At 63.7% G+C, this 55821-nt stretch carries 52 protein-coding genes (1 of these 52 only partly in view); 28 read left to right on the top strand and 24 right to left on the bottom strand.

Going from position 1 to position 55821, the window contains the following annotated elements; translation table 11 throughout:
* The 3 genes from ABDB84_RS17965 to ABDB84_RS17955 form a co-directional block, all read right to left on the bottom strand.
* On the bottom strand, positions 1–776 hold the 5' portion of the coding sequence (locus ABDB84_RS17965; protein WP_345921154.1) for a patatin-like phospholipase family protein. 226 nt of this gene lie to the left of the window's left edge; the window shows 776 of its 1002 coding nt (coding positions 1–776); its start codon is at positions 774–776; its stop codon lies off the left edge, out of view.
* A 99-nt stretch (positions 777–875) separates the two neighbouring features.
* Positions 876–1913 (bottom strand): hypothetical protein, encoded by a 1038-nt coding sequence (locus ABDB84_RS17960; protein ID WP_345921153.1) that lies wholly within the window; start codon positions 1911–1913, stop codon positions 876–878.
* 211 nt (positions 1914–2124) lie between these two features.
* Positions 2125–3075 carry a glycosyltransferase family protein gene (locus ABDB84_RS17955; RefSeq protein ID WP_345921152.1) on the bottom strand — a complete coding sequence of 317 codons (951 nt, stop codon included), beginning with the start codon at positions 3073–3075 and terminating at the stop codon, positions 2125–2127.
* Between the two features lie 271 nt (positions 3076–3346).
* Between ABDB84_RS17955 and trxC the strand changes: the two genes are divergently transcribed.
* Complete coding sequence (gene trxC, locus ABDB84_RS17950) at positions 3347–3769, top strand: thioredoxin TrxC (RefSeq protein ID WP_345921151.1); 423 nt, start codon at positions 3347–3349, stop codon at positions 3767–3769.
* Positions 3770–3940: 171 nt separating this feature from the next.
* Here the strand turns inward: trxC and ABDB84_RS17945 are convergent, their stop codons facing one another.
* Together ABDB84_RS17945 and ABDB84_RS17940 are read right to left on the bottom strand one after the other, a co-directional pair.
* Positions 3941–4792, bottom strand: a complete 852-nt coding sequence (locus tag ABDB84_RS17945) for a delta-class carbonic anhydrase (RefSeq protein WP_345921150.1) — start codon at positions 4790–4792, stop codon at positions 3941–3943.
* Positions 4793–4993: 201 nt separating this feature from the next.
* Positions 4994–5341 carry a hypothetical protein gene (locus ABDB84_RS17940; RefSeq protein ID WP_345921149.1) on the bottom strand — a complete coding sequence of 116 codons (348 nt, stop codon included), beginning with the start codon at positions 5339–5341 and terminating at the stop codon, positions 4994–4996.
* Positions 5342–5554: 213 nt separating this feature from the next.
* Here ABDB84_RS17940 and ABDB84_RS17935 point away from each other — a divergent pair, with 213 nt between their 5' ends.
* Both ABDB84_RS17935 and ABDB84_RS17930 read left to right on the top strand, forming a co-directional pair.
* Positions 5555–6301, top strand: a complete 747-nt coding sequence (locus tag ABDB84_RS17935) for a hypothetical protein (RefSeq protein ID WP_345921148.1) — start codon at positions 5555–5557, stop codon at positions 6299–6301.
* Positions 6302–6610: 309 nt separating this feature from the next.
* Complete coding sequence (locus ABDB84_RS17930) at positions 6611–9061, top strand: P-loop NTPase (RefSeq protein ID WP_345921147.1); 2451 nt, start codon at positions 6611–6613, stop codon at positions 9059–9061.
* A 156-nt stretch (positions 9062–9217) separates the two neighbouring features.
* Here ABDB84_RS17930 and ABDB84_RS17925 read toward each other — a convergent pair whose 3' ends face one another.
* The 6 genes from ABDB84_RS17925 to ABDB84_RS17900 all read right to left on the bottom strand — a co-directional run bounded on the left by ABDB84_RS17925 (position 9218) and on the right by ABDB84_RS17900 (position 13323).
* The gene (locus tag ABDB84_RS17925) at positions 9218–9883 is read right to left on the bottom strand and encodes a HipA domain-containing protein (RefSeq protein WP_345921176.1); all 666 of its coding nucleotides are present in this window, start codon (positions 9881–9883) and stop codon (positions 9218–9220) included.
* A 19-nt stretch (positions 9884–9902) separates the two neighbouring features.
* Positions 9903–10151: a DUF2442 domain-containing protein gene (locus ABDB84_RS17920; protein ID WP_345921146.1), complete on the bottom strand. Its 249-nt coding sequence runs from the start codon at positions 10149–10151 to the stop codon at positions 9903–9905.
* Entirely contained in the window at positions 10148–10327 is a 180-nt protein-coding gene (locus ABDB84_RS17915; RefSeq protein ID WP_345921145.1) for a hypothetical protein, read from the bottom strand. The genes ABDB84_RS17920 and ABDB84_RS17915 overlap by 4 nt, the downstream gene beginning before the upstream one ends.
* Positions 10324–10848: an ATPase gene (locus tag ABDB84_RS17910; protein WP_345921144.1), complete on the bottom strand. Its 525-nt coding sequence runs from the start codon at positions 10846–10848 to the stop codon at positions 10324–10326. The genes ABDB84_RS17915 and ABDB84_RS17910 overlap by 4 nt, the downstream gene beginning before the upstream one ends.
* A 142-nt stretch (positions 10849–10990) precedes the next feature.
* Positions 10991–12655 (bottom strand): energy-dependent translational throttle protein EttA, encoded by a 1665-nt coding sequence (gene ettA / locus ABDB84_RS17905; protein WP_345921143.1) that lies wholly within the window; start codon positions 12653–12655, stop codon positions 10991–10993.
* A gap of 233 nt (positions 12656–12888) precedes the next feature.
* Positions 12889–13323: a flagellar basal body-associated FliL family protein gene (locus tag ABDB84_RS17900; protein ID WP_345921142.1), complete on the bottom strand. Its 435-nt coding sequence runs from the start codon at positions 13321–13323 to the stop codon at positions 12889–12891.
* Between the two features lie 173 nt (positions 13324–13496).
* Here ABDB84_RS17900 and ABDB84_RS17895 point away from each other — a divergent pair, with 173 nt between their 5' ends.
* The gene (locus ABDB84_RS17895) at positions 13497–13664 is read left to right on the top strand and encodes a LiaI-LiaF-like domain-containing protein (protein ID WP_345921141.1); all 168 of its coding nucleotides are present in this window, start codon (positions 13497–13499) and stop codon (positions 13662–13664) included.
* Positions 13665–13798: 134 nt separating this feature from the next.
* On the opposite strand, the gene ABDB84_RS17890 is transcribed toward ABDB84_RS17895, so the two are convergent.
* Positions 13799–14098, bottom strand: coding sequence for a hypothetical protein (locus tag ABDB84_RS17890; RefSeq protein ID WP_345921140.1), 300 nt, complete (start codon positions 14096–14098; stop codon positions 13799–13801).
* Positions 14099–14250: 152 nt separating this feature from the next.
* On the opposite strand from ABDB84_RS17890, the gene ABDB84_RS17885 reads away from it, so the two are divergent.
* Both ABDB84_RS17885 and ABDB84_RS17880 read left to right on the top strand, forming a co-directional pair.
* Positions 14251–15024, top strand: a complete 774-nt coding sequence (locus ABDB84_RS17885) for a hypothetical protein (RefSeq protein ID WP_345921139.1) — start codon at positions 14251–14253, stop codon at positions 15022–15024.
* 12 nt (positions 15025–15036) lie between these two features.
* Positions 15037–16860, top strand: a complete 1824-nt coding sequence (locus ABDB84_RS17880) for a tetratricopeptide repeat protein (RefSeq protein WP_345921138.1) — start codon at positions 15037–15039, stop codon at positions 16858–16860.
* Between the two features lie 7 nt (positions 16861–16867).
* Here ABDB84_RS17880 and ABDB84_RS17875 read toward each other — a convergent pair whose 3' ends face one another.
* Positions 16868–17773, bottom strand: coding sequence for a LysR family transcriptional regulator (locus tag ABDB84_RS17875; RefSeq protein WP_345921137.1), 906 nt, complete (start codon positions 17771–17773; stop codon positions 16868–16870).
* Between the two features lie 152 nt (positions 17774–17925).
* Between ABDB84_RS17875 and ABDB84_RS17870 the strand changes: the two genes are divergently transcribed.
* The 3 genes from ABDB84_RS17870 to ABDB84_RS17860 all read left to right on the top strand — a co-directional run bounded on the left by ABDB84_RS17870 (position 17926) and on the right by ABDB84_RS17860 (position 20113).
* Positions 17926–18651: a glutathione binding-like protein gene (locus tag ABDB84_RS17870; protein WP_345921136.1), complete on the top strand. Its 726-nt coding sequence runs from the start codon at positions 17926–17928 to the stop codon at positions 18649–18651.
* A gap of 1 nt (position 18652) precedes the next feature.
* A complete protein-coding gene (locus tag ABDB84_RS17865; protein ID WP_345921135.1) occupies positions 18653–19432 on the top strand; it encodes a DODA-type extradiol aromatic ring-opening family dioxygenase in 780 nt (259 codons plus the stop codon).
* Between the two features lie 99 nt (positions 19433–19531).
* On the top strand, positions 19532–20113 hold the full coding sequence (locus tag ABDB84_RS17860) for an NAD(P)H-dependent oxidoreductase (protein WP_345921134.1): 582 nt from the start codon (positions 19532–19534) through the stop codon (positions 20111–20113).
* A gap of 240 nt (positions 20114–20353) precedes the next feature.
* On the opposite strand, the gene ABDB84_RS17855 is transcribed toward ABDB84_RS17860, so the two are convergent.
* From ABDB84_RS17855 to bioB, 4 genes are all read right to left on the bottom strand, one after another.
* Complete coding sequence (locus ABDB84_RS17855) at positions 20354–21316, bottom strand: alpha/beta hydrolase (protein WP_345921133.1); 963 nt, start codon at positions 21314–21316, stop codon at positions 20354–20356.
* A 6-nt stretch (positions 21317–21322) separates the two neighbouring features.
* Positions 21323–22210 (bottom strand): methyltransferase domain-containing protein, encoded by an 888-nt coding sequence (locus ABDB84_RS17850; RefSeq protein ID WP_345921132.1) that lies wholly within the window; start codon positions 22208–22210, stop codon positions 21323–21325.
* An 11-nt stretch (positions 22211–22221) separates the two neighbouring features.
* Positions 22222–23481: a citrate transporter gene (locus ABDB84_RS17845; protein ID WP_345921131.1), complete on the bottom strand. Its 1260-nt coding sequence runs from the start codon at positions 23479–23481 to the stop codon at positions 22222–22224.
* A 103-nt stretch (positions 23482–23584) separates the two neighbouring features.
* On the bottom strand, positions 23585–24598 hold the full coding sequence (gene bioB, locus ABDB84_RS17840; protein ID WP_345921130.1) for a biotin synthase BioB: 1014 nt from the start codon (positions 24596–24598) through the stop codon (positions 23585–23587).
* Positions 24599–24652: 54 nt separating this feature from the next.
* Between bioB and ABDB84_RS17835 the strand changes: the two genes are divergently transcribed.
* The 11 genes from ABDB84_RS17835 (at position 24653) to ABDB84_RS17785 (ending at position 34537) form a co-directional block, all read left to right on the top strand.
* Positions 24653–25387 (top strand): ComFC family protein, encoded by a 735-nt coding sequence (locus ABDB84_RS17835; protein ID WP_345921129.1) that lies wholly within the window; start codon positions 24653–24655, stop codon positions 25385–25387.
* Positions 25388–25462: 75 nt separating this feature from the next.
* On the top strand, positions 25463–25936 hold the full coding sequence (locus ABDB84_RS17830) for a tRNA (cytidine(34)-2'-O)-methyltransferase (protein ID WP_345921128.1): 474 nt from the start codon (positions 25463–25465) through the stop codon (positions 25934–25936).
* A gap of 127 nt (positions 25937–26063) precedes the next feature.
* The gene (locus ABDB84_RS17825) at positions 26064–26354 is read left to right on the top strand and encodes a hypothetical protein (RefSeq protein WP_345921127.1); all 291 of its coding nucleotides are present in this window, start codon (positions 26064–26066) and stop codon (positions 26352–26354) included.
* Between the two features lie 305 nt (positions 26355–26659).
* Positions 26660–28819 carry a TonB-dependent hemoglobin/transferrin/lactoferrin family receptor gene (locus tag ABDB84_RS17820; protein ID WP_345921126.1) on the top strand — a complete coding sequence of 720 codons (2160 nt, stop codon included), beginning with the start codon at positions 26660–26662 and terminating at the stop codon, positions 28817–28819.
* 11 nt (positions 28820–28830) lie between these two features.
* The gene (locus ABDB84_RS17815) at positions 28831–29931 is read left to right on the top strand and encodes a hemin-degrading factor (RefSeq protein ID WP_345921125.1); all 1101 of its coding nucleotides are present in this window, start codon (positions 28831–28833) and stop codon (positions 29929–29931) included.
* Positions 29919–30821, top strand: coding sequence for a heme/hemin ABC transporter substrate-binding protein (locus ABDB84_RS17810; protein ID WP_345921124.1), 903 nt, complete (start codon positions 29919–29921; stop codon positions 30819–30821). The genes ABDB84_RS17815 and ABDB84_RS17810 overlap by 13 nt, the downstream gene beginning before the upstream one ends.
* Positions 30818–31879 carry a FecCD family ABC transporter permease gene (locus ABDB84_RS17805; RefSeq protein WP_345921123.1) on the top strand — a complete coding sequence of 354 codons (1062 nt, stop codon included), beginning with the start codon at positions 30818–30820 and terminating at the stop codon, positions 31877–31879. Before ABDB84_RS17810 ends, ABDB84_RS17805 begins: the two co-directional genes overlap by 4 nt.
* Complete coding sequence (locus tag ABDB84_RS17800) at positions 31876–32667, top strand: ABC transporter ATP-binding protein (protein WP_345921122.1); 792 nt, start codon at positions 31876–31878, stop codon at positions 32665–32667. The genes ABDB84_RS17805 and ABDB84_RS17800 overlap by 4 nt, the downstream gene beginning before the upstream one ends.
* On the top strand, positions 32664–33371 hold the full coding sequence (locus tag ABDB84_RS17795) for an energy transducer TonB (RefSeq protein ID WP_345921121.1): 708 nt from the start codon (positions 32664–32666) through the stop codon (positions 33369–33371). The genes ABDB84_RS17800 and ABDB84_RS17795 overlap by 4 nt, the downstream gene beginning before the upstream one ends.
* A gap of 23 nt (positions 33372–33394) precedes the next feature.
* Entirely contained in the window at positions 33395–33706 is a 312-nt protein-coding gene (locus ABDB84_RS17790; RefSeq protein ID WP_345921120.1) for a hypothetical protein, read from the top strand.
* 39 nt (positions 33707–33745) lie between these two features.
* Positions 33746–34537 (top strand): ChaN family lipoprotein, encoded by a 792-nt coding sequence (locus ABDB84_RS17785; RefSeq protein WP_345921119.1) that lies wholly within the window; start codon positions 33746–33748, stop codon positions 34535–34537.
* A 6-nt stretch (positions 34538–34543) separates the two neighbouring features.
* Here the strand turns inward: ABDB84_RS17785 and ABDB84_RS17780 are convergent, their stop codons facing one another.
* The 6 genes from ABDB84_RS17780 to ABDB84_RS17755 form a co-directional block, all read right to left on the bottom strand.
* Positions 34544–34993, bottom strand: coding sequence for a transcriptional repressor (locus ABDB84_RS17780; protein ID WP_345921118.1), 450 nt, complete (start codon positions 34991–34993; stop codon positions 34544–34546).
* A 34-nt stretch (positions 34994–35027) separates the two neighbouring features.
* Positions 35028–35327: a DUF2218 domain-containing protein gene (locus ABDB84_RS17775; protein ID WP_345921117.1), complete on the bottom strand. Its 300-nt coding sequence runs from the start codon at positions 35325–35327 to the stop codon at positions 35028–35030.
* Positions 35324–36124, bottom strand: a complete 801-nt coding sequence (locus ABDB84_RS17770) for an ABC transporter ATP-binding protein (protein ID WP_345921116.1) — start codon at positions 36122–36124, stop codon at positions 35324–35326. The genes ABDB84_RS17775 and ABDB84_RS17770 overlap by 4 nt, the downstream gene beginning before the upstream one ends.
* Positions 36121–37191: a FecCD family ABC transporter permease gene (locus tag ABDB84_RS17765; RefSeq protein ID WP_345921115.1), complete on the bottom strand. Its 1071-nt coding sequence runs from the start codon at positions 37189–37191 to the stop codon at positions 36121–36123. Before ABDB84_RS17765 ends, ABDB84_RS17770 begins: the two co-directional genes overlap by 4 nt.
* Positions 37192–37259: 68 nt before the next feature.
* Entirely contained in the window at positions 37260–38369 is a 1110-nt protein-coding gene (locus ABDB84_RS17760) for an ABC transporter substrate-binding protein (protein WP_345921114.1), read from the bottom strand.
* A gap of 62 nt (positions 38370–38431) precedes the next feature.
* The gene (locus tag ABDB84_RS17755) at positions 38432–40558 is read right to left on the bottom strand and encodes a TonB-dependent siderophore receptor (protein WP_345921113.1); all 2127 of its coding nucleotides are present in this window, start codon (positions 40556–40558) and stop codon (positions 38432–38434) included.
* A gap of 120 nt (positions 40559–40678) precedes the next feature.
* Here ABDB84_RS17755 and ABDB84_RS17750 point away from each other — a divergent pair, with 120 nt between their 5' ends.
* Genes ABDB84_RS17750 through ABDB84_RS17740 form a run of 3 tightly spaced genes read left to right on the top strand, consistent with a single transcriptional unit; the run spans position 40679 to position 44092 of the window.
* A complete protein-coding gene (locus ABDB84_RS17750; protein WP_345921112.1) occupies positions 40679–41737 on the top strand; it encodes a helix-turn-helix transcriptional regulator in 1059 nt (352 codons plus the stop codon).
* Positions 41738–41762: 25 nt separating this feature from the next.
* Complete coding sequence (locus tag ABDB84_RS17745; protein WP_345921111.1) at positions 41763–42722, top strand: alpha/beta hydrolase; 960 nt, start codon at positions 41763–41765, stop codon at positions 42720–42722.
* A gap of 53 nt (positions 42723–42775) precedes the next feature.
* Complete coding sequence (locus ABDB84_RS17740) at positions 42776–44092, top strand: condensation domain-containing protein (protein ID WP_345921110.1); 1317 nt, start codon at positions 42776–42778, stop codon at positions 44090–44092.
* Positions 44093–44310: 218 nt separating this feature from the next.
* On the opposite strand, the gene ABDB84_RS17735 is transcribed toward ABDB84_RS17740, so the two are convergent.
* Entirely contained in the window at positions 44311–45546 is a 1236-nt protein-coding gene (locus tag ABDB84_RS17735; RefSeq protein WP_345921109.1) for an MFS transporter, read from the bottom strand.
* Positions 45547–46007: 461 nt separating this feature from the next.
* On the opposite strand from ABDB84_RS17735, the gene ABDB84_RS17730 reads away from it, so the two are divergent.
* The 5 genes from ABDB84_RS17730 (at position 46008) to ABDB84_RS17710 (ending at position 55109) form a co-directional block, all read left to right on the top strand.
* Positions 46008–47177 carry an isochorismate synthase gene (locus ABDB84_RS17730; RefSeq protein ID WP_345921108.1) on the top strand — a complete coding sequence of 390 codons (1170 nt, stop codon included), beginning with the start codon at positions 46008–46010 and terminating at the stop codon, positions 47175–47177.
* Positions 47174–48835 carry a (2,3-dihydroxybenzoyl)adenylate synthase gene (locus tag ABDB84_RS17725; RefSeq protein ID WP_345921107.1) on the top strand — a complete coding sequence of 554 codons (1662 nt, stop codon included), beginning with the start codon at positions 47174–47176 and terminating at the stop codon, positions 48833–48835. The genes ABDB84_RS17730 and ABDB84_RS17725 overlap by 4 nt, the downstream gene beginning before the upstream one ends.
* 29 nt (positions 48836–48864) lie before the next feature.
* On the top strand, positions 48865–49770 hold the full coding sequence (locus tag ABDB84_RS17720) for an isochorismatase (RefSeq protein WP_345921106.1): 906 nt from the start codon (positions 48865–48867) through the stop codon (positions 49768–49770).
* A gap of 34 nt (positions 49771–49804) precedes the next feature.
* Positions 49805–53986: an AMP-binding protein gene (locus ABDB84_RS17715; RefSeq protein ID WP_345921105.1), complete on the top strand. Its 4182-nt coding sequence runs from the start codon at positions 49805–49807 to the stop codon at positions 53984–53986.
* A 334-nt stretch (positions 53987–54320) separates the two neighbouring features.
* Positions 54321–55109, top strand: a complete 789-nt coding sequence (locus tag ABDB84_RS17710) for a 2,3-dihydro-2,3-dihydroxybenzoate dehydrogenase (RefSeq protein WP_345921104.1) — start codon at positions 54321–54323, stop codon at positions 55107–55109.
* Positions 55110–55821: the final 712 nt, after the last annotated feature.

The raw sequence follows: 55821 nt of genomic DNA, 5'->3' as shown, positions 1-55821 counted from the left end.
GACATCACCCAGGCATCATAAAGATCACGCGGTGCGCGCAGCAGGCGCTCTGCGCCAAGCAGATCGAACACCACGATCTCCTCCAGCTCAGGGTGGTTTTCCATCAGGCCCTTGAAGTTGAGGCAGTCCAGCGCCGCCCCTTCGATGTAGAGGTCCTCGCCGATCTGCGTCGGCGGATAGAGGAAGGGGAAGGACAGCGCCGCCTGCAGGTGCTGCGTATTCAGCGCGTGTTTGTCGAAGTTCTCCATCCGCCGCTGGCTGAGGTTGTAGGCATTGAGATAGAGCGCCGGACTGACGTGGGCGATCTGCGCGAAGTCGATGATCTCCTCGGCAAAGGGCACGTGCGCGCAGAGCCCGGTCGAACTCGGCGTGAGGCTGCTCGGGCACCAGCTGGCCAGCCACAGCGACAAGCCGTCCTTGGCCAGCTGGCTCAGCGGGTCTTGCGCCGGCTGCGCCATCACCCGCTGCAGCAAGGGATTGCCGGCAAGCATCTGGCGATAGACGTCTGCCAGCTCACCGGGCTTGTTGAACACCTTGTAATTGACCGGAAAACGCTCATAGATCGCGTCGGCAATGCCCAGCTCGGTCAGGCCGCGCAGGGTTGCGATGGGCTCGCCATTGCGTGGTGCCAGATACATCAGCCCGAGCAGCGCACCCGCGCCGGACATGCTCACCACATCGAACTCCAGGCCCAGTTCGGCGAAGGCCTCCAGCGCGCCCCCCACCAAGGTTGCGTTGGGCGCACCACCGCTGATCACCAATGCCCTGCGTGCCATGTTCAGTCTCCTGTCTGCGTCGCTCCGGCGGAGCGTGTCGCAGCCAGCCTGACACGCCGCTGTGTGCTTGGCCACTGCCCGCCCGGGCAAGGCCGGTGGCTATTTCTCCGCCGCTTCGCTGCTGACGAAAGATTCCGCCCGGCCCAGCAGCGAGGGAAGGATCTTCTCGCTCCAGCCCGAAGCAATGCACAGGAAGGCATGCGCCGCGTTGGCGATGCTGGGCGTGCTGCTCAGCGCGCCTTTGAGGATGATCTCGGCCTCGAAGGCCAGATGCACCAGGATGCCGGCACCCACGCCGATCAGCAGGCGGCTGACCGCCTCCATGCGCAAGCCGCGCTTGCCCGACTCCGGCTCCAGGCGCAGCGATCGCGTGCGCGTCGTCACCGACAGCAAGGCGCCAAACGCGCCCGCCAGCGCCGCCTGCAACCACGGCGAGATGCCCGTCAGCGCTGGGCAGACGCTGTCCAGCCAGTGGCTGGCGAGACTGGCCAGACCGAGCAGGCACAGCACATAGATGAACCACCAGAAGAAAACCGGGCGACACAGCTGGTCCTTGGCGATGAGGATCTGATCCTCGGCCATCGCCTGCACCTTCTCGCACTCGGCGCGGCTCACGCCGTTGAGCACCATCGCCATCGACTCAGCGATCAGCATGCGGATGCGCCGCGCGCTGTCGCGTGCGCGTGCAACGCTGGCCGTCTGCTGCGCCTCGTTCATGCGCCGGAACCAGGGCAGCCAGCGCAGCAACACGCGCAGCTTGGGGAAGGGCGCCTTGAGCAGCTCGCTCTGCGCATCGAGCAGGAAATTGCTGGCGCAGCTCAGGCGCATGATGTTGGCCTGGATCACGCTCATCCCCTCCTCGCTGGAGAGGCGCTGCGTCCACCACCACTGGATCTCCAGCTTGTCATCGAGATAGACGATGTAGCGGCTGCTCTTGCGGATCAGGATCTCGACCCGCTGCCCCATCCACGGATCGACATCCCCTTCCTGCAGCGACGACAGGCGAACCATCACGATGCGCCGCTTCTCCATGATCTCGGCCGGCTCCGCCTCGATCTTCTTGTCCGGATGCGTATTGCGCCACAACGACAAGGCCACCATGGCCTCGAAAAAATCCTTGTCCGCCGCTTCGCTCATGCGTATTCCCCGCTGGTGTTATGCGACAGGCGCGTGTTGGGCCCCGCAATGTCGATGATCTTGTTATCCGGACTCAGCCTGAACGCTTGTCCTTCGCCGCAAAGTATAAAACTGGGCGAAATAAGGCGCGGGTGGCCAATCGGGCGATGCCTTGGCACGCACTCATTCCGCGTACAGACCGGGGCACGCCACGCAAGGTGCAATTATCGACTCAGTTGATCAACGGGCTCAGGGCTTCAGAGAAGGCTGCTTTGCCGAAGTACCGCTCGGCCTGGTCGCGGCCCTCATCAAGATGCGCGGAATCGCTTTTCAGGCGCGTCACGCTCGCGAAGCCCTCAGCGAATGAGGCTGCATCTGTCGCATCGAACAAGACGACACTGGGGATGAGTTCTTGCAACTCCTGATGCGCAGGGATGCTGCTTAACAGCACGGGATGACCCACCAGAATGGATTCAATCGCGGCGAGATTCTGGGTTTCATTGATGGCTGCGCTGATCAAACCACATGAGCCGGCAATAATGCGCTTTGCCTCAAGCGCAGAAACCTGGCCAAAGTAATGATGCTGGGCGCAGGGGATACTCGGCGGCTTGCCTGTGCCAATGAAATTGAGCTTTATATCCAGGCCGGCGCTGTCGATCAGCTTTAACAGGCCCGCCTGGTTTTTTCTCGGTTCCCAGGCGCCACTGACAGCGAAAAAGTCGGCGAAGGAGTTGCTGCGCTGAATACCGGTCATCGACACCTGATTGCGCAACTGGCGTAACTCGCAATCAGGCATCAGCGTCCGGTATTCCTCGATCTGGAATTTCGAAGGGAATAGCGCACGCTTCAGGCGCGAGAGCCCGTATTGGGTTTCGTCACGACCGTACAGGCGGAAAAAGGCCCGCGACTCATGGATCCAGGCAAGGATCTTGTCCTCGCTCGGTGCCAGTTCAAGCGCTAGCGGGACCATGAGAAAGGTATTGGCAAAGTACAGATCGTATTGGGCCAGATTGGAGTCCGTCGCCTGTACTCCGCACTTTACGAATTCGATACCCAAGGGGCCGTCTTGCTTGGAAAGCAGCGAAACGCGATGCCCCTGCCCGATCAAAGCCTCGGCCAGCCGGAGGAGGGCAATCGGCGCGCCTGAGTAATCGAGTTGATGACTGAGAAGGAGTACGTTCATTATCGCTCAACAAGCTCGTCTGTCTTGATTCGCTGAATTACGACGCCTGACTGATTTAGTCCTTTGGCATTGTGCCTGCATGAATTCCGGCGGGCAATACTGAGCGCCGCATGTTATGGCCTCATTTCATGGGCGTTTGCATTGTGCATTGTCTGCGCGGCGAGTCGGGCATCGTTGCGGATGGAATTGTGTGCAGCGCTTGAAATGGCGGCCTCCCGGCACAAACTTCACCTGTACATGTGCCCCTGCGCACCGCCCGACCGGAGTCTCCATGCTCATCGTCTGCACCCACTGCCAAACCACCAACCGCGTCCCGCCCGACCGTGCCGGCAGCGATCCGGTCTGCGCGCAGTGCAAAACACCGCTGCTCGATGGTCATCCCGTGGAGCTGACGGACAGCAATTTCGAGCGCGTCATCAGCCGCACCGAATTGCCCATCGTCATCGACTTCTGGGCCGCCTGGTGCGGCCCCTGCAAGATGATGGCGCCGCACTTCGAAGCCGCCGCCGCGCGCTTCAAGGGCCGCGCCCTGTTCGCCAAGATCAACAGCGACAACAACCCGCAAGCCGCCGCCCGCTACGCCATCCGCAGCCTGCCGACCTTGCTCCTGCTGCGCGGTGGCCAGGAGATCAAGCGCCAGCCGGGGGCGGTGCAGTCCGCGCAGATTGTGGCTTGGGTGGAGGCGGGGGTTTGAGGGTGGTGGGGTTCGGCGCGTCGCGACAAGCCAGCGGGATCGCCACGAGAACCTGGCTTACGCGTTATTGCAGCCTTGGGACCCCGTTGTGTATCGCTCTCAGTGGGCTTTGTTTAGCGAAAGGGGCACGCCCCTCTCGCTCGAACGACACTGTTTCGCGCTCCCCAGGTATCACTTCATAGGCGATAGCAGTTTGACATTGCGGACCAGGTTTCGGACGCCGTGAGCATGATCTTCCTTGAAGACGTTCTCGCCACACCACTTGGCAAGCGATTCGGCACTGACTTTCAGAACGCGGGGGCGAACACTCCAGGAGACTTGCAGGGGCGACCCCTTTTCATTGTATGCAGGCCCCGTTGTTGAGCCCGCATACTGGATCGGTTTTCCCGTGGCTTTGGGAATATGGAGGGCCTGATAAAAGCCATTGACTTGGCCAACCGCTGCCAGTTTGTTGAAGTCGACGGCCTTGGGGTTATTGACCAGAACCAGGACTTGCGCCTCCACCCTGAGCTGTGGATTGCTGTCCGCCTCACTGAGGCAGGAGTTCAGCGTCGGGCCTGGCGTGACCATGGCTGAACTATGTACGTAGTGAAGCTCAATGGTGTCTCCTGCTTGCAAACCCCCGTGCTCGCTTTTGCAGACCTCCTCGGCGAGGGGCTTGGATTCTGCGGCACTGAGTTTTCCGTTGTAGCGATAACCCGTATGGGAGCCATGGCCATCGCCGTATCCTGCAAACGTGGTGAAGTCGCCGCCTTTGTGCTCTGCGTTCGTATGGAAATGAATATTGCACAGGTTCATATTCTGGTATGCCGGTGCGGGCGAGAAATATCGCTTGTTTTCCCCCTTCTTTTTCGCCAGATCACGTGGTGACTGCGGCCCGAAACCCTTGTCAGCGGTATTCCGTTCTAACGCCAGCTCCTGAGCTGCTATCGCGGCGGCGGCCGAGTCAGGCGACTCGGTGCTGGATTGGGCGGTTCCGGTGAAGGCCGACAGTAGCACAAGGAAGCTTAGGCTTTTTTTCATGAGATTCTCCTGTTGAACGGCGCGCGATCAATTTCGCGACCATCACGCTGTTAGTCAATGCGTCGACGGATAGCAAAAACCTTGTATTGCGCAGATTAATGTAGGTCCAGAAAGCGGGGCTTGCTACCCTAAAGTAGCCCCTAATCGCTCCGCTATTCATGCGTACATAGAGACCCGTATCTGTTCGCCGGACTATAGGGTTCAATAGCCGAATGGCATTGCACCGAATTCCCGCAGCAGTTTGATGGGGCGCCAGCGTTCTGGGGTGTCCGTATCACCGGGCGGAAGATTGGTCTCAAGAGTCGAGTGATCCGGCATCACCACCCATGCGACGATCTCGAAGGCGCGCGCAGCGCGCACCTGTCGGACCACGTCACGCAGCAAGGCGACATGCCGCACCAGCAGATCGCGTGAGCGTTCAAGATAATTCACCGTGAAGAAAAAAATGCCAACGGGCAGGAAGTAGCGACGACGTGGGTCACCAGCAAGCCAAACGGATATCGGCTGTATGCCAACGGTGAATCGCTCGGCCCTCAGGGATACACGCATGAAGAATCTCCGGCGACAGAGGTTTGAGCGAATGCCTATTGTCGCCCGGCCTTGCGTAGAGTGGGTTCGCTCTTGCTGTGCCGATAAATCATCGCGAACTACGTACTAAAGGGCATAACTCGCCTAATCTGACCCAAGTCGCAGGCCGCTCCACGCCAGCAGCATAGAATCCCCAGCATCCAGCCAAGGTTTGCTGAAAGGGGAGAAGGGTAGATGAGCAGTGCTGCGGATGCGCCGCATCAGGCCGAGCCTCAGGCCGCCGCGTCCTCCTTCTCCTGGGACGCCTTGCTCAAGTGGAGCGCCTTCCTCATCACCATCGGCGGCCTGGCCCTGCACGTGGCCGGCTCCCGCTATCACGAAGCACGCATCGCCGCCTGGGGGCTGGAAGCCGATCTCTTTCCCAAGCCTGTTGAGTGGGTCTTGATGACGGGGTACGACGTCATCGTCGGCGCCATCATAAGCATATACCTCTACCTCAAAACCAACTGGTGGATGTTGGCGCTTTGGGGAATCGTCGGTTTCGTTGCCGTGATGCTCGTGTTGCACAACAAAGAAGATGTGCCCAAGCGCATATTGCGCACCTGGCTGAAGCGTTTGCCACGTTGGTTGCTGACGTTTGGCTTCGGCTCCTCTTATGTCTCGCTCATTTGCGTATTTGTTCTGTATAGCCCCTTGCTGTTTGCTGCTTTGCTGTACCTGCCCGCGCAACTAGGTAAAGAGGCAGGGGACAAGACCGGTAATACCGAAGTTACGCAGTACAGCAAAGGCTGCGAAATCAGCGCGCTCAAACAGCGTTGCATTGTCTTCCGGCGCGATGGACAGCCTGAGTTGAAAGGTTTTTTGATCGAGAGTTCGGACAGTCAGCTGGCGATTTATTTGCCGGAGCAGAAACAGGTACAAGTGATGAGGCGAGATAGTATGGGGTTGGTAATTTTAAGTTACTCAGACGACACGGAGTGAGTGAATGCAAGGTATGCCAGATGATGCTGAGCCGATCTACGTAAATCGTGTTGCGAGATCGTGGGGATAAAGTCTATTTGATGTGCGGAGATAGGTTGTGCATAGGTAGAGATTGTATTGCTGCGATCAAGAACAATAGTCATGATTTTCATCTTGAATAGTAGAGTGGCGATGAGTTATTCGAGTTTTAAATGAGATGGTTTTGTCGGGCGCTTCGTTAATGAAAGTGTGCGCCTTAGTGATGGGGGCTTCTTGGTTTGTTGTCGTGGTGACACCCGTGGTTAATTTAAATTGTGAATTGGATTTCATATGAACAGTCTAATTAAATCAATAAAATCTGGGCAGTGTATGCTATTGCTTGGAGCTGGTACATCGTTTGGGTCGAAAGACTTTCACGGGCGAGACGTTCTTTCTGGGGAGGGCTTGGCTAAGCTGCTATGCGAAGAAGTTGATGTCGTCTATGAAGAGGGCTGTCTTTCTAAAGTATATGCAATTGCTAAACATCAGATGGGGCCTAGGCTGATTTCTCTGCTGGAAGATAGGTTTATGAGTTTGATGCCGTCTGCAGAGCTGGAAAGCTTGGCTAAACATGTTTGGCCGCGTGTTTATTCCCTGAATATAGATGATGCCGCAGATATTGCTTTTTCTAGAAACTCAAAACAGAAGGTTGTGGTTAGGCATGGGAAAGATTCTTGGGCTGATTTGGATGGTCTGTATGGGCGCCTTGATTTAATTAAGCTGAATGGTTGTATCTCTAGATCCAAGGGGAGTCTTATATTCTCTCCGTCAGAATACGCCTCGGCGGCTAGCAATCCTCCTGAGTGGTATAAGCAGTTGGGTAGGGATTATCTTAATAACGTATTTGTTTTTATTGGAACGAGACTGAATGAGCCGTTGTTTTTCCAGCAGATCGAATACTATAAAAGCTGTTGGCCGGATGGAAGAGGTTTGCCTGGAAGGTCGTATGTGATCCTTCCTGAGATTAGTGATTTGGATCGAAAAATGCTCATGTCGGCAAATATTGAGTACATCAAAGGCTCTTTAAAGGACTTCATTTCGATTGTGGATTCGGCTGTTTCAAATAGTAGAAGACCTATTGATGTCGCTGTGCTGAAAAACCCCGAATTGGCGATATTGAGCGAAGGCGGAGATGTTGATGAAGATTTTTCAAAAGTTATAAAAATATCCGCATCAAGGAAGGTTGATGCGGATAAGTCTCTTGGAAAGACAAGAGAGTTTTACATGGGGTTTAAGCCTTCTTGGGATGAGATCTTTGAGGATGTTCCCGCGAGGCTTGATTTTTATGAAATATTAGAAGATAAGCTTGTGGATGGGAATAGACTGTATGTCGTGACAGGGCCCGCTGGGTCCGGGAAAAGCACTGCTTTAATGTGCGCAGCGGCTGCGCTGGCGAGGAAAAATGATCGCTCTGTTTATTATTTACAGCAGCCGGTTTCTAGGTTGGATTTTATTGTAAAAAAACTAGAAGAAGTTAATGATGGGCCGTATTATCTTTTTATAGACAGGGCTTCAAGTGTAATCGACGGAATTGTTAGTGTTTTGCGTGACATGGGGTTGAGTAAGGTTGTGTTTGTTTGCGGGGAAAGGTTGAATGTTTGGCGTCAAAGATCCGAGTGGATCTTAGGGGGGCATTCGCCTGTTCAGCTGAAGCTGACGGAGATTGGGGTGGCAGACGCAGAAAAAATACTAGCTAAGCTGGAGAAGTATGGCCCATGGTCGCGAGTTGCAAAACTAAGACCGCTTGATCGAAAGAGTCAGCTGCTTGAGAAGTCTAAGCGTCAATTGCTTATCGGTTTGATGGAGCTTACAACAGGCTATGGGTTTGAAAAAATTATTGCTGATGATTTTTTAAAGCTAGATTCCGATGACGCAAGGGTCTTTGTCGTTCTGGTTGGGCTAGCGACAATTCATGGTCTAGGCATTTCAAAGGATTTGTGTCTGGCAGCATTGTCAGGTGCTGAGGTAAGGACGCATATCAATGAACTTATAGCGGCTACGTATGGAATTGTGCATTTTGCGGACGGTAGTTATCGTGCCAGACACCCGGTTTATGTCGACAAGCTATTTGACGGTCACGCTGCCCTGGAATTGAAAGAACGTGCTATTCGGGGTTTGTTGTTGGCGTTTTCCAGGAATGAGAAGCCGATTTCTAAAAACATGTCTAGAAATCATGTTATGTTGTTTAAGTATGCTATTAATCATAATTTCTTAAATAATTTTTTTAATGGCAGGAAAGGTCCTATGGTTAGAATATATGAGGATTTTGAGAAATATTTCGAGATGGATGGTTTGTATTACTTGCAGTATGGGCTGGCTCTCCGGGATGTCGGCGAGCATGATAATGCGTTAAGTAAGCTGCACTCTGCTTCTGTTGCGTGGTCGATGAAGCAAACTGAGCACGCTTATGCGCAGCAGCTTTTGATTTGTGCGCTGAGAGGCTCACGTGATTATGCCTATAAAAATCTAGAAATTGCAAAGGAGGTTTTGCTCAAGTTAGATGCCAGACATTCTGAGGAAGATACAGACTACCCTATCGTCACCCTGGCGGAGTATCACGTTAGAATTGTCAGGGAATTCGAGGGTGTTGATGAGCTAAAGGATACGGCTAATCTGTATATGAGGGAGCTGTCCGCTAGGCAGAATCGCGGACGTCTTAATGCACGAATTGAAGAAGCAAAGCGCGATATTTTGAAAATAGCTTTTTCTCAAGGTGATAGTGTCCGCGCGAAAAAAAAATAAATACCACGTACGGTGGGGGCGCAAGCCCCGCCGGATGTTTCCCCCGTGCGTGACCGCCCGCCTTGTTCAGGGTGGCGAAGTTTGCACTCCGCTCTGTGGCGGTAGGTGGGCAGGCGGAGCCTGAGTTGCTGGAACTCCGTCCGCGCCTAGCAGGCATCAAATGCCGAGGTTTGCGGCGAAGTTTTCTAGCGTATTGGCTTGTGCGCGACTGGCGTTCCGCATCTCGTCGTCGATGCGGCTGTTGTTTGCAGCGATGTAAGCCCAGGCCTGGGCGATGGGCCGCATGCTTTGCCAAATCGCCAGTGCTGGCGGGCTGCGGTAGTGCAAGCCGGGGGGGGGGTTGTTCATTTCGCCTGAGGCGCGCGGGGCGAAGTGCATGGGCAGCATATCGTAGGCGGGGGCGAGTTGTAGTGGGCCGTCGGCGGCGGGCAGGAAGCTGAGGTTGCCGCGATGCATGTCGCTGTTGGCGATCATTAGGCCAAAAGCGTAGAGCTGTTCGATCTGGCACTGAGTGGCGGCGCTGAGGCGGCCTTGCGCGCAGAGGCTGGCGCTGATTACCGGCCAGGGCTGATCGGCGTGGCCGACGAAGGCGTCGTCGAGCGCGGCGAGCGAGACCATGGCGCGGCGGCCCAGGCGCGTGGGAGCGTCAGGTGTCTGCCCGTGCGCCAGGTTGCGCGGCAGGCGGTCAAAGCGTTCGAGCTGCAGAAAAGTTTGCCCGCCGGCTTCGATAAGCTCGCTGTGGCTGGCGGGTAGCCCGGCGGTGCGCAGGCTTTGCAGGGCGAGGTGCTCGGCGACAAGCAGGCTGGCCCAGCGGCGGCTGATCGGCTTGTGGCGAATCTGTTCAGACTGCCAGTTGTGGCGAATGCGTCATGTCGCCACGCCCTGCCAGCAATCCGGCGATGGAAATGTCTTCGTCTAGAGCATCCCAATGCAAGCCGCTGGGGCTCCGCTCAACAGCTGCGAGCTGGTCTGGTGTGGCGCGCAGCAGGCGCGGAAACCAGGCGAGCGGTACGCCGAGCACGCGCCCGTCAGCAAGTTCGACCCACATGCGGACTTCATCGAAGCGAATAGCGAGGGCGGTCTGTGTCATTTCGCCAGGGTTTTGTCAGGCTTGCGGGCGATATCGACGATCTTCCCGTCCTGCATCACGTAGCAGGGGGTGTTGGTGGCTTCAGCGATTTCAAGTGCGCGCTGCGCTGCGCGCTTGATGGCTTCGATGGAGCCGAGCAAATCCGGATCGGTGGGTAGCGGTTTGTTCGTGTTCATCGTTCACTCCAGTCAATCGGCCGTGGTACTTTTTCTTGATTGTCGTAGAGCATCCAGTCATCGACAAGGTTTTTATACGTGTCGTGGAAGTTGCGCAAACCTGCATTAAAACGTCTGCGGATAACTTCTTCAGGGATGTTGTGTCCGCCTTGTGATACCCGCGTGGCGACACGTGATATCGCCATTTCAACATCCGGCAGACTCAGGAAAAACAGCTTCACCTCGTAGCCCAGCGCTTGCCATTGTGGAATCTGCCGCGCGTAGCTGAGGCCGGAAAGTGTGGTTTCAAAGGCGAAGCTTTGGCCTGCTTGCAGTTTCTCGCCCATCTCGGCCAGCATGATGCGGCCAGCCTTGACCGCAACAGCCTCGGGAGCGAAAGGCGACAGCCCTGCGGCGATCAGGTCTGCGTTGATGAATATCGGGCAGTGCGCTTCTTGCGGCAGAAACTCGCGCGCAAATGTGGTTTTGCCAGCCCCGTTGGGGCCGGCAATGATCACGATTTTGCGGCCGGTTTCAGTCATAGATGAGCTGGCTTGCCCTCTCCCCCAGCCCCGCTCCGCGTCCCACGGTTGGCATTGCACTGCCAACCGGCTGCGCAAGCGAGTTGCATGCAACTCGAAATCCTTGCTGCGCCCCGCGAGCGGGAGAGGGGAGTGGCGGTGCTTAGCGGCTGATTGGCTTGTAACGAATCCGCTTCGGCTTAGCCGCTTCTTCACCCAGGCGCTTCTTCTTGTCCTCTTCGTACTCCGCGTAGTTGCCGGCGAAGAAGGTCCATTGCGAGTCGCCTTCGGCGGCGAGGATGTGGGTGGCGATGCGGTCGAGGAACCAGCGGTCGTGGGAGGTGACGAGGACGCAGCCGGAGAATTCCAGCAGGGCGTCTTCGAGCGCACGCAGGGTTTCGACGTCGAGGTCGTTTGAGGGCTCATCGAGCAGCAGGACGTTGCCGCCTTCGACCAGGGTTTTGGCCAGATGCAGGCGGCCGCGTTCGCCGCCGGAGAGCTTGCCGACGATCTTGGCCTGGTCGCCGCCCTTGAAGTTGAAGCGGCCGATGTAGGCGCGGCTGGGCATCTCGAACTTGCCGACGGTGAGGATGTCGGCGCCGCCGGCGACGGCGTCGAAGACGGTCTTGCTGTCGTCGAGGCCTTCGCGGGTCTGGTTGACGGCGGCGATCTTGACGGTGGGCCCAAGGACGATTTCGCCCGTGTCCGGTTTTTCGAGGCCCTGAATCATGCGGAACAGGGTCGATTTACCGGCGCCGTTGGGGCCGATCACGCCGACGATGGCGCCGGGCGGGATGATGAAGTCGAGCTTGTCGATCAGCAGGCGGTCGCCAAAGGCTTTAGAGACGCCGTTGAATTCGATGACCTTGTCGCCGAGACGCTCGCCCGGCGGGATGAAGATTTCGTGCGTCTCGTTGCGCTTCTGGTATTCGACGCTGGCCATTTCTTCGTAGCGCGCCAGACGTGCCTTGCTCTTGGACTGGCGAGCCTTGGCACCCTGGCGAACCCATTCGAGTTCCTGCTTCATGGCCTTGCGGTGGGCGTTTTCGCTCTTCTCTTCCTGCGCCAGGCGGGCTTCCTTCTGCTCCAGCCAGCTTGAGTAGTTGCCCTTCCAGGGGATGCCTTCGCCACGGTCGAGTTCGAGAATCCACTCGGCGGCGTTGTCGAGGAAGTAGCGGTCATGGGTGACGGCGACCACGGTGCCGGGGAAGCGCACCAGGAACTGCTCCAGCCATTCGACCGACTCGGCGTCGAGGTGGTTGGTCGGTTCGTCGAGCAGCAGCATGTCGGGCTTGGAGAGCAGCAGCTTGCACAGCGCGACGCGGCGCTTTTCACCGCCGGAGAGCGGGCCGATCTTGGCGTCCCAGGGCGGGATGCGCAGCGCGTCGGCGGCGATCTCGAGCTGGGTTTCGAGGTCGGCGCCGCTGGCCGAGATGATGTTCTCGTACTTGGCTTGCAGTTCAGCGAGCTTGTCGAAGTCGGCATCGGGCTCGGCGTAGGCGGCGTACACCTCTTCGAGCTTGGTCTTGGCTTCCATGACTTCGCCGAGTGCGGATTCGACTTCTTCGCGCACGGTCTTGTTCGGGTCGAGCTCGGGCTCCTGTGGCAGGTAGCCGATGCTCATGTTCGGCTGCCATTGCACTTCGCCGTCGTATTCCTTGTCGGCGCCGGCCATGATGCGCAGCACGGTGGACTTGCCCGAGCCGTTGAGGCCGAGCAGGCCGATCTTGGCGCCGGGGAAGAAGGAGAGGGAGATGTCCTTGATGATCTGACGCTTGGGCGGAACGATCTTGTTCACGCGAAGCATTGACATTACATATTGAGCCATGTGTCTTTTTGCGGACTCCCCAGAACCGCTTCCGGCGTTGTTGCGCCTCCTCGCTGTACCGTTCGTACTATCTTCGTCGGCGACGCCTAGCCGGAAGCGGTTCTGGGAAGTCCTGATCCGTTGTAAATGGGAAAGACGTAAGGATACCCGCCCGGACGCCACTCGGGGCGTCGGGCGGGCACTGCCGTGGGAAGCAGAGGGGTGCGGCGCAGCGTTCGCTGCGCGGCGAAGACTTACTGGACGATGAAACTGGTAAAGAAGACGTCGGTGATGCCGTCTTTGGGCTTGAGTTTGAGCACGGCGTTGAGGCGGTCGATGATGGCGTCGACCAGTTTGTCCTTGCCATTGGGCGCGCGCAGCTCGCTGACCGTGAATTTGCTGATGGTCTGGTAAATGTGGTGCGTCACCTTGGGCTTGTAGGTGTCCACTTCGTGCTGCGCTTCGGGCGAGCCGGTTTGCAGCACCATGGTGACTTGCAGCACACCGCCGCCTGTAGGGGTATCGGGGCCGTAGGGGCCGATATTGGCGGTGAAGGTCATCGGCGCGGGACCGCCGCCGCCTTCGCCCTTGCCGCTGGCGTATGCAGGCAGCGTACTGCACAGCAGACCGAGAGCCAGCAGGGGGGCGGCCAGGCGGGTGAGCAATGCCGACGCGTGTTTGGTGTTCATCTATCTTTCTCCGGGGCGTGTGGCCTGCCACCTATGCAGCTGCCTTATTCCTGCTAACGGTCTTGGCGCGGAGTTCTTGAGCGTGATCAAGCGTTCTGTCGCAAGTTCATGGCTGGACGCGGCCGGTGACGGCTGGCAGAGTGGGGCCCTGTCTGACTTTGAGGTGTGTGACGATGCAATCACGTAGCGGATCTGTGGCGCTGATCCTGGTCGGGGTGCTGTTCTTGCTGCACAACCTCGACATCCTGAGTTTTCGCCTGATCGGTGCGCTGCTGCGCACCTGGTGGCCGGTGATCCTGATCGCCGTCGGTGTGGCGGGGCTGATGGGGCGCAAGAAGTAGGGCCGCGGGTGGTGCTGCGGGCCGATCTGCCGCTTGCTGGCGCTTGGCTGGTTCAGCGGGCGGCGGGCTTCAAAAAGACGCCGGCGGTCGATTTGGACGGACAGCCGGCGCAAGCTTGGTGCAATTGACGGGTTTCAGCCCCAGGAGCGGGCGCCGAAAACGTACTGTACTTTCTCGGCGTGTGGGGCGCTGGCGGGGGCGGCTTGCGTCGCCGGGCTGGGGCTGACCAGGGGCTGGGCGATCCAGCCGAGCCGTTCGCGGATTTCCAGCGCCAGGCTGACCAGTGATTCGTCATCACTCTCTTCCGCACTATCAAGCACTTGGCTGGCGTAGGGGCGTTCGGCGAAAAATTTCTGGGTATTGACCGAAAAGCCGCGGTCCTGACGCAGACGAATCTTCAGACGCGCGACCAGTTGTATCAGTTGATTGTCCATCGACTTTTCTCCTGCTTGTTTGCGGTGCACAAGCAATGCGCGTGCCGTAGTTCTGTCCTGCGACATGCCGAGTGTGACAAATGGCGCAGCACGGCAGGCTGGCGGCGAATACGGCACAATGGCGGGCTTCGAATCTGATGGAATCCGCGCGCATGGACAGCACGCCCCAATCTTTCCCTCTGCCGCAAGACGCGCTGCTCGAACTGGCGCCGCGTGACGTGCAGCAGCAAGCTGCGCGGCTGGTGCAGGAATCGTTCGCCACGGCCTTCCGCCTCGGTGCCGAGGGCACGGCCAGCAGCGAGGCACGCCAGCAGGCGCTGGCCAAGCTGGCCGCCCACCTTGGCAGCTGGGCCGCGATGGCGACCCGCGAGGGCACGGCACTGCGCAAGGCGCTGCTGCTCAGCGGCCTCGATCAGTGGGGCCTGGCCTTCAGCCAGACTTTCGGCAATCTCAGCCTGGGCGGCATCAGCGAGCTGGTCGGTTACCTGCGTGACGAGATCGACGTTGAGGAAGAGGCGCACTGCCAGGCCTTCTTTGAACGCGTGCAGGAGGAAGAAGCCGCCGCCTTCGACTTCAAGGTGCTGTTGCGCCGCGAACTGCACCTGGCGCTGTGGCATGCCATGGTGGCGGCCGATGTGCGCGAGGAGGCCGATGAGATCCTGCAGCAGCTCGGCGGCATGATGCTGGCCCTGCTCGGCCAGATGCCGGTGCACGGCTGGCGGCTGATCGCCGATGCGCTGGCCTCGATCCAGATGCGCTGCCTCTCGCAAGGCATCGCCGTCGAAGGCATGGCGCTGGAGACCACGCAATCGCTGTTCGCTTCACTCGCTGCCGCGCTGCCGGAAGATCTGCGCACGCGCATCCTCAGCCAGTCTTCCGAAGCCGTGCGCGCCTGGCAACAGGCACGCCGCGCAACGGCCAACTAGGCGCAGGCGCTGATGCACACCGGCGCAGGCAGCGCGGAACAGGCCGCAGCGACCCAGCTGCGCGAAGCGCTGTTGCTGCATCAGGCTGGCGCGCTGAGTGAAGCGCTAGCGATTTACGAAGCGCTGCTGGCGACCAGCCCAGAACCGCATAGTCTGTTGCGCCTGGCGGGCATGGCGCAGTTTCAGAGCGGGGCGGTCGAGGCCGGCGTGCTGCGCCTGCGTCAGTCGCTCGCGCTGCGACCGGAGGACGCCGAGGCGCAGACCAATCTGGGCCTCGTGCTGTGGTCGCTGGGGCAGCGGGTGGAAGCGCAGGCCTGCTTCGATCAGGCGATTGCCGTGCAGCCCGACTACTGGCCAGCCCACCTGCAGCGCGCCAATGCGCGGAGCGAGCAGGGCGATTTCGCGGCTGCCTTACTGGATTACAGCGCCATCATCGCGGCGCCCGACGCGCTCGCCGAGCGCGCGGAGGCCTGCTACAAGCGCGCCCATGCCTTGCGCATGCTCGGTCGTTTCGACGAGGCGCTGCAGGATTGCCTGCAGGCGCTGGCTTTGCAGCCGGATAACGCCGATGCGCATCATCAGTATGCGCATGTACTGGACGATCTGCGCCAGCCGCAGGCGGCACTGGCCGCTTACGATGCCGCCCTGGCCCTGCAGCCGGACAGTGCTGTGCTGCACTACAGCCGTGGCAATGTGCTGGCCGATCTCGAACAGCTGGACGAAGCGCTGGCCAGCTATGACATGGCGATTGCGCTGCAACCGGACTTTGTTGCGGCCTGCAATAACCGTGGCGTGGTATTGCGCAGCCTGATGCGCCTGGACGAGGCGATGGCCAGCTACGAACAGGCGATTGCCTGGCGGCCCGAAGAGCCTGAAGCCTATTTCAACAAGGCGATGATCTGCCTGCTCAGCGGCCAGTACGCGGCGGGTTGGCGCCTCTACGAGCGGCGCTGGGACTGCAGTCTGCGCGCGGTGCGCCTGCTCACCGATCGGCCGCAGTGGCGCGGCGATTTTTCCCTGGTCGGGCGCAGCATCCTGCTGCATGCCGAGCAGGGTTTTGGCGATACCCTGCAGTTCTGCCGCTACGCGGTGTTTCTCGCCGCCCAGGGTGCCCGTGTGATCCTGCGTGCGCCACAGCCCTTGCTGCGCGTGCTGGCCACGCTGGATGGCGTGAGCGAGCTGCTTGATGAGGCTGCCGCGCTGCCCGCGCACGATTGTCATTGCCCGCTGCTGAGCCTGCCGATGGCGCTGGGCACGACGCTGGCCAGCGTACCGGCGGCGCCGGCATATCTGCGCAGCGACCCGGCCCTGGCCGCCACCTGGGCGCAGCGTCTGGGTGAGCGCAACGCCTTGCGCGTCGGCCTGGTGTGGGCCGGTGGTGAGCGACCGGGCCAGCCGGATGTGTGGCGCGCAGGTCTGCGCCGCAATATTCCGCTGCAGGCGCTTGCGCCGCTCAAGCTGGCCGGCGCGAGTTTCTACAGCCTGCAAAAAGGCGCGGCGGCCGAGGCCGAACTGGCCGCGCTGCAGGCGGCAGGCTGGGCGGGGCCGCAGATCATCGATCACAGCGCAGCGCTGGAGGACTTTGCCGATACTGCCGCGCTGATCGAACAGCTGGATCTGGTGATTGCGGTCGATACAGCGGTGGCGCATCTGGCCGCTGCGCTGGGCAAGGAAGTGTGGCTGCTCAATCGCTTCGACGGCTGCTGGCGCTGGCTGCTCGAACGCGAGGACAGCCCCTGGTATCCGAGCCTGAGCGTGTTCCGCCAGCAAGCGCCGGGCGATTGGTCCGGCGTCGTCGACGCAGTCCGCCAGCGCCTGCTCGCACGCCTGGGCTGAGTCGCGCTCAAGCTGGCTTGGCCTCGTCCCTGGCCAGCCATTCCTGCAGGAAGTTGGCAAAGCCGCGCACCTTGGCCGAGAGATGGCGGCGGCTGGGGTAAATCACGTAGATATTGATCATGTTGGCGGTCCAGTCCGGCAGCAGCTCGACCAGCTCGCCGCGATCGACCGCGCTTTGCAGGATGAAGTCCGGCGCGCGCACGATGCCCAGATCCTGACAGGCCAGTTCGCGCAGCAGCATGCTGTTGTTGCCGTGGTGGGTGCCCTTGATGCGTACCTCGGCCTTGCGCCCGTCCAGGTGCTGGAAGCGCCACATATGGCTGTCCGGCGTGTAGGCATAGGTGAAACAGTTGTGCTGCGCCATGTCTTCCGGCGTTTGCGGTGTGCCGTGCTGCGCCAGATAGCCGGCCGAGGCGCACATCAGGATGCGCGTGCGACCAATGGTGCGCGCCACCACGTTTTGCGAACCGAGCTGGCCGATGCGGATGCCCATGTCGAGGCCGGCTTCGACCAGGTCGACCTGGTTGTCGGACAGCGAAGTATCGATTTTCAGTGCCGGATTGCGCCGCGAGAACTCGGCCAGCGCGCCGGCCATCGGGCCGATGCCAAAGCCGATCGAGGCGGTCAGGCGCAGGGTGCCGCGCAGCGCGCTACCCGTGTGGGCGACCAGTTCTTCGGCCTCTTCGAGGTCGGCAATCAGTTGCAGGCAGCGCTCGTAATAGGCGCGGCCGTCATCGGTGAGGCTGGTGCGCCGCGTGGTGCGATTGAGCAGGCGTGCCTGCAGGTGGGCTTCGAGCTGGGCGACCAGACGCGAGACGGCCGAGGTGGAGATGTCCAGGCGTTCGGCGGCGGCGGCAAAGCTGCCTTGCTCGACGACCTTGCAAAAGGCCTGCATGGCTTCAAAGCGATCCATTCTTCACTCCTGCGAACGCGTATGCCAATCATTATCCCCGAAAAAGAAACAATGAATTGCTGTCGATATTCTTTATCCCTCTGACGCAAGGGAGCAGAATGCAAAATCATCAGGTGCCCGCTATGGCACCGCCATCTGTACAGGAGCAAGCAATGATCGATCTGTATTACTGGACAACGCCGAACGGCCACAAGATCAGCTTGTTCCTCGAAGAGAGCGGCCTGCCGTATCGCATCCTGCCGATCAACATCGGCAAGGGCGAGCAGTTCGCGCCCGAGTTCCTCAAGATCGCGCCGAACAACCGCATTCCGGCGATTGTCGATCATGCGCCCGTCGACGGCGGCGAGCCCATCGCGATCTTCGAATCCGGCGCCATCCTGCTCTATCTGGCCGACAAGATCGGCCGCTTCATCCCGCAGGATCTGCGTGGCCGCAACGCCGCGCTGCAATGGCTGTTCTGGCAGATGGGCGGCCTCGGGCCGATGGCCGGGCAGAACCACCATTTCGTGCAGTACGCGCCGGAAAAGCTGCCCTACGCGATGGAGCGTTACATCAAGGAAACGGCGCGTCTCTACGCCGTGCTCGACAAGCATCTGGCGGGCCGCGATTTCATCGCGGGCGAAGGCGCGGGGGAATACTCGATTGCCGACATGGCGAGCTACCCGTGGATCGTGCCGCATGAGCGCCAGCAGCAGAATCTCGCCGATTTTCCCAACCTGAAGCGCTGGTTCGAGGCGATTGCCGCACGGCCGGCGACGCAGCGCGCTTATGCGCGGGCTGCGGAGGTCAATTCGGGCGCCAAGCCCTCGGTCAATGAAGAGTCGCGCAAGCTGCTGTTCGGCCAGGACGCGCAAACCATCAGACAGGCAGGGAGCTGACATGGAACTGTGGCCAAGCCTATACATATCGCATGGTTCGCCGATGCACGCCATCGAGAACACCGCTGCCGCGGCCAGCTGGCGCGCCCTGGCAGCCGAGCTGGGCAAGCCGCGCGCGATCCTGATGGTCTCGGCGCACTGGGAAACCAATGTGCCGATGCTCACCAGCGGTGCCGAGCTGCCGACGATTCACGATTTCGGTGGCTTCCCCGAAGCGCTGTACCGCATCCAGTATCCGGCGCCGGGCGCACCTGCACTGGCCGAGCGCGTGCAGACCCTGCTGCGCGAAGCCGATACCTGTTCGGGTCTGGATGCGCGACGCGGGCTCGATCATGGCGCATGGGTACCGCTCTTGCATATGTATCCGGATGCCGATGTGCCGGTGCTGCAGCTCTCCGTGCAGTCCGACCGTGGCGCACGCCATCTGCTGGCCGTCGGCCGTGCCTTGCAAACCTTGCGCAGCGAGGGCGTGCTGATCATTGGTTCGGGCAGCATGACGCATAACCTGCGCGATTTCTTCACCCAGCGCCTGCCCGGCAATGGCAACTATGCAGAAGAGTTTCGCGACTGGGTCGATGCGCGCCTGATTGCGGGCCGCGTCGACGAGTTGCTCGACTGGGAGACACAGGCGCCGCACGCGCTGCGCGCGCATCCCTCGCCGGAGCACTTCCTGCCCTTGTTTGCAGCGCTGGGCGCAGCGGGCGAGCCATACCAGGCGCGTAACACCTTCCGTGGTTTTGATGGTGGCGTATTGGCCATGGACGTCTATCGTTTTGATTGATGCCGTCGTCGTTTTCATTGTCGTCGTCGTGGCGGCCGTTTCTTTGTCTGCCTTGCCGTGCAAGGCGCTTATGCAGTAGCTAACAAGAAGGAGTGATTCATGAGCAAGATCGCGATTGTGTATTTCAGCGGCTACGGCCACACCAAGAAGCTGGCCGAAGCGGTTGAAGCCGGTGCTGCCGGCGTGGCCGGTGCCAGCGTCAGCCTGCTGGCTGTCGATGCCGAAGGCAATCTGCCCGAAGCAGGCTGGGCCGAGCTGCAGGCAGCGGATGCCATCATCTTCGGTGCGCCGACCTACATGGGCTCGGTGCCATGGCAGTTCAAGAAGTTCATCGATGCCACCAGCAAGCCCTGGTTCACCCAACAATGGAAGGACAAGATTGCAGCCGGTTTCACCAATTCGGCCTCGATGAATGGCGACAAGCTGTCGACCCTGCACTACCTCTTCACGCTCTCGCAGCAGCATTCGATGGTCTGGGTCGGTACCGGCCTGATGCCGTCCAACAGCAAGGCGGCGCAGCGCAATGACATCAACTACGTCGCCTCGTTCTCGGGCCTGATGGCGCAATCGCCGTCCGACTCCAGCCCCGAAGAAGGCCCGCTGCCGGGCGACCTCGAAACCGCCAAGCTGTTCGGCGCACGCGTCGCCAACACCGCCGCACGCTGGGTGCGTGGTGCCTGATTGAGGACAGAAAAGGCTACCCATTGCGTTAGTGCAGTGCACTGAAGGCGTATTCAGGTTTTAAGCGCTGGATATTTCGTCGCAAAGGCCGCAGATAAAGACAGAAGGTCCGCAAAGGGAAGCATGAATTGCTTTTCCTTTGCGGACCTTCGCTTTTTCTTCGTGCCCTTCGCGTCTACAGATCGGCGTACAAAAATGCAATGAGCCTAAACCTGCGGCATTCACGCAATGCGTGGTCTGTCAGGCGCCCGGCTTGGGATGGCTGCGAATGAACTTCACCAGCGCATCGAGCATGGCCGGTGGCGGCTGCATGCTTGCGTCGTGGTAGCTGCGGATGATGCTGTCGCGATTCGCTTCAGCCAGTTTCAGCGTGTGCGTCATGCCGGGCACGATCAGCAGCTCGGCGCCCGGCCGCGCTGCTTGCAGTGCGCGCGCTTCGCCGCGAGGCACGCGATCATCGAGCGTACCCTGGATGATCAGGCAGGGCACGTCGAGGCGGGCCAGCTCCTGAGCCGGTACGCGCTGGATCCACGACACCACGTAGCTATGCAGGCTGGGGTGGAACAGCGAAACCATGGATGCGGGCCATAGTTCGGGCGTACCGCCCGCTTCCAGCACGCTCAGTGCGGCATCGGCCTGCTTGAAGTCTTCAGCTGAGAGCTGCGGCTTGATCTGCAGGCGCAGGAGGTCCGAGGCGCGCTGCGCGGGGCCGGCGAGCGAGATGAAGCCCTCGACAGGCACCTGCTGGGCGGCCAGCATGCCGAGCAGTGAGCCCTCGCTATGGCCGGCGACAAACACTGCATTGAAGCGCCGGTCCTTGCGCAACTGGCGCAACCAGGCGGCGGCATCATTGGCCAGGTCGTCCAGGCGCAGCGTCGCCATGCTTGGGAGTGCCGCGCGACTCTGCGCGATGCCGCGTTTGTCATAGCGCAGGCTGGCGATGCCTTGGCTGGCGAGCGCTTCGGCAATCTGTTTGAGGCCGTCGTTGTGGCCGCTGAGCAGGGGCGAGTTGCCGTCGCGGTCGGTCGGGCCGGAGCCGGCAATGATCAGCACGACGGGGCCGGGCGCCGCCGTGTCGGGGCGCTGCAAGCTGCCATAGAGCACGCCGCTGCCGGTGTCGACTTGGCTCTCTTCCGTGTGGCTTTGCGCGCTGGCGCTCAGCGTGACGAACAATAGCAACAGACAGCTGATCAGCCATTTCATGTTCGTTCAGCGCTTGCCCGGATAGGGTTTGAAGTCGATCACGCTGCGGCCGTCGTCGAGCTTTTTCGGTGCCGCCTTCCAGGCATGTCCATAGACGATTTCGAAGGTGGCGGGCAGGCGGCCGTCGCGGCGCAGGCGCTCGTAGTGCGCACGCGCTTGCTGCCAGGACTGTTTGCCGGACAGGCCACGTGGTCGTGCGGTCGAGGCATTCTGGCCGCCGGCCTGGCGCAGATCGCGCAGCAGGTCGTCCAGCTCGGCATAGGTGAGGGTGATGCTTTCCATGTCCATCACCGGTTCGGCAAAGCCGGCCTTGAGCAGGCAATCGCCGAGGTCGTGCATGTCGATGAAGCGATGCACGCGCTCGCCCTGGCTGCTCGGCAAAGCGGCGCGCAGTTCGCGCAGGGTGTCCGGGCCGAGGGTGGAGAACATCAGCATGCCATCCACGGCCAGTACGCGATGCATTTCGCGCAAGGCCGGCAGCGGATCGTGCAGCCAGTTAAGCATCAGATTGCTCCACACCATCTGCGCGCAGGCGTTCTTCAGCGGCAGGGCGCTGGCGTCGGCGCAGGCGAGCTGGGTGGCGTCGTGGCGTTGCAGCAGCTTCTGGAAGAAATTGCGCTCCTGGCGCGCCAGCTTGAGCAAGGGCGGTGCAAGGTCGATGCCGAGTCGCGCCGCCTGCGGGTAGCGCTGCGCGAACATGCCCAGATCGCGCCCGCTGCCGCAGCCGATGTCGACAATGCGCTGCGGCTGGATGCGGATGTAGTCGAGGCGCTCGGCCATCCGCGCCGAGACTTCGCGGGCGAGGAAGTCATTGCTGTGGGCATGCGGCGCGCTGGCGGCAAAGCGCCGGCGCGCCAGCTGGAGGTCGATCTCGAAGTCCTGCGGGATGCTCATCAGCGCAGGGTTCAGTGGGCGACGCTTTGTTCGACCACCGCTTCAGTGCTCTTCACCTTGGGCGCGTGCGGATGCCAGCCCAGCAAGGCAAGCAGCACCAGGAAGCCGACGACATAACCGAGCGCGACGTGCCAGCCATGGCGTAGCCACAGGCCGACCGAGCGTGCCTCGGGGTACATGTTGGAGAGGGCAACGCCAGCCGAAGAACCGAACCAGATCATCGAGCCGCCAAAACCGACGGCGTAGGCCAGGACGCCCCAGTCGTAGCCCCCTTGCTTGAGGGCCAGCGCGGTGAGCGGGATGTTGTCGAACACGGCGGAGACAAAGCCCAGACCCAGCGCGGTCGGCCAGGAGGCGGCGGGCAGGCGTTCAACCGGCATCATCGAGGCGATCAGCACCAGGGAGAGCAGGAAGATCGAGCCCTTGAAGGTCTCGGGCATGATCTCCCAGTCGTGGCGGCGCACACCGACCGTGAGCAGGATGGCGATCCACACCGCGACGCCGATGAAGGGGAAGTGATCGGCAGCGGCGTTGAAGTAGAGGTTGACGACCACATTGGTGAGGATGGCGGCAACCAGGATGATGCCGACAATGCCGACGCGCGCCCAGTCGACGCGGGTGTGTGTATTGGCGTTCTTGAGGATGGGGCTGTAGGCGTGTTGCTGGCGGGCGGCGATGGTGCCGAAGATCAGCAGCGCCGAGCCTGAAGCGATGAAGGCGTGCAGCACGTCGAGCGGCGAGATGCCGCTGATCCACATCATGGTGGTGGTGGTGTCGCCCACCACGGACCCCGCACCGCCCGCATTCGAGGCGGCGACGATGGCGGCGAGGTAGCCGATATGCACTTTGGCGCGGAACAGCTGGTGCGCCATGGCGCCACCAATCATGGCGGCGGCGATGTTGTCGAGGAAGGCCGACAGCACGAAGACGAGGACCAGCAGCAGGAAGCCGCCCTTCCAGTCGTCCGGCAGGTACTTGGGCAGGATGACGGGCAGGTGGCTCTTTTCAAAATGGCGGGCGAGGATCGCGAAACCCATCAGCAGGCACAGCAGGTTGCTGAGGATCACCCACTCGTGCGCCAGGTGGCTGACCAGACCCGCGACGCCGCTGCCATGGGCAAAGCCGGTGACCGCGAGTTTGTAGAGGGTGACTGTGGCAAGGCCGCCGAGGGCGACGGGCAAGGTGTAGCTGTGGAACAGGGCGATGCCGAGCAGGGTGCAGGCGAAGAAAATGAATTCAACGGGAATGCCGGCCAGTTCGATGGAGCTCATTGCGGATTTTCCTGTGATTGCAGAGATGAAGGGCTTTGTTCAAGTGTCGCAAAGCAGACAAAGGCGGCGCATGCGGGCCCGCCCAGCTTCTTCGTAGCAAGCCCTAGACCGACTTGATGCCCAGCTTTTGCATCAGCGCCTCGTCGCCACTGACTTCCGGATTGCCGGTAGTGAGCAGCTTGTCGCCGTAGAAGATCGAGTTGGCGCCGGCGAGGAAGCACAGCGACTGCGCTTCGTCCGACATCTCGCGGCGACCGGCCGAGAGTCGCACATAGCTCTTGGGCATGGTGATGCGTGCGGCGGCGATGGTGCGGATGAATTCGAAGATGTCGATCGGCGGCACATCGGCCAGCGGCGTGCCTTCGACGCGCACCAGATTGTTGATCGGCACCGACTCGGGCGGCGGTTCCATGCTGGCCAGCTGGGCGATCAGCGCGGCACGCGAGCGGCGCGATTCGCCCATGCCGACGATGCCGCCGGCGCAGACATTGATGCCGGCATCGCGCACCTTGGCAATGGTGTCGAAGCGGTCAGCCTGCGAGTGGGTGGTGATGATCGAGTCGTACTCCTCGGCGGCAGTGTCGAGGTTGTGGTTGTAGTAGTCGAGGCCGGCTGCGGCGAGCTGCTGGGCCTGGCCTTCGCGCAGCATGCCCAGGGTAACGCAGGTCTCCAGGCCCAGCGCCTTGACCTGTTTGACCATCTCGATCACCGGTTCCAGATCGCGATCCTTGGGGCCGCGCCAGGCGGCGCCCATACAGAAGCGTGAGGCGCCGCTTTCCTTGGCGATGCGCGCCTTGGCCACGACTTCCTCAACGGGCATCAGCGCCTCGGCTTCGACGCCGGTCTGGTAACGTTTGGCTTGCGAACAGTAGCCGCAATCCTCCGAACAGCCGCCGGTCTTGATCGACAACAGGGTCGAGCGTTGCACGGCATTGGCATCGAAGTGTTCGCGATGCACTTGCTGGGCGCGGAACATCAGGTCGTTGAAGGGCAGCTCGAACAGCGCGACAACATCGTCGGTGGTCCAATCCGACTCCTCGGCCTTCTTGATGCGGGGCCGCAGTGTGAGTTTGATTTCCTGGGCTTGGCTGGTCGCGGGGCTGTGGCTGGCGCTCATGGGGTTCCTGAATGCAAAGAGGCAACCGTCAATGATCCGGGAAAGGTGAAGCCCTTGTCAAACCGCGTGTCCGTGCCATTTGCGCAGATCTTGTGGCGCCCGCTGCTGGCCGGGCTGGCGCGCAGCTGGCCACACAGCTGTTTTGTTTGCGGCGCGCGCTGCTCGCCGTTTGCCGTGTGCAGCGCCTGTGCGGACCGTTTGCCGCTGGCGCCGACTCAGGCCTGCCCGCAATGCGCCTTGCCCAGCCCGGATGGCGCGCTGTGCGGGCGTTGCCTGCAGCGCCCGCCGCATTTCGACGCCACGCGCGCGGCTTTCCTGTATGAGACGCCGCTGCGCGAGATGGTGCTGGCGCTCAAGGCCGGACATGGCTTTGCGCTGCTCGATTATTTCCACGAGATCCTGCTCTGCGCGGCCGAGGGCATCGAGGCCGATTGCGTGCTGCCGATGCCGCTGCACACGCGGCGCCTGGCCGAGCGCGGTTTCAACCAGTCGCTGGAGCTGGCGCGCGGGGTAGCCAGGGTCTTGCAGCGGCCGCTGCGCTATCGTGCGGTGCTGCGCGACATCGATACACCGCATTTGGCCGGCTTGCGCCAGCGTGCGCGACGACGTGCGGTGCGTGGCGCTTTCCGCTGCTGTGAGGACTTTTCCGGGCAGCGCGTGCTGGTGATCGATGACGTGATGACCAGCGGCGCAACGCTCGACGAGCTGGCGCGCACGCTCAAGCTGGCGGGCGCTGCAGCGGTGAGCAATCTGGTGCTGGCGCGTACCTTGCCGCTCAGGCGACAATAGCCGCCCGCCCTGGCTGCCCCGTACGCAGCCGCGCGCCTTGTGCGTCACTTTCCGCTTCACTTCCCGAGCCCCGGCATGTTCCACATCGTTCTGTTCCAGCCCGAGATCCCGCCCAATACCGGCAACATCATGCGCCTGTGCGCTAATACCGGCACCCGTCTGCATCTGGTGCGGCCGCTCGGTTTCGAACTCAGCGACAAGAACCTCACCCGCGCCGGTATGGACTATCGCGAGCGCATGGTGTTCACCGAGTACGAGGACTGGGACGCCTGCTGTGCGGCGCTGGCCGGGCAGCGCATGTTCATGCTCACCACCCATGCCAGCGTGCCGCATGTGACGCCCGAGTACCGTGCTGGAGATGTGTTCGTGTTCGGACCGGAGTCGCGCGGCTTGCCGCGCGAACTGCGTGAGAGCGTGCCGGCCGGGCAACGTCTGCGCATTCCGATGCTGCCTGACAGTCGCAGCCTCAACCTCGCCAACAGCGCCGCCGTGATGGTGTTTGAGGCCTGGCGTCAGCTCGGTTTTGCCGGGGCGGCAGAGCAGGGCTGAGCGCGGTTTCGGGCAAAAGCCCTGCGTGCGTCCGTGGTATTGAAATAAGAATCATTATCATCTAGAGTGCTTTCCATGCGCTGTCCGGATTCCCCGGCAGTGTCCAATACTCCATGGAGGCGCAGGCATGAACCCACGCGGCAAATCACTTGAAACAAGCTCGAAAGCAGTCAGCGGCAGCGATCGCGCCCTCGCCAATCTCTTGCACTTGCTCGGTCTTTACATGCGTGAAGGCAAATGCCCGGATTGCGAGCAGCGTGTCGCCGAGGCGGTCTGCGGGCAGTTGGCGCTGATCGCCAATTCGACCAAGGTGAGCCCGGTGCTGCGTGAAGCCTGTCTTGAAATGCTCGATCATTGGCTGGGCCAGGCTGCTGCGGACCCGCACTGCGGTAGCGGTGCAGGCAGCGCGCCTGCTTGAGGAACATGCGCTGAGGAAATGGGCGCGTCCGTCTTGTATCGATAATGATTCTCATTTATATTTGAGCAAATCGCCTGCGCTGGGCTTGAGCTGAATCAAGCATCGGTCGAATCAAGCCGAGCCGCGCAGCGCATCGTGTTTGTTCGTGGTTGTGTGCCAGCTAGCCCTCTCATGCCAGCCCGTGCTCCATTTTTGTTCAGGAGATCCGTGTGCCGTGCATGTTCCGCAATTCATCTTTCCTCAAATCCAGTCATGGGCTTCCACGCCGCAGTCCGCTTGCCCTCGCGTTGCTTCTGGCGTTCGGCATGTGTGCCGAAGCGAGTGCGCAGCAGGCGGCCGCGGCGCTCAAGCCTGAGGCCGAGCGGGAGCCTGCGGCGCGGCTCGATGAGGTGACGGTGACGTCCACGCGCACCGAGCGTCGCGTCGACAATGTGCCCAACACCGTCACGGTGACGTCGGCGGCGCGCATTCAGGAGCGTGGCGCACGCGACATCAAGGATGTCTTCCGTGACGAGCTGGATGTCTCGGTGCGTGCGCAGTCCACGCGCTTCACGGCTGCCGGCGCATCGACCGGTCGTGCCGGCAACGACTCGATCAATGTGCGCGGCCTTGAAGGCAATCAGGTGCTGATGCTGCTCGATGGCGTGCGCGTGCCCAACAGCTTCTCTTTTGGTGCTTTCGCATCGGGGCGTGGTGATTACTTTGCGACCGATACCCTCAAGTCGGTCGAAGTGCTGCGCGGGCCGGCATCCACCCAGTACGGCAGCGATGGGCTGGCCGGCGCGGTGAGCCTGCGCACCCTGGACCCGGCGGATGTGCTGCGCAAGGGTTCGGATGTGGGTGGCTTTGTGCGCAGCAGCTATGCCAGCGTCGATGATTCCTGGAGTCACACCCTGGCCGCCGCCGGGCGCAGCGGCATGTGGGAAGGGCTGTTCCTGACCAATCAGCGCAATGGCCATGAAACCAAGACGCACGGCAGCGACGAGTCGGCCAATATCACGCGCACGGCGGCCAATCCGCTTGACTACGATAGCCAGTCCTACCTGGGCAAGGCCTATCTGACGCTCAATGCCCTGCATCGTTTCGGGCTGACGATTGAGCGCCACCAGCGCGACCAGACCACCGAGGTCTATTCGGCGCGCGCGGTGCCGCCGCTGGCCGCGTCGAGCACCCTGGATCTGGATGCGGATGACACGCTGACGCGCGACCGGGTGTCGCTGGAGCACCGCTATACCAATCTCAATGCCGACTGGATTCAACGCGCCGAGAGCCGGGTTTATTGGCAGGATGCCAAGGCCAAGCAATATGCGTTTGAAGACCGCAACACGTCGGCGGATCGCGTGCGTGATGGCCATTACAAGCAGGGGACGGTCGGTGCGGCGGTACTGCTGGAGAGCAATCTGACGGCCGGCGCGCCGCAGCGCCTCAGCTATGGCGTGGACTGGAGCCGCAGCGAGATCAGTGGCCTGCGCGACGGCACGGTGCCGCCGTTTGGCGAGACTTTCCCGAGCAAGCCATTCCCGGACACCACCTATACGCAGACCGGTGCTTTTGCGCAGGACGAAGTGGAGCTGGGCAAGCTCAGCGTGATCCCCGGTCTGCGCTATGACCACTACAAACTCGACCCTTCGGGCAGCGGCTACAGCGGCAACACCTATGCGCTCAGTGACAAGGCGATTACGCCGCGCCTGGGGCTTGTCTGGCGCGCCCTGCCGGCGCTGGCGCCCTATTTGCAGCTGGCGCGCGGCTTCCGTGCGCCGACGCCGGATCAGGTCAATAACGGATTCAGCAATCCTGCATCGGGCTACACCACCATCGGTAATCCCGACCTGCGTGCCGAGCGCGCCAATAGTGTCGAGCTGGGGCTGCGCGGCAAACTGGCTGCCTGGCGTTACTCGCTGGCGGCCTATGACAATCGTTATCGCGACTTCATCTCACAGCGTGCGGTCAGTGGCAGCGGCACGACGGCTGATCCGACCGTGTTCCAGTACATCAATCTGGCGCGGGCCCACATCTGGGGCGCTGAGCTGCGCGGTGAGTGGCAGGCGGCCACACGCTTGCTCGTCAATGGTGGCATCGCCTGGTCGCGTGGCAACAGTGAAAGCAATGGCGCCACGCTGCCGCTCGACACCATCCAGCCGATCCGCCTGGTGCTCGGCTCACGCTACGAACTGGGGGACTGGACTGCACGCGCCAATCTGACCCACGCCCGGCGCAAGAAGCAGAGCGATACCGATTCGAGCACGACGCTGCAGTTCGCGCCGCCTTCCTGGACCGTGCTCGATGTCGGGGCGTCCTGGAAAGCAAGTGATCGCTGGTCGCTGAACCTCAACGTCAACAATGTCTTCGATGCGCATTACTGGTTCTGGTCCGATGTTCGCGGACTGGCCGACAACAGCAGCGTCAAGGATGCCTATAGCGCGCCCGGACGCAATGTCCAGCTCTCCGCCCGTTACGATTTCTGAGGAGTCACCGTATGCATGCCCACACTCCGCCTTCTCCTGCCGACATCCGCAAGCGCTTCGCCGAGCAACGCGCTGCGGGCGGCGCACGCCATCGTGATATCGCCGACACATTGGGCATCAGCGAAGCGCAATTGATTGCTGCGCATAGTGTGGAGGCTGAGGTCTGGGTGGGTGACTGGCCTGGCCTGCGCGCCCGTCGCCTGCGCGCCGAGTGGCCGGCCATCATCGAATCGCTGGAGCCGCTTGGCGAGGTGATGGCCCTCACGCGCAATGCCTCCTGCGTGCACGAGAAGACCGGCGTCTACCGCAAGGCCTCGCATAACGCGCACGTTGGTCTGGTGCTCGGTGGCGAGATCGATCTGCGTGTGTTCTACCAGAAGTGGGAGAGCGGCTTTGCGGTGCAGGAGCGTACCGACAAGGGCTTGCAGCAGAGCCTGCAGTTCTTCGATGCGCAGGGCGTGGCGATCCACAAGATCTTTCTGCGCCCGGCCAGCTACGAGCTGGCCTGGCAGCAGCTGGTCAGCCGCTATGCCATCGACAAGGTCGAGGCTACGCTGCCGGTGGCGGCGCGGGCCGCCGCCGTTGTCGAAAAGCCCGATGGCGAGATCGACCTCGCCGGCTTCCGTGCGGCTTGGGCTGCGCTGCAGGACACGCATCACTTCTTCGGCCTGCTGCGCGAGTACGGCCTCACGCGCACCCAGGCCCTGCGTCTGGCCGAGCCACGCTTTGCGCAGCAGGTCGAACTGTCGGCCGCGCATGTCTTGCTCAGCGCTGCCGCGCGCAGCGCGGTGCCGATCATGGTTTTCGTCGGCAACCCCGGCATGATCCAGATTCATAGCGGTGTGGTGAAGCGCATCGCGGTGATGGGCGACTGGCTCAATGTGCTTGATGAAGGCTTCAACCTGCATCTGCGGCAGGACCACATTGCTCAGGCCTGGGTGGTCAAGAAGCCCACGGCCGATGGCGAAGTCAGCTCGCTGGAGCTGTTCGACGCCCAGGGCGAATCGATCGCCATGTTCTTCGGCGAGCGCAAACCGGGCCAGCCCGAGCTCGCCAGCTGGCGCGCGATTCTCGCCGACCTGAGCAGTGAGAGCGTGTCATGCGCCGCCTGAGCCTGAGCCCGAGCTTCAGCGCCGCGCGCCGCCGTGTTCTCGGCACGAGTGCCGCCTTGCTCGCTGGCGGCCTGCTGCCCGCTGCAGGCGCCGCCCAGCAGCGCATCGTCAGTGTCGGCGGCGCGCTCACCGAGATCGTCTACGCGCTGCAGGCCGAGCGCGATCTGGTCGGTGTCGATAGCACCTCGCTGTACCCGGCAATGGCGCAGCAGCTGCCCATCGTCGGCTATGCCAGAACATTATCGGCCGAAGGCGTGCTGGCACTCGCGCCGACGCAGCTCCTCGCCACCGAAGAGGCCGGCCCGCCGGCCGTCATACGGCAGATTGCCGCAGCCGGCGTGCCGGTCACCGTGTTGCCTGCCAAGCATCGTTTCGAAGGTCTGCTGGAGCGCGTGCAGCGCGTCGGCGCCATCACCGGTCGTGTTGCGGCCGCCAAGGTGCTGGCCGACAAGCTCAATGCGGATTGGGTGCGCACCCAGGCGGCCAGCCGCGTCCTGCAGAACAAGCGTGCCCAGCGCCCGCTGCGCGTGCTGTTCATCCTCGCGCACTCGCCCAGCCAGATCATGGTGGGGGGTGAGGGCACGGCGGCCGAGGCGATGATTGTTTACGCCGGCGCGCGCAATGCCGTGCAGGGTTTCGAGGGCTACAAACCGCTGACGCCCGAGGCGGCCATTGTCGCCGATCCGGATGTCATTCTGCTCACGCGCCAGGGCCTGGACGCCAATGGCGGCATCGAAGGCATACTGCGCCTGCCTGGCGTCGCGCAGACGGCGGCCGGCCGCGCGCGCCGCGTGGTGTCGCTGGAGGCCATGTACTTGCTGGGCTTCGGCCCGCGCCTGCCGCAAGCGGTGGGCGAGCTGGCCCAGCTGCTGGACAAGGCGGCCACATGAGCTTCGCGCTCGCCCTGAGTGCCCACCGTGGCCCGCGTCCGCTCCGTCTGCTGCCCGCGCTGTGTCTGCTCGCCGGCGTGCTGCTGGCGGCGCAGTTCGGTGCCGTGTCGCTGACGCTGGATGATTGGCTGGCGGTGCTTGGAAGGCTGGGCGGCGCAGGCGATCAGTCCCTGCGCGGCGCGGCACATGTGCTGTGGCAGATCCGCCTGCCGCGCGCGGTGTTTGCGGTACTGGTCGGCGCCGCGCTGGGCCTGGCCGGGGCGCTGTGTCAGGGCCTGTTCCGCAATCCGCTGGCCGACCCCGGTTTGCTGGGTGTCAGCAGTGGTGCGGCCTGCGCTGCGGCGCTGAGCATCGTGGTGTTCACCAGCTTCGCCGGAAGCTTGCCGGCGCCGCTGCGGGCCTGGTTGCTGCCGGCGGCGGCCTTCGCTGGCGCGCTGAGCGTGTGTTTTGGGCTCGACCGTCTGGCGCGCTGGCTGACGCCCGGTTCCATCACCGGCCTGCTGCTCACCGGCATCGCGCTCAATGCCCTGGCCATCGCCATCGTCGGTTTGTGCACCTATCTGGCCAATGATGAGCAGCTGCGCAGCCTGAGCTTCTGGACCCTGGGTTCGCTGGCCGGCGCCAGCTGGTTGCTGGTGGGCCTGTTCGCGGCCGTGCTGCTGTTCGCGCGCTGGCGCCTGCAGCGCCTGCTGCAGGCGATGAATACGCTGGCCATGGGCGAGGCGGTGGCGCGTCAGGTCGGCATCGATGTGTCGCGCATCCGCAGCGAGGTGCTGGTGCTGGTGGCCTTGCTCAGCGGGCTGGCGGCGGCCTGGTGCGGCATGATCGCCTTCGTCGGCCTGATCGCGCCGCAGCTGGTGCGCGTCGTCTGCGGGCCGGATCAGCGCCGCGTGCTGCCACTGTCGATGCTCTGCGGTGGCGCACTGGTGTTGTTGGCTGACACGCTGGCGCGCACCCTGGTCATTCCCGCCGAGCTGCCCATCGGCATTCTCACTGCCTTGCTTGGCGGGCCGTTCTTTCTGATCTTGCTGCGCGGTGCACGCGGGAGGCTGGCATGAGCCTGATTACGCTGGAAGCGGCCGGCGCGCAACTGGGCGCCTGCCAGTTCGGCCCCTTCAATCTGCAGCTGGCGGCCGGCGAGCGCGTTGCGATTCTCGGCCCCAGCGGTGCTGGCAAGTCCACGCTGCTGCGCCTGCTGGCGGGTGATCTGGCCGCATGCCGGGGACGTGTCTGTCTGGATGGCCGCAATCTTGCGCAATGGCGTGTGCATGAGCTTGCGCAGCGTCGCGCGGTGCTACCGCAATCGCATCATGTGGCCTTCGGCTTGCAGACGGACACCATCGTCGCGCTCGGTCGCGTTGCCCGCCCGCACGACCCGGCACTGCTGCAGATTGTGCGCGAGGCCCTGCATGCCGCGCGGGCGACGCATCTGGCCGGGCGGCGCTTCGATACCCTGTCCGGCGGCGAGCAGGCGCGTGTGCATCTGGCCCGCGTGTTTGCCCAGTTGTGGGATGTCGAATGCGGCCTGCTGCTGGTCGATGAACCGCTGGCTGCGCTCGACCCCGGCCTGCAGTTCGGTCTGCAGGAAGCGATGGAGCAATTCGCCGCCCAGCGCGGCCACGCCATGATCGCCGTGCTGCACGACATCAATCACGCGCTGAGTGCGTTCCGCCGCCTGTGGCTGATCCGAGATGGGCGCTTGCAGGCGGACCTGCCGGCCGACGTGCGTGCGCTGCCCGCGCTGGAGTCGCTGTACGGCGTGCGTCTGCGCTACATGCAGTTTGCCGACGGCTCGCTGGGCGTCAGCCCGGCACGCCAGGGGGCACAAGAAGGCGTCGCGGCATGAGTCTGCTGCCGCCCGCAGGGAGTCGCCTGTCGGTGCTGGCGCTTTGTGCGGCTTTGCATCTGCTGGCCGGCTGGGCGCTGATGCAGCTGATCATGCCCGAAGCGCATCGCCAGGCATGGCCACGCGAGCAGATCATCAGCGTGCGCTGGTTCGATCTGGCCAAAGCGGCCGCGCCGGCAGCGTCGACAGCGGCGATGCCGAGGCCTGCGGCGCCCAGACCGCCCGCTGCAGAACGGCCGCAGATGCATGCAGCAAGCCTGGTCAGCGGCGTGTCGAGCGAAGTGATGCAGGCTCGTGTGACGCAGCTTCCCGTCGAGCCTCCAGGCGCACGTGTCCAGCCGCCCCCCGAGCTGCCGCTTGGCAGCGCGCCCGCACCCGTCGCACGCGTGCCGCGCGAGATCGAAAGCCCGGCCAATCCCGCGCCCCTTGAAGCGGCACGCCCCGACCACGCCTGGAATCCGCCGCCCGACTATCCCTCCCTGCTGCGCGAGCAAGGTGTGGGCGGCACCGTGTGGCTGCGTGTTCAGGTGTTGCAGGACGGCAGCGCCGGACAGGTCGAACTGTGGCGCAGCAGCGGCTATCGCCTGCTCGACGAAGCGGCCCTGCGCGCAGCGCGCCAGTGGCGATTCAAACCTGCGCGCCGGGGCGATCAAACGCTCGCCAGCTGGGTCGAATTCCCGGTGCGCTTCACCCTCGATGGCTGAGCAGCCAGACTGGAGACTTCACCATGCAATCCCGACATCATGACCGCCGTTCCGGCAGCGCCACGGGCAGTGAGCAGGGCAGCGGCGCTGACAACGCCGTTGCCAATCTGCTGCGCTTGATTCAGCTGTATCTCGACGGAGCGCTGTGCGAGGATTGTCAGCAGCGCGTCTCCGCCGCCATCTGCGGCCAGCTGCAGCGCATTGCGCAGGCGCCGCACGTCGGCGCGGCGACACGCGAAGCCTGTTTCGACCTGCAGGAGCATTGGTTGCATCCGCGCCAGGGCTCGTCTCGCGCGTGTGAGAGCACAAGGCGCGCGGACGGATGGCAAGGCTGAGGCTGTGGCCGATTTTTCAAGTTACTCGTCGTACGCGCCATGCACAGAATTCTCGCGATCTTCATCTTGCTCATTGCCAGCGCCTGCAGCAGTACACCAGCGCTGCCACCGCGATGGCCGGAAGGCGCGACGCTGAGCCTGCTGGGTGAAGTGCACGACAATGCTGTGCTGCACGCGCAGCGCACAGCACTGTTGCGGCGCTGGGTCGAAGCGGGCGCGCGGCCGGCGATTCTCATGGAGCAGTTCGATCGCGAGCAGCAATCGCGCATCGACGCCCTGCGCCAGCGCGGCGTGAAAGATGCCGAGCTGCTGATTCGCGAAGCCGGGCAGGGCAGTTGGCAGTGGCCGTTTTACAAACCCGTGCTCGAACTCGCGCTGCAATACGATTTGCCCATCATCGCGGCCAATGTTTCGCGCAGCGACGCACGCCGGGTAATGGTCGAGGGGCTCGCTGCGGCGGGCTTTGATGCCGCGCTGCCGACGGACATCCTGAGCACCCAGGCGCGTCTTATCGAGCAGTCGCACTGCGGCGCTCTCGACACGGCAACGGCGCAACGCATGGCCTTAGCCCAGATCGCCCGCGACCAGTTCATGGCGCGCCAACTGAGCGCACAAGGCCAGCGCCCCGCCGTGCTGCTGGCCGGCAATGGGCATGTGCGGCGCGACATCGGCGTGCCGCGCTGGCTGGGCCCTGCGGCGCAATCGCAGTTGCGGGTGTTTGCCTGGGTGGAGGCGGGCGCTGAGGCCGACGCGCCAGCCGCTTACGACATCCGCATTCCGGTGCCGGCGCAGGCACGGCCTGATCCCTGCGAGGCGTTTCGCAAGCGCTGAGCCTGTTCAAGTGGGCTTGCAGGAGGGCTGGGCAAGAGATTCCAGCCGCAGCTGACCGCTGAAATCGGCTAGACCATTGTCGCGCAGGATGGCGCGGATCTTCTCGTGCAGCGCCATATCCTCAAAGTGGATACAGATGCCGCGATTGGCGCACAGCAGTCGCCAGCTATGCGGATTGTCTTCGGCGGGCGCGCTGCGGTAGAACACCTTGCCGTGCGGATCGTGTGCCCGCCGCAGCAGGCCGCTGGCTTCCAGTTGGTGAATCGTGCGGTAAACAGTGCCCATGCTGTAGCACCGCTCGCCGCGCAGCAAGAGCTGGAAGACGCGCTCGGCGCAGGCGCCCGCTGCGCCTTCGGCATTGATCAGGCGCAGGATGTCCAGGCGCACGGTGGTCGGGCGCAGGCCGGCGTTTTCAAGCCGAAGCTCGGGACTCTGTGTGGGATCCGTATGGGGCATGACACATTCTCCATTCCAGGGCAGCGCGTGCTCGTCAACAAATGGGTGGTGCAGCAGATTGCCAGTCCAGCTCCAGCGTTTCGGCGCGCAGGAAGCGGCGCACGTGGTCGTCGAGCACGTATTTCAGGCGGCCGATTTCGGCCTCATCGGCGCCTTCGATGAACACATGCACCGCATCGGCCTCGGCGCTCAGCACACAGCGTCCGGGCTGGAAGTCGACCTCGCCACGGCTGGCGTCGAAGACGGCCGGCACCTTGTGGCGGAAGTGCTTGCACAGTTTGAGGATCATCTTGCCCGGTTCGGCTGCGGCGAAGCGGGTTTGCAACTGGATCATGCAGTCTCTCCATGAAGGTGGGGCAGGGCGTGGTCGGCGATGACCATGGGTTTGCCCTGGGAGCAATGTTCGATGCGTCCGGCGATGCCGTAGGCCTGGCGCAGCACGGCCGGGGTCAGTGCGGTGGCGGGTGCGCCTTCCGCAATGACGTGCCCGCCATCGAGCACCACGACGCGGTCGCAGAAGCGCACCGCGAGGTTGAGGTCGTGCACCACCAGCAGGATCGTAGCCTCGCGCGCCAGCGCGTCTTCGCGAATCACATTGAGTACTTCGAGCTGCCAGCGCGGGTCGAGTGCGCTGGTCGGCTCATCGAGCAAGAGCAGCGGGGTCTGGCGCACCAGTGCCTGAGCGAGACCCAGCATCTGGCGTTGTCCGCCGGACAGCTCACCCATGCGCCGCAAGGCCAGCGCAGCGATGCCCAGTCGTGTGAACACGGCCTCGGTGAGCTGGTCGCGCGCGCGCGCCGACTTGCCCGGGTGGGCGGCGCTGCAGGCGGTGCTGACGGCTTCCCAGGCGAACAGTGCGCCAGCGGCCGGCAAGCTTTGGGGCAGATAAGCGATCAGGCGCCGCCGCGTGTGGGCGTCGAGGCGGATGAGCTCATGCTCGCCAAGGCGCAAGCTGCCACTCGTGGGGCGCAGCTGGCCAGCGAGTGTGCGCAGCAGGGTCGACTTGCCGGCCGCATTGGCGCCGAGCAGGGCGACGACGGTGCCGGGCTGGACCGGGGCGAGGCTCAGGTCTTTGAGCACCGGCCGCTTGCGGTAGCCGGCGTGCAGGGATTCGATTGTCAGCGCACTCACAGCGATCTCCGCTGCACGAGGATCAGCGCTATGAACAGCGGCACGCCCACCAGCGCGGTGACGATGCCGACCGGAATGACCAGGCCGGGCACGGCGTTCTTGCAGACGATGGAGGCCAGCGATAGCACCAGTGCGCCGGACAGCGCCGCACCCGGCAGGAAGTAGCGATGGTCTTCACCCAGCAGCAGACGCGCCACGTGGGGTGCGACGAGGCCGATGAAGCCGATGGCGCCAACGAAGGCGACAGCGACGGCCGCCAGCAGGCTGGCGCGCAGCAGGGTGACCAGGCGCAGCCGTTCGACCGCGATGCCCAGCGAGCGCGCCTGTTCTTCACCCGAGCACAGCGCCGTCATGGCCCAGGCGCTGCGCAGGGCCCAGGGCAGGCAGATGCCCAGCACGCCGCTGACGATGGCGAGCTTGGGCCAGTCCGCTCTCGACAGCGAACCCATGGACCAGAACACCACCTGCTGCAGCGAGCCCGCTTCGGCCACGAACTCGATGACCGACACCAGCGCGTTGATGGCGAATGACATGGCAATACCGAACAGCACGATGGCGCCCGAGCTGCCGCCCAGCATGCGCGCCAGGCCCTGCACGATCAGCGCACAGGCGGCGGCGCAGATGAAGGCGCCGAGGCTCACCGCCTGATTGGCGCCGATGTGGCTGGCGATAGCCGGGTCGAGCACCAGCACGACGGCGGCGCCCAGCGTGGCAGCGGCGCTGATGCCCAGGGTCATCGGGCTGGCGAGCGGGTTGCCGAGCGAGGTCTGCATCTCTGCGCCGGCAAGGCCCAGCGCTGCGCCGACGACAGCGGCCATCAGCGCCACGGGTAGACGCAGATCCCACAGGATGACCTGTGTCGCGGCGTCGAGCGATTGTTTGTCTGCGAGCCCGGCGATGACCTGCGACAGCGTGAGCCCGGCCGGGCCGCTGGCGACGTCGGCCAGCAGACTCAGTGCCAGCAGCAGGCCGAGCAGGCACAGCAGGGCGATGCGCCGATGGCGGATGCGGGCGTAAGCGCTGGCGAGGGAGGGCATCTGTGGCGGGGCGGTGGCAAGTGTCTGCATGGCTGGCGGGCGTGGCTGGCGGGCGGTGGATAGGAGCGCTTGGACCGCTCAGTCCAAGCAACGGCGGCTCAACGTGCCGAGGTCCAATAGACCCCGTCGAGCGGGATGGGCTGGAAGCGCTCATACAGCGTGCGCAGCGTGGCGTTGGGGTCCAGCGTGGCGAAGCGTTCCGGGTGTAGCCACTTGGCGAAGGCTTGCACGGCGACGACGTTCAGTGGCGAGTCGTAGAAGTGGTGCCACACGGCATGTGCGCGGCCAGTCTTCACGGCCGTGAGCGCTGCGATGGGCATGCGCTGCAGGCGGCGCATGAGTGACGCCTGTGCGTCGGCTGCGCTGATGCCGGCACCCATCTGGATGCGCTGTGGTCCGCTCTGCGTGGTGGTGCGATTGCCGATGGCGGTGGCGATGTAGACATCGGGCTGGTGGGTGAGCAGGTATTCCGCGCTGAGCTGACCGACCTCGCCCGGTATCAGATCGCGGGCAATGTTGTCGCCACCCGCTGCATCGAGGAAGCGGCCCATCATGCCGCGCACCATGGTCTCGCAGCACTCTTCGCGCAGGCCGACACGGCTCTCCAGAAACACCCGCGGTTTGCGCTGCAGGCCGCGCAGGCCGTCGGTAACGCGCGCCAGCTCGGTTTCGTAGAAGTGCAGATAGGCCTCGGCTTCGCGCTCACGGCCCAGTGCCTGTCCGAGCAGACGCATGCTGCGCGGTGCGTTGACCAGCGGATCGGTGCGGAAGTCGATGAACAGCACGGGCACGCCGGCCGCCTGCAGGCCCTTGAGCAGGGTTTCGTCCTTCGGTGACGGGCCGTGGCCGCTGAGGCCGAAGATGGCCAGCTGTGGTTTCAGTGAGAGCGTCTTCTCCAGGCTGAAGCTGTCAGCCGATGCCTGGCCTACGCGTGGTATCTGTGCCAGCTCGGGGAAGCGCTTGAGGTATTGCGCGTAGCCGTCGGGGTCCAGGCGGCTGAACTCGTCCATGCTGCCGACGATGCGCGAGGGCAGCGCGGCGCCTTCCAGCATCGCCAGCGCAATCATGAAACGGCCTTCGCCCAGCACCACACGCTCGACCTTGTCGGGCAGGTTCACGCGGCGGCCGGCAAGGTCGGTGACGGTGCGTGCGTGGGCGCTGAGAGACGATAGGCAGATCAGGAGGGTGAGGAGCAGTTTTTGCAGCATGGTTTATCGCCGGGGTGTCAGGTTGCGCACCGGGTGCCGGGCACCCGGTACAGGGGTCAGCATCAGAACTTTAACCCCGTCTTCAGCCACAGGCTGCGCGGTTCGCCGTAGAAATTGAAGACCGAGGTGCCGCCCACGCGCTGGTAGTACTTCTTGTCAAACAGGTTGTTGATGGTCAGTGACACATCGAGCTTGGGCGAGAACTTGTAGCCGAACAAGGTATCGACCACGGCATAGGCGTCCTGGTCGATGCGGTAGCCGGTGCCGGCCGTGTAGAAGCTGCTCATGGCGCGCAGGCCGCCGCCGACATAGGCGTTCTGCAGGGCGCCGCTCTGGAAGTCGTAGCGCGTCCACAGCGTCACGCTGTGGTGCGGTGTGTAGGTCGAGAAGGTGGTGCCGGAGGTGCCGCTGGCGCCCGAGAGGATTTCAGTCTCGGTGTAGGCGTAGCCGATGCTCGCCTCCCAACCCGGCAGCAGCCGGCCCGACAGCTCGGCTTCAAAGCCCTGTACTTCGGTTTTGCCGCTGGCCTCGTAGTACGCGGTGCTGGGGACGGCAATCGCACGATTGGTGTCACGCAGGCGGAACAGCGAAAACTGCGAGTTGAGCAGGCCGCCCATGTGCTCGCCTTTCACGCCCAGCTCGATGTTGTTGCCCTTGCGCGGGTCCAGCACCTTGCCGCTGGCATCGAGGTTGGTCTGCGGCTGGAAGATCGAGGTGTAGCTGGTGTAGGCCGCCCAGTTTTCGCCCAGCTCATAGACGATGCCGCCATAGGGTGTGAGCTGTGTCGGCAAGCTCAGTTCGGTGCTCACGCCGGTGGCGAGGTTGGTGGTCACGCTCTTGTAACGCGACAGGCGCGCGCCGGCGATCAGCGTCAGCGGCTGCCAGGGTTTGATGCGCAGATTGCTGTACAGGCCGTATTGCTCGGGTTTCACGTTGGTACGGCTGCTGTAGGCGATGGTCGGCTCGGGCCAGTCATAGGTCGGGCTGTAGACATTGGTCGTGCCGCTCACGGTCGCCGAGCCCGACAGCGTGGTCTGGTCGTACTGGCGATAGTCGATACCGGTGATCAGGTTCTGCTGCAGGCCCCACAGCTTGAAGGGCTTGTTGAGGTGCAGATCGGTGGCCAGCCCTTTCTCCCTGTAGTCGCGCGCAATGGCTGTGCGCGTGACGGTGCCGGTATTGCTGACCGCGCTGCCGGCATAGGCGTACTTGAAGTTGACGTCGCGGTCGACGTAGCGCATGGCAGCCTTGATGTGGCCGCCACTCTCCAGGTGGTGCACCAGCTCGGCCATGCCTTCATTCGCTTGATTCTCGAAGCGGTTCCAGTTGGCACCGATGAAGGTCGAGCGCTCCAGGTCCAGCAAGTCGCCGTTGCTCTTGCTCGGCAAACCGTTGAAGGGCGTGACATCGCTCTTTGAGCTGATGCCGGCAATCGACAATGTGGTGCGCGATGACAGGTCGAAATCCAGCGTGCCGTAGCCCACGCCGTTCTCGTTCTTGTTTACGTCGACCGAGGAATTCTTCTTCTGGTAGGCGCCCACCAGGCGGCCGCGGACGCTGCCGTCTTCGTTCAGGCTACCCGTCACGTCTGCCTCGCCGCGTCGCGCGTCCCACGAACCCAATGCCACGGAGCCACTGCCGGCGAACTTCTTCTGCGCACGCTTGCGAATCAGATTGACGGTACCGCCTGGCTCCCCGAAGCCGCTATAGAGACCGGCGGGGCCGCGCAGTACCTCGACACGCTCGAAGATCGACAGATCCGGCTGCGTGCCATAGATGCTCGACAGCGGCGCCGGCAGGCCGTCGATGAGTGCGGAATCCAGCTCGTAACCGCGGATGAAGATCGATGAGCGACCCTGATCGTTGGCCAGCACCACCACGCCGGTCGTGCGCCGGGCCAGGTCATCCAGGCGCACCATGTTCTGGTCGTCCATGCGCTGGCGGGTCACGACGCTCACCGGTTGCGGCGTCTCCTTGGCCGACGCATCACCCTTGCCGCCCACGTTGACTGCACCGTCGCCATATCCAGCGCTGGTTTGGCTGTTCGTGCCCTTCACCACAACGGCCGGCGCAACCGGTTCATCAGCCCAGGCTGCGCTGGCAAACAGGCCCGCCAGCAGCGCACTGAGGGCGGCACAACGCCTCGTCGGAAGCGGAGTGGAGCGGGACAGGGAGGCTGTAGTTTTCATGTCTTTCCTTGATGCGTGTTAATGAGAATGATTTGCATTAGCGAGGTTTGACGCTATTATCCATAGGCCTGCCCGGTGCCGCCTTTGCGCAACGCAGGAAGTTGTTTGCAGGAGAAAGCTTTGAACTTGCACACCAGCCAGCAAGCCGTTCGGGGGCGCCGCAGCCTCGCCATGTACCCGTCCGCCGACCCTTCCGCGCATATCAACCGTGGCCAGCTGATGGCCGCCATCACGCCGCGCAGCAGCGGCTTCCGCATTGATCAGCCCGATGTGGCGAGCGATGTCTCGGTGCTGTCCGGCTATTTCCGCGCCGACAATCTGCGTGAGGGTCTGCGCTGCAAATGCGTAGACGTCGTCGACCTTTATGACATGCGTACCGAGGCGACCTTGCAGGCCGGGCTCAGTCTCATCGTGCTGATCGCGGGTGAGGCGCAGGCCCGCTTCGGCAGCCAGCCCATCAGCCTGGGCGGAGACGGGCAGCCCGATGGCGCGCTGGTCGCGCTCGCAGAGTCCGAACAGTTTGTGCGGCATTCACGCCGGGGTCGTCACGAGCGCAAGGTCGTCATCTCCATGAGCCCCGATTGGCTCGCTGCCAGCGGCCTTGACGCCGGCGATCTCGCCGAATTCCGTCAACGTCACCTTGCCGTGCACCACTGGCGACCCAGCACGCGTGCCATCGCCATCGCGCAGCAGATGATCCATCCGCCGGTTTTCTCCAGCGCCGCTGACGCTGCCGGCTGCGCCAATCCGCTGTACCGGCTCTATCTCGAAAGTCGTGCGCTGGAATTGCTCACGGAGAGCTTTAGCGAGCTTTTCGCGCCTGGCCGTACCCCCGGCATCAACGCCCGCATGCGAGCCCGTATCGCCGCGCTGTGCGAATGGCTCGACGAAGGGCTGGTCAACGGCACGGCCGATGCCCTTGATCTCGCCGCCATCGCCCGCCACGCCGGTCTCAACGCCAGCTCCCTGCAGCAGCAGTTTCGCGCCGTGCAGGGCATGAGTATCTTTGCCTGGCTGCGTGGCCGACGCCTCGATGCCGCGCGCATCGCACTCGAACGCGACGGCGCTACCGTCACGGAGGCTGCCGGACTCGCCGGTTACGGCAGCGCCGCCAACTTCGCCACCGCCTTCCGCAAGCGCTTTGGCCAGTGCCCCAGCGCTGTGGCGCGGGCGACCTGAACCCTTTCCAGGACTCTCTCTGTCAATGCTCATTCGCTATTTCCGCTCGGTCGCCTTCCTCCTCGGACTCAGCATGCTCATCAACCAAGCGGCGCAGGCCCAGCCCGCCGCGCCCATCCCCGCCGACTGGCGCCCCGCGCAACTCTCGCGCAGTCTCAGCTTCGACCTTGATTCGACCTACACGGGCCAGCGCTACCGCATCATCGTCGGCTTGCCGCACAAGCCCGCGCCCGCCAGCGGCTACCCCACACTGTGGATGCTCGATGGCCTCGCCAGTTTTCCCATCACCGAATTCGTCCGTCCGCGCCCGCCTGCCGCCAATGAGAGCGCGGCCTGGCGTGCCAAGATCGGCGAAGAGCCCGCCGGCCTCGTCGTCGCCATCGGCTACCCCAGCGGCGAGATCATCGACGTCAATGGTCGTGCCCTCGATTACACGCCGCCGCTAGAGGCCGGCACAAAAACCGGCGATCTGCTCTCCGCACGCTTTGGCGGCTCCGCCAACTTCCTCAAGTTCCTCACGCTGGAGCTGCGCCCGCTGCTTGCCAAGCACTTCGCCATGGACCCGCAGCGCCACACCCTGTTCGGTTTTTCCTACGGCGGCCTGTTCACGCTCAATACACTCAGCACCGAGCCGCAGCATTTCCAGCGCTACTGGGCGGCCAGTCCTTCGCTGTGGTTCGGCGAGAAGCATCTGCTCAAGCAACTGCCGCAACGCCTGTCAGCCATGCAGTTCGCTGCGCCCACGCGCGTCATGATCACCGTCGGCATGGACGAGCAATACCCCGAACGCTTTGCCACGCCCGAGCTGCAGCAACGTCTGCAGGCGCGTGCCATGGTCGACAACACCCGCCAGTTCGCGCGCCAGCTCGGCGATGCGAAGCTGGCCGGGCTGCAACTCGAAGCGCAAAGCGTAGCCGGGCATGATCACCACGACATGCTGCTGCATGGAGCCCGCCGTGTGGTCGACTTTGCGTTTGCGCCTTGAGGCTCACGCGCGGGCCCGCCCTAGAGATGAGCGCATACCGGACAGGACGTGAAATGAGCATTCTTCTGACTCGCCAGGCCACCACCACCGCCCAATATGGCATCTGGATCGCTCAGCAGATGGCGCCAGAGAGTCCGGCCATGCTCACCGCCGAAGCGGTCGAGCTGCGCGGTCCGCTTGATCTCGCTGCGCTCTCCGACACTGTCGTCGAAGTACTCGACAATTGCCACAGCCTGCACCGTCGTTTCGAGTCCGCAGATGGCGTGCTCTGGCAATGGCCGCTCGCGCCCGCCACCCCGCCACTTGCGTTGCACGACTTCCGCCGCGCGCCCGACCCGAGATCCGCCGCGCAGCAATGGATAGCCGATTCGCTCGCCACGTTATGCGACCCCAATCGCGACATCCTCTATCGCAGTGCCGTCCTGCAGATCGCCGAGGACACCTATCTCTGGTACCTGCAGGTCCACCACATCGCGCTGGACGGCTTCGGCTACAGCCTCGTCTGTCAGACCATTGCCGAACGCTACAGCGCGCGCGTCATGCAATCGGCTTTGCCACCGCTGCCGGATTGGTCGCTCGACAAGATCACGGCCGCCGAACAGGCCTACAAGGCCAACGGCGGCTTCGAGCGCGACAAGGCCTTCTGGCTGGCGACCATGCAGGACGCGCCAGCTCCTGCCAGCATCGCGCCGCCCGCAGCTTTCTCCGACCCGCTGCACCGCCGCGACACGCGCCTGAGCACTTCTGAGATCGACGCTTTGCGCGACGCCGCAAAGCGTTGCGGGCAGGACTGGGGCAACTGGATGCTTGCCGCCATCGGCGCATGGCTTGCGAAGCAATCCGGCCAGCAAGCGCTGACCTTTGGCCTGCCGGTCATGAACCGACTCGGCACTCCCGCCATCGGCGTGCCCTGCATGGCCATGAACATCGTGCCTCTCAGCCTGCGTATCGCTCCCGACGACTGCATGCAAAGCCTGAGTGCCCAGGTCGCCACCGCCCTGCGCGGCATCCGTCAGCACGCCTACTACCGCTATGGCTGGATCCGCATGGATCTGGGCCTCATGGCGCAAGGCAAGCATTGCTTCAACCAGGCCGTAAACCTGCTCCCTTTCGACCGCAGCGCGCGCTTCGCCGGACTGCAAAGCCGCATCGAGCCGATCAGCGCCGGCCCCGTGAAAGACCTCAATATCAGCGTCTTCGTGCTCAATGCTGAATGGCAACTGCGCACCGAAGCCAACCCCAATGCGTACAGCGCAGAGCGGCTTGATGCGCTGCATAGGGATTTGCTGGGGATGTTGCGAGCGCTGGCGCAGAGGGCGCCGGAAGAGAGACTGGCCCCCACGCAGCAAGGCGTGGCCATCGAGATGTGATGTTTTTGCGGCCAATTTGCATGTCATCGCTGCGGCCGGTGTTTCTCTGCCCGTAGGCGTAGCTTGCCTGGATTCGCGCGGAGAGCAGTCGCCGAAGCCCAGGCGTGCAGCTGTGGCGCGCCGAGGTGCAATGCCGGTGGCGGCCAGCGGAAAAGTTGGCGCCGCTGCGCAGATCGGCCCCGCTCGCGCATGGGCCGATCCACGATGTCGCGGGCACTTCAGTGCCGGGGCATTTTCCGTTGCAGCACTGCCAGCAAACCTAGTACTCCGAGTGCGCCCAGCATAGTCAGCCCAGCCAGTTCGGTGGTGTGGGTCAGCGGGCCGTCGACACTGCCGAGCAGCAAGGCGGAGGCGCCGGCGGCGAGGCTGACACCGAGGTCCTGCACCATCTTCTGCAGTGCCATGAAGCCGGCGCGTTCCTGCGGGGCAGGGATCTGGCTCAGGCTGCTCGCGAGGCACACGCTGCGGGCGGCGTTGCCGGCCATGAACAGCACGAAGCACAGCGTGATGGGAAGCGCGTGGATACCGCAGAACGGCAGCAGGCCGAGGCAGAAACAGATGCTGGCGATGAGAACAGGCAGCCAGGGACCGCGTTTGTCCGTCGTGCGGCCGGCGAGCTGCATTGCGAAGAGGGCGACGACGCCGCCAGCAAGGTAGAGCAGGCCCAGCTGTTCGCGTGGGAAGCCGAGGTTGAGCAGGTAGAAGGCCGAGAAACTGGGGACGACGAGAAAGGCGGCGAATTGGTTGAGGCCTAGCAGGAGGCTGGCGATCTGCACACTGCGGCGCTTGAGCAGCGCGAGCGGCGATTGCCGTGAGGCGATTGCCCCATGCTGGTTTGGTGGGCTGAGCAGATGCTGCGTCTGAGCAGGGAGCAGGCGCGAGGCCGCTGCGCCGACGAGGGCGGCAAGCAGGGCCACGACGAGGAAAGCGGATTGCCAGCCGCAGCGTGTGGCGAGTTCGAGCCCGAGGGGGATGCCGCCTATGGTGGCCAGCGAGAAGCCGATCATCACCTTGGCGATGGCGCTGCCACGCTGGGGAGGCGGCGTGTGGTCGATGAGGATGGCCATGCCGCTGGCGATGGTGGGCGCGGCGCTCAGGCCGGCGGCGGCACGCGCGAACAGCAGGGTGCTGAAGTCTTGCGCCAAGGCGCAAGCGATGAGGGCGAGCGTGAGGCCGGCAAGGCTGGCCAGCAGCGCCTGGCGGCGGTCAAAGCGATCAAGCAGGGGAACGGCGAACAGGCCTGCGCTCAGCGAGGCGAGGGTGTAGGCCGCGGTCAGCCAGCCGACCTGATTGCTGCGGAAGCCCAGCGCCGCTGCGAGGTCGGGTCCGAGGGGGAGGATCAGCATGAAGTCGAGGATGTAGACGCATTGCAGGGCGCCGATGAGGGGAATAAGTCGCCGCGGCTTGAGCAGGGGGCGGGCGTTGGCGGCGATGTCGGGGGCGATTGAGGACATGGTTTTCGTGTGCGCTGCGGGGCTGGAGTTGGGTGGGGCAGGCTGGATATGCATGGCATATCCACCATCGAATGATCGCTGTGAGTGGCTCGGCGCCAAGCTCAATGCGGCTTAAGGCGTCAATGCGTGGCGCATATCCACTGTTGCGAAATGGCTGGCTGGGTGGGCTGATGGGCCCGCCTATCTGGACGGAATGCTACTTTATTTTAAATGCTATTGCGAATCATTCGCAACAAGTGGTAGTGTCCACTCTGTTCTGAACCAGTAGCCAGGCGTCATGCCTCGCGCTCCAAGTTCTGATCGTCGGCATGTTTTCCTGTACTCCTCGGGAGGTCCGCATGAATCATCCACAACGGGAAGCGCTGGGCTCAGGGTTTCGCTCCCCTGGCGTATTTCCATCCGTTTTTCCCATTCCTACCGGCCCACAGGCCTTGTTCAATCACTACGGCAGCAATGCCTGCATGTTCGCTTCACCCGGCCAGACCTTGCTCGCCCACGGCGTGGCGGCCTGTCTGCCGCAGGGCGATGCAGCGAACCTGGCCGGGCGGGCGGCGCTGTTCCTGCGCCAGGCCAGTCAGGCTGGACATGCAGGCCTGCTGATCGGGGCGATCCCCTTCTTGCCCGACGCGGCGCCACACCTGTTCGTGCCCGAGCACTTCGAGCTGGCCGGCAGCGTTCGCAGTCTGATGACGGCGGGCATCACGCAGCAGGGGGCACAGAAACCCGCGCAGCAGATCTTGCCCTTGGCGGCCGAGAGCCAGCCATGCCCGCAGACTTATCAGCAGAATGTGCGCGAGGCGCTGGCGCAGATCGCATCGGGCACCATGCAGAAGGTGGTGCTGTCGCGCTCGCTGCGCGTGCAGGCCGAACTGGAATTGCCGGTCTTGCTGCGCGGGCTGGCGAGCCGTAATCCGCGTGGTTACACCTATGCGATTCCGCTGCCCGAAACGGGTGATGAAGGCCGTCGCAGCCTGGTGGGCGCGAGCCCCGAGCTGCTGCTGGCGCGCCGTGGCAGTCAGGTGCTGTCGAATCCGCTGGCGGGCTCGATCCCGCGCAGCGCTGATGCGGCTGAAGATGCGCGTCGTGCCGATGGCTTGCTGCAGTCGGCCAAAGATCTCCACGAGCACGCGCTGGTGGTCGATGCCGTCGCTGCGGCGCTGCGCCCGTTCTGTCGCGACTTGCAGGTGCCGCACACGCCATCGCTGGTGTCTACGCCCACCATGTGGCATTTGTCGAGCGAGATTCGCGGCGAGTTGATCGACCTGTCGACCACCTCGCTGGCCCTCGCGCTGGCGCTGCATCCCACGCCCGCTGTGTGCGGTTATCCGACGGCGGCGGCGCGCGATTTCATCCAGCGCGCCGAAGGCTTTGACCGTGGTTTCTTCACTGGCCTGGTGGGCTGGTGCAATGCGCTGGGCGACGGCGAATGGGCGGTGACGATCCGCTGCGCCGAAGTGGGCGAATCCTCGGCCACGCTGTACGCCGGCGCGGGCATCGTCGCGGGCTCGGACCCCGCGCTAGAGCTGGCTGAGACGGCCGCCAAGCTGCGCACCATGCTCAATGCCATGGGCGTGGATGCGCAAAGCCTCGACAGCGCAACACTCGCGCCGCAGCCGGAGCGTCTGTCATGAGCGCAGTGATCAGCGCATCCGCCGCCGAAGGCGCGGACCTCACGCCCTGGCCCGCCGAGTTCGTCGAGCGCTATCGCGCCGCCGGCTACTGGCGCGGCGAGCCGCTCGACGCGCTGCTGCGTGACAGCGCGCGGCAGCACGCCACACGCACCGCCCTGGTGTGCGGCACGCGGCGCTGGAGCTATGCCGAGCTGGACGCCCGTGTCGACCGCATTGCGGCGGGGCTCGCGCAACGTGGCATCGCCGCGGGCCAGCGCGTGGTGCTGCAACTGCCCAATATCGGCGAATACGTGCTGATGGTGTTCGCGCTGTTCCGCCTCGGCGCGCAGCCGGTGTTTGCATTGCCCGCGCATCGCCGCAGCGAGATCGGCTACTTCTGTGCCTTCAGCGAAGCGATCGCTCTGGTGATCGCCGACCGTCATGGTGGCTTTGACTACCGTGCGCTGGCACGTGAGGTACGGGCCGATGCACCCACACTGGCCCACATCATCGTGGTCGGCGACGCGCAGGAGTTCACCGCCTTTGAGGCGATTGACGCCGAGCCGGTGGCCTTGCCCGCGCCCGATGCCGGTGCGCTCGCCTTCCTGCAGCTCTCCGGGGGCAGCACGGGGCGGCCAAAGCTCATCCCGCGCACACACGACGACTACTTCTACAGCGTGCGCGCCAGTGCCGACATCTGCGGTCTCACAGAGCAGAGCGTCTACCTCTGTGCGCTGCCTGCTGCCCACAACTTCCCGATGAGTTCGCCCGGCATCCTCGGTGTGCTGTATGCCGGCGGCTGCGTGGTGCTGGCGCCCGATGCGAGCCCCGACACCGCCTTTGCGCTGATTGCCCGCGAGCGCGTGACCATCACCGCACTGGTGCCGCCGCTGGCCATGGTGTGGATGGACGCTGCCGCCTCACGCACGAATGGCTGCCACGAACTGGCATCGCTGCAACTGTTGCAGGTCGGTGGTGCGCGCCTCAGTGATGAGGCCGCGCGCCGCGTCGGTCCGCTGCTCGGTTGCCGTCTGCAGCAGGTATTTGGCATGGCCGAGGGCCTGGTCAACTACACCCGCTTCGACGATGGCGAGGCACTGGTGGTCGGCACACAGGGCCGTGCGATCTCACCCGATGACGAAGTGCGCATCGTCGATGACGAAGATCGCGATGTGCCCGAAGGTACGGCAGGTCACCTCATCACGCGTGGGCCGTACACGATTCGAGGCTACTTCCGCGCCGCCGTGCACAACGCCCGTGCCTTCACGCACGATGGTTTCTATCGAACCGGCGATATCGTGCGGAAGCTGCCCGGCGGCTACCTCGTGGTCGAAGGGCGCGACAAGGACCAGATCAATCGTGGCGGTGACAAGGTGGCGGCCGAGGAGGTGGAGAACCATCTGCTGGCGCATCCGGCGGTGCTCGATGCCGCCGTCGTCGCGATGCCCGATGCCTATCTGGGTGAGCGCAGCTGCGCCTTCATCGTGCCGCGCGGCGAGGCACCGCGTGCCACGGAGATTGCACGCTTCATGCGCGAACGTGGCCTGGCGCAATACAAGCTGCCAGACCGCATCGAGTTCGTTGCGCAGTTCCCCAAGACCGGCGTCGGCAAGATCGACAAGGGCGCACTGCGCCTGGCCGTGAGTGAAAAGCTGGCTGCGCACGCGGCCGTCTCCTGAACATGCATCACACTTCCGAGCGTTCCAACATGGCCATTCCCCGTATCGCCAGCTACCCCATGCCCGCCGCGGCGAGCTTCCCTGCCAACCGTGTCGACTGGCGCGTCGACCCCCAGCGCGCCGCGCTGCTGATCCATGACATGCAGCAGTACTTCATCGACTTCTACGACGCGAGCGCCGCGCCGATCCCGCAGCTCATCGCCAACGCGCTGCGTCTGCGCGATGCCTGCGACGCAGCCGACATTCCCGTTTTCTACACCGCACAACCGCCTGTGCAGCCGGCTGAAGACCGCGCGCTGCTCAACGAATTCTGGGGCCCGGGCTTGCCTGCCAAACCGGAAGGCGCCCCCATCATCGCGCCTCTCGCGCCGCGCGCCACGCACACCGTGCTCGACAAGTGGCGCTACAGCGCCTTCGTGCGCAGTGATCTGCTCGAACGCCTGCAAGCGCAGGGCCGTAACCAGCTCATCGTGTGCGGCGTGTATGCCCACATCGGCTGCCAGGTCACCTGTGTCGATGCCTTCATGCGCGACATTCAGCCTGTGATGGTCGGCGATGCGCTGGCCGACTTCTCGGCCGACTGGCACATGAAGGCGCTCGAATACGTGGCGCAGCGCGCAGGGGTGGTGCGCAGCACGGTGCAAGTGCTGGGCGACCTCGGCGTGGCCTTGCCCGATGCGCTGCCGGCCGATATGCACGCGCTGCATGCCGAGGTGGCGAAGATGCTGGAGATGCCGACGTCCGAGCTCGGCCTCGACGACAACTTGCTCTACGCGGGGCTGGATTCGATCCGACTCATGAGCCTGCTGGAGCGCTGGAAGCGCGCCGGTGCCCACCTCAGCTTCGTGCAGCTGGCTGAACACCCGACGGTGGCGCAATGGTGGGCGCTGCTGATCAGTCGCAATATTGAGCCGCATGCGGCAGAGCTTGTCTGAGATGAATGATTGCGCCGCGCAAATCATTGAGGGCATGCCTCAGCGCTTGCCCCTGAGTGCGGCACAACTGGGCATCTGGCTCGGCCAGCAGCTGGACCCGCACAGCCCGGCGTACTGGACGGCCGAAGCCATCGAGCTGCGGGGGCCGCTGGACCCGGTGGTCTTCGAGGCGGCGCTGCGTCGTGCCATCGACGAATGCGAAGCGCTGCACATGCGCTATGGCATGGATGAAGCCGAGGACATGCAGGTGTGGCAGGTGCCTGCGCCGCACCGCTGGAGTCTGCACTGCGTGGACCTGACCGACAGTGACGCGTCCCTGGCCTGGGACATCGCCCGCCGCTGGATGAACAAGGACCTGCAGACGCCGGCTGAGCTCGCACAAGGTCCGCTGTTCGCCACCACCCTGCTGCGCCTGCCCGACACCGCACAGGGCGCACGCCACGTCTGGTTGCTGCGCGTTCATCACGTGGCGCTTGATGGTTTTGGCTATGCCTTGTTGCAGCGCCGTGTCGCCGCGCTGTATGCCATTGCCACGGGCGCAGCGCAGCCCGATGCCCTCGCACGTCCACGCGTCAGCCTCGCCGCTGTCGTGGCCGAAGCGCAGGACTATCAGCGTCAGGCGAGCGAGCGGGATCGTGATTTCTGGTTGGCGCGGCTTGCCGCCACACCGGTACCCGTGACACTCGCGCCACCCGCCGCCGTCGCACACCGCGTGCAGCGCGCGCGTGGCGCTCTGGATGCCGCGGCCTTCACGCGCTGGCAAGCTGCCGCGCAGACCTGCGCTGCCGACTGGGCCGCCTGGCTGATTGCCGCCACCGCTGCCTGGCTCGCCCAGCAGACGCGCACGACCGAGGTCACGCTGGGTCTGCCCGTGATGGGCCGGCTTGGCTCTGTCGGGCTCAGCGTGCCCTGTATGGCCATGAACATCGTGCCACTGCATGTGCGCATCGACGCCACGCAGGGCATGGCTGCGCTGGTGAAGACGGTGCTCGCCGAGATGCGCAGCATGCGCCCGCACCAGCGCTACCGCTACGAATGGCTGCGCCACGAACTGGCCCGCGTGGCTGGCCCGCGCCGCCTGTTCGGCCCCGTCATCAACCTCATGCCCTTCGAGCGGCCGCCGGCTTTCGGCGCCGTGCAGGCGCTGTCGCACCCGGTCTCCGCCGGCCCGGTGGAAGACCTCTCCATCACCATCGCGCCGGGGCCCGATGGCGTGCGCCTCGACTTCGAAGCCAACCCCGATGCCTACGCCGCCGATGTGCTGACGGCGCATCGCGAAGCATTTGTCGCCGCGCTCGCCACCCTGCAGCGCGCGGCAGTCGATACTCCACTCGCTGAGCTCCTGCCCGGCCTGCCTGCGCCTGGGCATGCGCTGATCACTAGCGAAGCCTTGCCCACGCCACCGCAAGGCGTGCTCGCTGCCTTCATCGAACAGGTGCAGACGCGCCCCGCGCGCATCGCCGTGGAGCAGGACGGCGTATGCCTCACGTATGCCGAACTGTTGCAGGCCGTGCAGGCGCTGGCCGCCGAGCTGCGCACCTATGGCGTGGTGGAAGAGAGCCGCGTGGCGATCCTGCTGCCGCGCTCAGCGCAGACCATCGTCGCGCTGCTCGCCGTGCTGTGGGCTGGCGGCGCCTACGTGCCGCTCGACCCCGAGAGCCCCGACGCACGCATTGCGATGGTGCTGGAGGATGCCCAGCCCGCGCTGGTGCTGAGCCTGCGTGCGCTGGCGACGCGTATTTCGGACGAGTTGCCGACGCTGTATCTCGATGGCACGTCCCCTCTCCCGCGTGCGGGAGAGGGGGCAGGGGAGGGGGAAGCAGCAATCGCCCCAGAAGGACGCGCTGAGCTTGATGGCTGCAGCCCTCTCCCCCAGCCCCCGCTCCGCGCCCCACGGTCGGCATTGCATTGCCGACCGGCTACGCAAGCGGATTGCATGCAATCCGAAACCCTTGCTACGCCCCACGTGCGGGAGAGGGGAGAGCAGGTGCGCGATGCCGAGCGCATGGCAGAGCCGCTCGCCGTCGCCGACACCGCACTCGCCTACATCATCTACACCTCGGGTTCGACCGGCAAACCCAACGGCGTGATGATCGGCCGCGATGCGCTGGCCCACTTCCTTGCCGGCGCACGGCTGCGCTACGCGATGACGCCAGAGGACCGCGTGCTGCAATTTGCGCCCCTGCATTTCGATGCCAGCGTGGAAGAGATCTTCCTCTCCCTCAGCTGCGGCGCACGCCTGGTGCTGCGCAACGAGGCGATGCTGGAATCCATGCCGCGCTTCCTCGCCGCCTGCGCCGCGCTGCAGATCAGCGTGCTCGATCTGCCGACGGCTTTCTGGCACGAGCTGGTGTATGGATTGGGCACGACAACGCAGCTGCCCGAGACAATTCGCCTCGTCATCATCGGTGGCGAAGCCGCACTCGCCGAACGCGTCACGCGCTGGCGTGCTGCCGTGGCGCCGCACGTGGTGCTGCTCAACACCTACGGGCCGACCGAGACGACGGTGATCTGCACGACCGCCGCGCTGTCCGGGCCGGACGCCATCGCGCTCGATGGCGAGGCCGTGCCTATCGGCCGGCCGCTGCCAGGGCTCTCCGCCGTGGTCGTCGACGCCGCATTGCGACCCGTGCCGCGCGGCGAAGCAGGGGAGCTGTGCATGATCGGCGGCGCACTGGCGCGGGCTTACTTCGGCCGCGCCGAAGCTACGGCGAAGCGCTTTGTCACGCTGGCAGATTCAGGCCGCAGGGCCTACCGCACCGGCGACCGTGTGAGCCAGCGTGCCGACGGGCAACTCGTGTACCTCGGCCGGCTCGATGACGAATTCAAGATCAGCGGCTATCGCGTTGACCCCAGCGAAGTCGAGACAGCGCTGCTGACTTACCCCGGCCTGCGAGATGTGGCCAGTGAGGTCGCCGTCGTAGGCCAGCAACTCGCCAGCGGCAGCAAACGCCTCGCCGCCTTCATCGCCTGCGAAGCTGATCTGCCTGCCGCCCGCGCGTTGCAGGCGCACCTTGCCACCCACCTGCCCGCAGCCGCGATTCCCTCGGCCTACCTCCGCATCGAACGCCTGCCGCGCAATGCCAACAACAAGATTGACCGTGGCGCCCTGCGGCGCATGGGGCTGGATGCCGCCGATGCAGCGCCCGCCGCGCAAAGTGCAGCGGACGGGACGCCCCTGAGCCCGCTGGAACAAGGCATCGTCAGCGTGTGGCGCGAGGTGCTGGGCGCGCAGGACATTGCACGCGACAGCGACTTCTTCGCGCTCGGCGGCAAGTCGCTGCAGGCTATCCAGGTGGCCAACCGCCTGGGTGTCGCCCTGCAACGCGAGGTCGCCGTATCCAGCCTGTTCCGCCATCCCACCCTCGGACAACTTGCGGTGGCATTGGATGTGAGTGAAGAGCTCGATGGACACGCGCCCCCCGAGCAGGCCAGCGATCCGTTCGCGCCGCTGCTGCGCATTCAGTCCGGCGAAGGCCCGGCGCTGTTCTGCGTGCACCCCGCCGAAGGTCTGTCGTGGTGTTACATGGGTCTCGCCGCGCAACTGCGCCACACGCCCATCTACGGTCTGCAATCGCGCGGCATCAGCGCTGAGTCCGCCACGCACATCGACGAAGTCATCGCCGACTACAGCGCGCTCGTGCGCAGCGTGCAGCCGCAGGGTCCGTACCGCTTTCTGGGCTGGTCATCCGGCGGCGGCATCGCCCACGCCATGGCCGCACGCATGCAGGCCGAAGGCGAACAGGTCGAACTGCTGGCGATGATGGACGCCTACCCCAGCGACATCTGGGAAGGCAAGCCGCCACCCACCGAACGCGATGCCCTCATCGTCTTGCTCGACGTCATCGGCTACGCCGGCAAAGGCCACCTTGGCGACGACGGCCATCCACTGTCGCTGGACGCCATGCGCGCCCGCCTGCAACGCCCAGGTAGCGTTTTCGCTGATCGTGATGCCGCGAGCCTCGCCAGGCTCACCAGCCAGGCCATCGCTTCGATGAGCCTCTACCGCGGCCTGCGCCACCCGATCTTCAACGGCAACCTGCTGTTCTTCCACGCCACGCAGCGACCCGCCGACGCCCCCGACTGGCTCGGCTGGCAGCCCTACGTGAACGGCGCGCTGCAGCGTATCGACATCGATAGCACCCACAACAGCATGAGCCAGCGTGCGCCCTTGGCACACATCGGGCGTGAGCTCGCGGAGAGACTGGAAAAGTAGGCTCCCCTCTCCCGTGTAAAGGGAGAGGGGGAGAGGGGCAGGGGGAGAGGGCTCGCGGAGACCGACGGACTGTTCATCCGGCGCTCTTCGGTTCGAGTTGCTTATCAAGCGGGATAAGTGGCCCGAGCAACGCGCAATTTGCTGTTCCCTCCCCTTGAGGGGAGGGTGGCGCAGTGCGCCGGGAGAGGTGGGGAGGCACCTGTCCGAATGCAGCCTGTTGTGGAGCGCGAACCCTTTCACCTCTCCCGCCCCTGACGGGGCACCCTCCCCTCAAGGGGAGGGAACCGCAACGAGTACGCCCTGAGCACAACGCGCATCAAGCAAAGGAACCCGAATGAGCACCCAACCCGAATTCCACAACAAAACCGCCCTCATCACCGGCGCCGCCCAGGGCATCGGCGCTGCCGTCGCCCGCGCCTTCGCACAACAAGGCGCGCGCGTTGCGCTCATCGACCAGCAGGCCGACAAACTTGAAACCTTCGCTCATGCCTTGCGTACCGAAGGCCAGCAAGCCATCGCCATCCCCCTCGACCTGCGCGACGGCGCCGCCATCACCGCCGCCGTCGCTCGCAGCGAACAGGCGCTCGGCCCCATCGATCTGCTCATCAACGTCGCCGGCATACTGAGAAGCGGCAACACGCTGGAGCTCAGCGATGAAGACTGGGAAGACAGCTTCGCCATCAACACCAGCGCCATCTTCCGCATCTGCCGCGCCGTCGCGCGCGGCATGGTGGAACGCAAGCAGGGCGCCATCCTTACCGTCGGCTCCAACGCCGCCCGCGTGCCCCGTCTCGGCATGGCCGCCTACGCCGCCTCCAAGGCCGCCACCGCCCACTTCATGCGCTGCCTCGCCCTCGAACTCGCCCCGCTGGGCATCCGCTGCAACACCGTCTCCCCCGGCTCCACCGACACCGCCATGCAACGCGCCTTCGCCAGCACGCCGGAACAGATCGAAGGCGTGCTCAAGGGCTCACTCGAACGCTACCGGCTAGGCATCCCGCTGGGGCGCATCGCCACGCCCGAAGACATCGCCGAGGCCGTGTGCTTCCTCGCCTCGGAACGTGCACGGCATATCACCATGCATGATCTGTGTGTGGATGGGGGGGCGACGTTGGGGGGGTGATTGCCCGATGACGACTAAGAGATGGGGCACACCTAATACTTCTACGATTTGCTTGGTTTGACGGTGCGAAAGCGACGCGCTAGGGAAACTCTAGATTGAAGCTTCTTCAGGACTTCAAGATCTGTAGGCATATCCAAAAATTCGTTTGCCTCTTCGATGGTTTGAAAGAGACCTGCAGTTCGGATGTGGAACAGGACTAGTGTCCTAAAGTACATCTGTAGTTGGAAGCAATATGTCTTTGCCTGTGTGCTCTCATTGCCCGAGTGGATCCAGTTGTTACGATACTCCCGAAGATGCTCTAGTGTTGCTGTTGCAAATGCGGAGTCTGCCCATAGAAATGCGCATCGCCGTACGAGCACATCGTAGTTGCCGTGCCCGGGAGAAACTAGGCGTTCCACTGCGCCCCATAGCCGTGTAAATGCGGTTGTCTGATTCCACTCATCAAATGCGCGCACATACTGAATTAGGGACTCGACAATCTCGTCGCGGTAGCGGCAGCGCGCCAGCCGGTTGATGAAAAGGCGGACATATTTTCGTGTTGCCGGCCAGTCTTTTGGCTGATATGGCCTTGGTGGTGTGAGATGAGGTTCAAACCATAATTCATCAGTGGCAATGCTTCCGCTGGGATGATGAACTGAATCGCCCCGGGTTTTCTAGACAGTCCCGAGCCTCATGAAGTACTGCTTTTCGTAGTCTACCGGAGACATGCCAT

The sequence above is a fragment of the Uliginosibacterium sediminicola genome, from assembly GCF_039631295.1.
In the GTDB taxonomy this organism is placed as follows: domain Bacteria; phylum Pseudomonadota; class Gammaproteobacteria; order Burkholderiales; family Rhodocyclaceae; genus Viridibacterium; species Viridibacterium sediminicola.
Note: the sequence above shows the minus strand (reverse complement) of the source record. Positions and strands in the feature narration are given on the sequence as shown.

Excerpts from the sequence above, each read along its gene's own strand:
- bioB (WP_345921130.1), bottom strand. The coding sequence starts at position 24,598 with ATGAGCGCCAGCCACAGCCCCGCGACCAGCCAAGCCCAGGAAATCAAA.
- ABDB84_RS17805 (WP_345921123.1), top strand. The coding sequence starts at position 30,818 with ATGAGCTTCGCGCTCGCCCTGAGTGCCCACCGTGGCCCGCGTCCGCTC.
- ABDB84_RS17880 (WP_345921138.1), top strand. The coding sequence starts at position 15,037 with ATGCACACCGGCGCAGGCAGCGCGGAACAGGCCGCAGCGACCCAGCTG.
- ettA (WP_345921143.1), bottom strand. The coding sequence starts at position 12,655 with ATGGCTCAATATGTAATGTCAATGCTTCGCGTGAACAAGATCGTTCCG.
- ABDB84_RS17935 (WP_345921148.1), top strand. The coding sequence starts at position 5,555 with ATGAGCAGTGCTGCGGATGCGCCGCATCAGGCCGAGCCTCAGGCCGCC.
- ABDB84_RS17785 (WP_345921119.1), top strand. The coding sequence starts at position 33,746 with ATGCACAGAATTCTCGCGATCTTCATCTTGCTCATTGCCAGCGCCTGC.
- ABDB84_RS17720 (WP_345921106.1), top strand. The coding sequence starts at position 48,865 with ATGGCCATTCCCCGTATCGCCAGCTACCCCATGCCCGCCGCGGCGAGC.
- ABDB84_RS17875 (WP_345921137.1), bottom strand. The coding sequence starts at position 17,773 with ATGGATCGCTTTGAAGCCATGCAGGCCTTTTGCAAGGTCGTCGAGCAA.
- trxC (WP_345921151.1), top strand. The coding sequence starts at position 3,347 with ATGCTCATCGTCTGCACCCACTGCCAAACCACCAACCGCGTCCCGCCC.
- ABDB84_RS17895 (WP_345921141.1), top strand. The coding sequence starts at position 13,497 with ATGCAATCACGTAGCGGATCTGTGGCGCTGATCCTGGTCGGGGTGCTG.
- ABDB84_RS17735 (WP_345921109.1), bottom strand. The coding sequence starts at position 45,546 with ATGTCCTCAATCGCCCCCGACATCGCCGCCAACGCCCGCCCCCTGCTC.
- ABDB84_RS17855 (WP_345921133.1), bottom strand. The coding sequence starts at position 21,316 with ATGAAATGGCTGATCAGCTGTCTGTTGCTATTGTTCGTCACGCTGAGC.
- ABDB84_RS17755 (WP_345921113.1), bottom strand. The coding sequence starts at position 40,558 with ATGAAAACTACAGCCTCCCTGTCCCGCTCCACTCCGCTTCCGACGAGG.
- ABDB84_RS17915 (WP_345921145.1), bottom strand. The coding sequence starts at position 10,327 with ATGAACACGAACAAACCGCTACCCACCGATCCGGATTTGCTCGGCTCC.
- ABDB84_RS17790 (WP_345921120.1), top strand. The coding sequence starts at position 33,395 with ATGCAATCCCGACATCATGACCGCCGTTCCGGCAGCGCCACGGGCAGT.
- ABDB84_RS17870 (WP_345921136.1), top strand. The coding sequence starts at position 17,926 with ATGATCGATCTGTATTACTGGACAACGCCGAACGGCCACAAGATCAGC.
- ABDB84_RS17730 (WP_345921108.1), top strand. The coding sequence starts at position 46,008 with ATGTTCGCTTCACCCGGCCAGACCTTGCTCGCCCACGGCGTGGCGGCC.
- ABDB84_RS17765 (WP_345921115.1), bottom strand. The coding sequence starts at position 37,191 with ATGCAGACACTTGCCACCGCCCCGCCACAGATGCCCTCCCTCGCCAGC.
- ABDB84_RS17865 (WP_345921135.1), top strand. The coding sequence starts at position 18,653 with ATGGAACTGTGGCCAAGCCTATACATATCGCATGGTTCGCCGATGCAC.
- ABDB84_RS17715 (WP_345921105.1), top strand. The coding sequence starts at position 49,805 with ATGCCTCAGCGCTTGCCCCTGAGTGCGGCACAACTGGGCATCTGGCTC.
- ABDB84_RS17760 (WP_345921114.1), bottom strand. The coding sequence starts at position 38,369 with ATGCTGCAAAAACTGCTCCTCACCCTCCTGATCTGCCTATCGTCTCTC.
- ABDB84_RS17940 (WP_345921149.1), bottom strand. The coding sequence starts at position 5,341 with ATGCGTGTATCCCTGAGGGCCGAGCGATTCACCGTTGGCATACAGCCG.
- ABDB84_RS17725 (WP_345921107.1), top strand. The coding sequence starts at position 47,174 with ATGAGCGCAGTGATCAGCGCATCCGCCGCCGAAGGCGCGGACCTCACG.
- ABDB84_RS17930 (WP_345921147.1), top strand. The coding sequence starts at position 6,611 with ATGAACAGTCTAATTAAATCAATAAAATCTGGGCAGTGTATGCTATTG.
- ABDB84_RS17890 (WP_345921140.1), bottom strand. The coding sequence starts at position 14,098 with ATGGACAATCAACTGATACAACTGGTCGCGCGTCTGAAGATTCGTCTG.
- ABDB84_RS17900 (WP_345921142.1), bottom strand. The coding sequence starts at position 13,323 with ATGAACACCAAACACGCGTCGGCATTGCTCACCCGCCTGGCCGCCCCC.
- ABDB84_RS17825 (WP_345921127.1), top strand. The coding sequence starts at position 26,064 with ATGAACCCACGCGGCAAATCACTTGAAACAAGCTCGAAAGCAGTCAGC.
- ABDB84_RS17850 (WP_345921132.1), bottom strand. The coding sequence starts at position 22,210 with ATGAGCATCCCGCAGGACTTCGAGATCGACCTCCAGCTGGCGCGCCGG.
- ABDB84_RS17740 (WP_345921110.1), top strand. The coding sequence starts at position 42,776 with ATGAGCATTCTTCTGACTCGCCAGGCCACCACCACCGCCCAATATGGC.
- ABDB84_RS17860 (WP_345921134.1), top strand. The coding sequence starts at position 19,532 with ATGAGCAAGATCGCGATTGTGTATTTCAGCGGCTACGGCCACACCAAG.
- ABDB84_RS17885 (WP_345921139.1), top strand. The coding sequence starts at position 14,251 with ATGGACAGCACGCCCCAATCTTTCCCTCTGCCGCAAGACGCGCTGCTC.
- ABDB84_RS17820 (WP_345921126.1), top strand. The coding sequence starts at position 26,660 with ATGTGTGCCGAAGCGAGTGCGCAGCAGGCGGCCGCGGCGCTCAAGCCT.
- ABDB84_RS17960 (WP_345921153.1), bottom strand. The coding sequence starts at position 1,913 with ATGAGCGAAGCGGCGGACAAGGATTTTTTCGAGGCCATGGTGGCCTTG.
- ABDB84_RS17910 (WP_345921144.1), bottom strand. The coding sequence starts at position 10,848 with ATGACTGAAACCGGCCGCAAAATCGTGATCATTGCCGGCCCCAACGGG.
- ABDB84_RS17920 (WP_345921146.1), bottom strand. The coding sequence starts at position 10,151 with ATGACACAGACCGCCCTCGCTATTCGCTTCGATGAAGTCCGCATGTGG.
- ABDB84_RS17945 (WP_345921150.1), bottom strand. The coding sequence starts at position 4,792 with ATGAAAAAAAGCCTAAGCTTCCTTGTGCTACTGTCGGCCTTCACCGGA.
- ABDB84_RS17830 (WP_345921128.1), top strand. The coding sequence starts at position 25,463 with ATGTTCCACATCGTTCTGTTCCAGCCCGAGATCCCGCCCAATACCGGC.
- ABDB84_RS17745 (WP_345921111.1), top strand. The coding sequence starts at position 41,763 with ATGCTCATTCGCTATTTCCGCTCGGTCGCCTTCCTCCTCGGACTCAGC.
- ABDB84_RS17795 (WP_345921121.1), top strand. The coding sequence starts at position 32,664 with ATGAGTCTGCTGCCGCCCGCAGGGAGTCGCCTGTCGGTGCTGGCGCTT.
- ABDB84_RS17775 (WP_345921117.1), bottom strand. The coding sequence starts at position 35,327 with ATGATCCAGTTGCAAACCCGCTTCGCCGCAGCCGAACCGGGCAAGATG.
- ABDB84_RS17780 (WP_345921118.1), bottom strand. The coding sequence starts at position 34,993 with ATGCCCCATACGGATCCCACACAGAGTCCCGAGCTTCGGCTTGAAAAC.
- ABDB84_RS17710 (WP_345921104.1), top strand. The coding sequence starts at position 54,321 with ATGAGCACCCAACCCGAATTCCACAACAAAACCGCCCTCATCACCGGC.
- ABDB84_RS17955 (WP_345921152.1), bottom strand. The coding sequence starts at position 3,075 with ATGAACGTACTCCTTCTCAGTCATCAACTCGATTACTCAGGCGCGCCG.
- ABDB84_RS17815 (WP_345921125.1), top strand. The coding sequence starts at position 28,831 with ATGCATGCCCACACTCCGCCTTCTCCTGCCGACATCCGCAAGCGCTTC.
- ABDB84_RS17810 (WP_345921124.1), top strand. The coding sequence starts at position 29,919 with ATGCGCCGCCTGAGCCTGAGCCCGAGCTTCAGCGCCGCGCGCCGCCGT.
- ABDB84_RS17845 (WP_345921131.1), bottom strand. The coding sequence starts at position 23,481 with ATGAGCTCCATCGAACTGGCCGGCATTCCCGTTGAATTCATTTTCTTC.
- ABDB84_RS17800 (WP_345921122.1), top strand. The coding sequence starts at position 31,876 with ATGAGCCTGATTACGCTGGAAGCGGCCGGCGCGCAACTGGGCGCCTGC.